Annotated in this window: 53 protein-coding genes (1 of these 53 running past the window's edge); 27 read left to right on the top strand and 26 right to left on the bottom strand. The window is 70.5% G+C overall.

Annotation, left to right across the window (positions count from 1 at the left end; genetic code table 11):
- Positions 1 to 2,879: the 5' portion of a nitrate- and nitrite sensing domain-containing protein gene (locus ACFWM2_RS16935; RefSeq protein ID WP_383279526.1), read on the bottom strand. The gene continues 250 nt to the left of window position 1, outside the view; only the first 2,879 of its 3,129 coding nucleotides appear in the window; it begins with the start codon at positions 2,877 to 2,879; the stop codon falls past the left edge of the window.
- 406 nt (positions 2,880 to 3,285) lie between these two features.
- Between ACFWM2_RS16935 and ACFWM2_RS16930 the strand changes: the two genes are divergently transcribed.
- Positions 3,286 to 4,074 (top strand): protein phosphatase 2C domain-containing protein, encoded by a 789-nt coding sequence (locus tag ACFWM2_RS16930; protein WP_383279523.1) that lies wholly within the window; start codon positions 3,286 to 3,288, stop codon positions 4,072 to 4,074.
- A 100-nt stretch (positions 4,075 to 4,174) separates the two neighbouring features.
- Here the strand turns inward: ACFWM2_RS16930 and ACFWM2_RS16925 are convergent, their stop codons facing one another.
- On the bottom strand, positions 4,175 to 4,669 hold the full coding sequence (locus ACFWM2_RS16925) for a MarR family winged helix-turn-helix transcriptional regulator (protein ID WP_383279520.1): 495 nt from the start codon (positions 4,667 to 4,669) through the stop codon (positions 4,175 to 4,177).
- A 288-nt stretch (positions 4,670 to 4,957) separates the two neighbouring features.
- On the opposite strand from ACFWM2_RS16925, the gene ACFWM2_RS16920 reads away from it, so the two are divergent.
- The gene (locus ACFWM2_RS16920) at positions 4,958 to 5,788 is read left to right on the top strand and encodes a lysozyme (RefSeq protein WP_383279517.1); all 831 of its coding nucleotides are present in this window, start codon (positions 4,958 to 4,960) and stop codon (positions 5,786 to 5,788) included.
- Positions 5,789 to 5,895: 107 nt separating this feature from the next.
- Here ACFWM2_RS16920 and lon read toward each other — a convergent pair whose 3' ends face one another.
- A complete protein-coding gene (gene lon / locus ACFWM2_RS16915; protein WP_383279514.1) occupies positions 5,896 to 8,313 on the bottom strand; it encodes an endopeptidase La in 2,418 nt (805 codons plus the stop codon).
- Positions 8,314 to 8,488: 175 nt separating this feature from the next.
- On the opposite strand from lon, the gene ACFWM2_RS16910 reads away from it, so the two are divergent.
- From ACFWM2_RS16910 to ACFWM2_RS16890, 5 genes are all read left to right on the top strand, one after another.
- Entirely contained in the window at positions 8,489 to 9,166 is a 678-nt protein-coding gene (locus tag ACFWM2_RS16910) for a spermidine synthase (RefSeq protein ID WP_383279799.1), read from the top strand.
- 113 nt (positions 9,167 to 9,279) lie between these two features.
- Complete coding sequence (locus ACFWM2_RS16905; protein WP_266454356.1) at positions 9,280 to 10,017, top strand: response regulator transcription factor; 738 nt, start codon at positions 9,280 to 9,282, stop codon at positions 10,015 to 10,017.
- A 37-nt stretch (positions 10,018 to 10,054) separates the two neighbouring features.
- Positions 10,055 to 11,155, top strand: coding sequence for an ATP-binding protein (locus tag ACFWM2_RS16900; RefSeq protein ID WP_383279510.1), 1,101 nt, complete (start codon positions 10,055 to 10,057; stop codon positions 11,153 to 11,155).
- 280 nt (positions 11,156 to 11,435) lie between these two features.
- Positions 11,436 to 15,305 (top strand): multifunctional oxoglutarate decarboxylase/oxoglutarate dehydrogenase thiamine pyrophosphate-binding subunit/dihydrolipoyllysine-residue succinyltransferase subunit, encoded by a 3,870-nt coding sequence (locus ACFWM2_RS16895; protein ID WP_383279507.1) that lies wholly within the window; start codon positions 11,436 to 11,438, stop codon positions 15,303 to 15,305.
- Between the two features lie 233 nt (positions 15,306 to 15,538).
- The gene (locus ACFWM2_RS16890) at positions 15,539 to 15,724 is read left to right on the top strand and encodes a DUF6104 family protein (RefSeq protein ID WP_351218853.1); all 186 of its coding nucleotides are present in this window, start codon (positions 15,539 to 15,541) and stop codon (positions 15,722 to 15,724) included.
- 93 nt (positions 15,725 to 15,817) lie between these two features.
- Here ACFWM2_RS16890 and ACFWM2_RS16885 read toward each other — a convergent pair whose 3' ends face one another.
- Entirely contained in the window at positions 15,818 to 16,648 is an 831-nt protein-coding gene (locus tag ACFWM2_RS16885; RefSeq protein WP_383279504.1) for a hypothetical protein, read from the bottom strand.
- Positions 16,649 to 16,806: 158 nt separating this feature from the next.
- Between ACFWM2_RS16885 and ACFWM2_RS16880 the strand changes: the two genes are divergently transcribed.
- Positions 16,807 to 17,712, top strand: coding sequence for a DUF4097 domain-containing protein (locus tag ACFWM2_RS16880; RefSeq protein WP_383279501.1), 906 nt, complete (start codon positions 16,807 to 16,809; stop codon positions 17,710 to 17,712).
- 1 nt (position 17,713) lies between these two features.
- Complete coding sequence (locus ACFWM2_RS16875) at positions 17,714 to 18,820, top strand: helix-turn-helix transcriptional regulator (protein ID WP_383279498.1); 1,107 nt, start codon at positions 17,714 to 17,716, stop codon at positions 18,818 to 18,820.
- Positions 18,821 to 19,360: 540 nt separating this feature from the next.
- On the opposite strand, the gene ACFWM2_RS16870 is transcribed toward ACFWM2_RS16875, so the two are convergent.
- The 4 genes from ACFWM2_RS16870 to ACFWM2_RS16855 all read right to left on the bottom strand — a co-directional run bounded on the left by ACFWM2_RS16870 (position 19,361) and on the right by ACFWM2_RS16855 (position 22,868).
- Entirely contained in the window at positions 19,361 to 19,924 is a 564-nt protein-coding gene (locus ACFWM2_RS16870) for a Clp protease N-terminal domain-containing protein (RefSeq protein WP_383279495.1), read from the bottom strand.
- On the bottom strand, positions 19,924 to 20,133 hold the full coding sequence (locus ACFWM2_RS16865) for a helix-turn-helix domain-containing protein (protein ID WP_148010429.1): 210 nt from the start codon (positions 20,131 to 20,133) through the stop codon (positions 19,924 to 19,926). The genes ACFWM2_RS16870 and ACFWM2_RS16865 overlap by 1 nt, the downstream gene beginning before the upstream one ends.
- A 167-nt stretch (positions 20,134 to 20,300) precedes the next feature.
- Positions 20,301 to 21,266 (bottom strand): zinc-binding dehydrogenase, encoded by a 966-nt coding sequence (locus ACFWM2_RS16860; RefSeq protein ID WP_383279492.1) that lies wholly within the window; start codon positions 21,264 to 21,266, stop codon positions 20,301 to 20,303.
- Positions 21,267 to 21,644: 378 nt separating this feature from the next.
- Positions 21,645 to 22,868 carry an NADP-dependent malic enzyme gene (locus ACFWM2_RS16855; RefSeq protein ID WP_383279489.1) on the bottom strand — a complete coding sequence of 408 codons (1,224 nt, stop codon included), beginning with the start codon at positions 22,866 to 22,868 and terminating at the stop codon, positions 21,645 to 21,647.
- Between the two features lie 540 nt (positions 22,869 to 23,408).
- Here ACFWM2_RS16855 and ACFWM2_RS16850 point away from each other — a divergent pair.
- From ACFWM2_RS16850 to ACFWM2_RS16840, 3 genes are read left to right on the top strand one after another with little or no spacing between them, the layout of a single operon-like run.
- The gene (locus ACFWM2_RS16850) at positions 23,409 to 24,362 is read left to right on the top strand and encodes an ABC transporter substrate-binding protein (protein ID WP_383279486.1); all 954 of its coding nucleotides are present in this window, start codon (positions 23,409 to 23,411) and stop codon (positions 24,360 to 24,362) included.
- Between the two features lie 33 nt (positions 24,363 to 24,395).
- The gene (locus tag ACFWM2_RS16845) at positions 24,396 to 25,334 is read left to right on the top strand and encodes an amino acid ABC transporter permease (RefSeq protein WP_383279483.1); all 939 of its coding nucleotides are present in this window, start codon (positions 24,396 to 24,398) and stop codon (positions 25,332 to 25,334) included.
- Complete coding sequence (locus ACFWM2_RS16840; protein WP_383279480.1) at positions 25,331 to 26,122, top strand: amino acid ABC transporter ATP-binding protein; 792 nt, start codon at positions 25,331 to 25,333, stop codon at positions 26,120 to 26,122. Before ACFWM2_RS16845 ends, ACFWM2_RS16840 begins: the two co-directional genes overlap by 4 nt.
- A gap of 145 nt (positions 26,123 to 26,267) precedes the next feature.
- Here the strand turns inward: ACFWM2_RS16840 and ACFWM2_RS16835 are convergent, their stop codons facing one another.
- Positions 26,268 to 27,047: a class I SAM-dependent methyltransferase gene (locus ACFWM2_RS16835; RefSeq protein WP_383279477.1), complete on the bottom strand. Its 780-nt coding sequence runs from the start codon at positions 27,045 to 27,047 to the stop codon at positions 26,268 to 26,270.
- A gap of 100 nt (positions 27,048 to 27,147) precedes the next feature.
- Between ACFWM2_RS16835 and ACFWM2_RS16830 the strand changes: the two genes are divergently transcribed.
- Positions 27,148 to 27,777 (top strand): CGNR zinc finger domain-containing protein, encoded by a 630-nt coding sequence (locus ACFWM2_RS16830; RefSeq protein ID WP_383279474.1) that lies wholly within the window; start codon positions 27,148 to 27,150, stop codon positions 27,775 to 27,777.
- Here the strand turns inward: ACFWM2_RS16830 and sodX are convergent.
- Entirely contained in the window at positions 27,681 to 28,115 is a 435-nt protein-coding gene (sodX, locus tag ACFWM2_RS16825) for a nickel-type superoxide dismutase maturation protease (RefSeq protein ID WP_383279471.1), read from the bottom strand. The genes ACFWM2_RS16830 and sodX overlap by 97 nt on opposite strands.
- Before the next feature lie 145 nt (positions 28,116 to 28,260).
- On the opposite strand from sodX, the gene sodN reads away from it, so the two are divergent.
- The 3 genes from sodN to ACFWM2_RS16810 all read left to right on the top strand — a co-directional run bounded on the left by sodN (position 28,261) and on the right by ACFWM2_RS16810 (position 29,740).
- The gene (sodN, locus tag ACFWM2_RS16820; RefSeq protein ID WP_023546844.1) at positions 28,261 to 28,656 is read left to right on the top strand and encodes a superoxide dismutase, Ni; all 396 of its coding nucleotides are present in this window, start codon (positions 28,261 to 28,263) and stop codon (positions 28,654 to 28,656) included.
- A 196-nt stretch (positions 28,657 to 28,852) separates the two neighbouring features.
- Positions 28,853 to 29,278, top strand: a complete 426-nt coding sequence (locus tag ACFWM2_RS16815) for a helix-turn-helix transcriptional regulator (protein WP_383279468.1) — start codon at positions 28,853 to 28,855, stop codon at positions 29,276 to 29,278.
- A 45-nt stretch (positions 29,279 to 29,323) separates the two neighbouring features.
- Complete coding sequence (locus ACFWM2_RS16810) at positions 29,324 to 29,740, top strand: VOC family protein (RefSeq protein WP_383279465.1); 417 nt, start codon at positions 29,324 to 29,326, stop codon at positions 29,738 to 29,740.
- 53 nt (positions 29,741 to 29,793) lie between these two features.
- Here the strand turns inward: ACFWM2_RS16810 and ACFWM2_RS16805 are convergent, their stop codons facing one another.
- From ACFWM2_RS16805 to ACFWM2_RS16785, 5 genes are all read right to left on the bottom strand, one after another.
- Positions 29,794 to 30,141 carry a DUF952 domain-containing protein gene (locus tag ACFWM2_RS16805; RefSeq protein WP_383279462.1) on the bottom strand — a complete coding sequence of 116 codons (348 nt, stop codon included), beginning with the start codon at positions 30,139 to 30,141 and terminating at the stop codon, positions 29,794 to 29,796.
- Between the two features lie 9 nt (positions 30,142 to 30,150).
- Positions 30,151 to 31,377: an RNA polymerase sigma factor gene (locus tag ACFWM2_RS16800; RefSeq protein ID WP_383279459.1), complete on the bottom strand. Its 1,227-nt coding sequence runs from the start codon at positions 31,375 to 31,377 to the stop codon at positions 30,151 to 30,153.
- A 5-nt stretch (positions 31,378 to 31,382) separates the two neighbouring features.
- Entirely contained in the window at positions 31,383 to 31,796 is a 414-nt protein-coding gene (locus tag ACFWM2_RS16795) for a YciI family protein (protein WP_383279457.1), read from the bottom strand.
- Between the two features lie 104 nt (positions 31,797 to 31,900).
- The gene (locus ACFWM2_RS16790; RefSeq protein ID WP_383279454.1) at positions 31,901 to 32,104 is read right to left on the bottom strand and encodes a hypothetical protein; all 204 of its coding nucleotides are present in this window, start codon (positions 32,102 to 32,104) and stop codon (positions 31,901 to 31,903) included.
- A gap of 26 nt (positions 32,105 to 32,130) precedes the next feature.
- Positions 32,131 to 32,718 carry a dihydrofolate reductase family protein gene (locus ACFWM2_RS16785; protein ID WP_383279451.1) on the bottom strand — a complete coding sequence of 196 codons (588 nt, stop codon included), beginning with the start codon at positions 32,716 to 32,718 and terminating at the stop codon, positions 32,131 to 32,133.
- 108 nt (positions 32,719 to 32,826) lie between these two features.
- Here ACFWM2_RS16785 and ACFWM2_RS16780 point away from each other — a divergent pair, with 108 nt between their 5' ends.
- On the top strand, positions 32,827 to 33,417 hold the full coding sequence (locus tag ACFWM2_RS16780; RefSeq protein ID WP_383279448.1) for a TetR/AcrR family transcriptional regulator: 591 nt from the start codon (positions 32,827 to 32,829) through the stop codon (positions 33,415 to 33,417).
- A 142-nt stretch (positions 33,418 to 33,559) separates the two neighbouring features.
- Here the strand turns inward: ACFWM2_RS16780 and ACFWM2_RS16775 are convergent, their stop codons facing one another.
- The 3 genes from ACFWM2_RS16775 to ACFWM2_RS16765 all read right to left on the bottom strand — a co-directional run bounded on the left by ACFWM2_RS16775 (position 33,560) and on the right by ACFWM2_RS16765 (position 37,124).
- A complete protein-coding gene (locus ACFWM2_RS16775) occupies positions 33,560 to 34,156 on the bottom strand; it encodes a GNAT family N-acetyltransferase (RefSeq protein ID WP_383279445.1) in 597 nt (198 codons plus the stop codon).
- Positions 34,157 to 34,462: 306 nt separating this feature from the next.
- Positions 34,463 to 35,590 carry a family 2 encapsulin nanocompartment cargo protein polyprenyl transferase gene (locus ACFWM2_RS16770; RefSeq protein WP_383279442.1) on the bottom strand — a complete coding sequence of 376 codons (1,128 nt, stop codon included), beginning with the start codon at positions 35,588 to 35,590 and terminating at the stop codon, positions 34,463 to 34,465.
- Positions 35,591 to 35,717: 127 nt separating this feature from the next.
- Complete coding sequence (locus tag ACFWM2_RS16765) at positions 35,718 to 37,124, bottom strand: family 2B encapsulin nanocompartment shell protein (RefSeq protein WP_383279439.1); 1,407 nt, start codon at positions 37,122 to 37,124, stop codon at positions 35,718 to 35,720.
- A 201-nt stretch (positions 37,125 to 37,325) separates the two neighbouring features.
- On the opposite strand from ACFWM2_RS16765, the gene ACFWM2_RS16760 reads away from it, so the two are divergent.
- The 3 genes from ACFWM2_RS16760 to ACFWM2_RS16750 all read left to right on the top strand — a co-directional run bounded on the left by ACFWM2_RS16760 (position 37,326) and on the right by ACFWM2_RS16750 (position 39,405).
- Complete coding sequence (locus tag ACFWM2_RS16760; protein ID WP_383279437.1) at positions 37,326 to 37,559, top strand: hypothetical protein; 234 nt, start codon at positions 37,326 to 37,328, stop codon at positions 37,557 to 37,559.
- 203 nt (positions 37,560 to 37,762) lie between these two features.
- On the top strand, positions 37,763 to 38,353 hold the full coding sequence (locus ACFWM2_RS16755) for an N-acetylmuramoyl-L-alanine amidase (protein ID WP_383279434.1): 591 nt from the start codon (positions 37,763 to 37,765) through the stop codon (positions 38,351 to 38,353).
- 137 nt (positions 38,354 to 38,490) lie between these two features.
- Entirely contained in the window at positions 38,491 to 39,405 is a 915-nt protein-coding gene (locus ACFWM2_RS16750; RefSeq protein ID WP_383279431.1) for a 1-aminocyclopropane-1-carboxylate deaminase/D-cysteine desulfhydrase, read from the top strand.
- A gap of 114 nt (positions 39,406 to 39,519) precedes the next feature.
- Here ACFWM2_RS16750 and ACFWM2_RS16745 read toward each other — a convergent pair whose 3' ends face one another.
- On the bottom strand, positions 39,520 to 41,115 hold the full coding sequence (locus ACFWM2_RS16745) for a Na+/H+ antiporter (RefSeq protein ID WP_383279429.1): 1,596 nt from the start codon (positions 41,113 to 41,115) through the stop codon (positions 39,520 to 39,522).
- A gap of 62 nt (positions 41,116 to 41,177) precedes the next feature.
- On the opposite strand from ACFWM2_RS16745, the gene ACFWM2_RS16740 reads away from it, so the two are divergent.
- The 3 genes from ACFWM2_RS16740 (at position 41,178) to ACFWM2_RS16730 (ending at position 43,202) form a co-directional block, all read left to right on the top strand.
- On the top strand, positions 41,178 to 41,438 hold the full coding sequence (locus tag ACFWM2_RS16740; RefSeq protein ID WP_383279426.1) for a UBP-type zinc finger domain-containing protein: 261 nt from the start codon (positions 41,178 to 41,180) through the stop codon (positions 41,436 to 41,438).
- Positions 41,439 to 41,688: 250 nt separating this feature from the next.
- Entirely contained in the window at positions 41,689 to 42,102 is a 414-nt protein-coding gene (locus ACFWM2_RS16735) for an anti-sigma regulatory factor (protein ID WP_383279423.1), read from the top strand.
- Positions 42,099 to 43,202, top strand: a complete 1,104-nt coding sequence (locus ACFWM2_RS16730; protein ID WP_383279420.1) for an RNA polymerase sigma factor SigF — start codon at positions 42,099 to 42,101, stop codon at positions 43,200 to 43,202. The genes ACFWM2_RS16735 and ACFWM2_RS16730 overlap by 4 nt, the downstream gene beginning before the upstream one ends.
- A gap of 37 nt (positions 43,203 to 43,239) precedes the next feature.
- Here the strand turns inward: ACFWM2_RS16730 and ACFWM2_RS16725 are convergent, their stop codons facing one another.
- Positions 43,240 to 43,689: a hypothetical protein gene (locus ACFWM2_RS16725; RefSeq protein ID WP_383279417.1), complete on the bottom strand. Its 450-nt coding sequence runs from the start codon at positions 43,687 to 43,689 to the stop codon at positions 43,240 to 43,242.
- A 147-nt stretch (positions 43,690 to 43,836) separates the two neighbouring features.
- Between ACFWM2_RS16725 and ACFWM2_RS16720 the strand changes: the two genes are divergently transcribed.
- Positions 43,837 to 44,805, top strand: a complete 969-nt coding sequence (locus ACFWM2_RS16720; RefSeq protein WP_383279415.1) for a diacylglycerol/lipid kinase family protein — start codon at positions 43,837 to 43,839, stop codon at positions 44,803 to 44,805.
- A gap of 319 nt (positions 44,806 to 45,124) precedes the next feature.
- Positions 45,125 to 45,382 (top strand): WhiB family transcriptional regulator, encoded by a 258-nt coding sequence (locus ACFWM2_RS16715; protein WP_016639615.1) that lies wholly within the window; start codon positions 45,125 to 45,127, stop codon positions 45,380 to 45,382.
- Positions 45,383 to 45,710: 328 nt separating this feature from the next.
- On the opposite strand, the gene ACFWM2_RS16710 is transcribed toward ACFWM2_RS16715, so the two are convergent.
- Positions 45,711 to 47,177: a sensor histidine kinase gene (locus tag ACFWM2_RS16710; protein ID WP_383279796.1), complete on the bottom strand. Its 1,467-nt coding sequence runs from the start codon at positions 47,175 to 47,177 to the stop codon at positions 45,711 to 45,713.
- Between the two features lie 432 nt (positions 47,178 to 47,609).
- Complete coding sequence (locus tag ACFWM2_RS16705) at positions 47,610 to 48,275, bottom strand: TetR/AcrR family transcriptional regulator (protein ID WP_383279410.1); 666 nt, start codon at positions 48,273 to 48,275, stop codon at positions 47,610 to 47,612.
- Between the two features lie 112 nt (positions 48,276 to 48,387).
- Between ACFWM2_RS16705 and ACFWM2_RS16700 the strand changes: the two genes are divergently transcribed.
- Both ACFWM2_RS16700 and nagB read left to right on the top strand, forming a co-directional pair.
- Entirely contained in the window at positions 48,388 to 49,140 is a 753-nt protein-coding gene (locus ACFWM2_RS16700) for an SDR family oxidoreductase (protein ID WP_383279407.1), read from the top strand.
- Between the two features lie 189 nt (positions 49,141 to 49,329).
- A complete protein-coding gene (gene nagB / locus ACFWM2_RS16695) occupies positions 49,330 to 50,115 on the top strand; it encodes a glucosamine-6-phosphate deaminase (protein ID WP_383279404.1) in 786 nt (261 codons plus the stop codon).
- Between the two features lie 152 nt (positions 50,116 to 50,267).
- Here the strand turns inward: nagB and ACFWM2_RS16690 are convergent, their stop codons facing one another.
- The 4 genes from ACFWM2_RS16690 to ACFWM2_RS16675 form a co-directional block, all read right to left on the bottom strand.
- Positions 50,268 to 51,956 carry a glycoside hydrolase family 3 protein gene (locus tag ACFWM2_RS16690; protein ID WP_383279401.1) on the bottom strand — a complete coding sequence of 563 codons (1,689 nt, stop codon included), beginning with the start codon at positions 51,954 to 51,956 and terminating at the stop codon, positions 50,268 to 50,270.
- Positions 51,957 to 51,965: 9 nt separating this feature from the next.
- A complete protein-coding gene (locus tag ACFWM2_RS16685) occupies positions 51,966 to 52,859 on the bottom strand; it encodes a carbohydrate ABC transporter permease (RefSeq protein WP_383279398.1) in 894 nt (297 codons plus the stop codon).
- Positions 52,856 to 53,842 carry a carbohydrate ABC transporter permease gene (locus ACFWM2_RS16680; protein WP_383279395.1) on the bottom strand — a complete coding sequence of 329 codons (987 nt, stop codon included), beginning with the start codon at positions 53,840 to 53,842 and terminating at the stop codon, positions 52,856 to 52,858. Before ACFWM2_RS16680 ends, ACFWM2_RS16685 begins: the two co-directional genes overlap by 4 nt.
- A gap of 177 nt (positions 53,843 to 54,019) precedes the next feature.
- Positions 54,020 to 55,306: an extracellular solute-binding protein gene (locus ACFWM2_RS16675; protein WP_383279392.1), complete on the bottom strand. Its 1,287-nt coding sequence runs from the start codon at positions 55,304 to 55,306 to the stop codon at positions 54,020 to 54,022.
- Positions 55,307 to 55,649: the final 343 nt, after the last annotated feature.

Below are 55,649 nucleotides of genomic sequence, written 5' to 3'. Positions count from 1 at the left end.
CCCTTGGCGGTGATCCGCTCCGGCTCGTCCTCGACACGGTCGTGGGTGTCGGGGCCGATGGCGTAGGGATCGGTGGTGGTCTGGGCGGGAAGGCCGACGCCCGTGGGGGGCTCGGGTTCGGCCTGCGGAGCGGGCTCGGCGTCGGGTTCCGCTTCGCCATCGGGAGCCGTCTCGGCGCCGGCGGCGTCGGGGTCGTCCGACGGCGGCTCCGGGGCCAGGAGCTCCATGGTGGTCTCGGAGGGCGTCTCGAACGCGGGGACGGTGCCCTCGCATACGGCCTCTTCGCCCGGGCCCGCGGTTGCGGCGACGGGCTCGTGCGGGTCCGGATCGGCGGCGGGCGCGCGCACGTCGTCCGCGGCGAAGGATGGTTCGCGTACGTCCTCCGCGGGGGTGGCGCGCTCGTCGTCCGCGGGGACGGCGCGCTCGTCATCGGCGGGGACAGCGCGCTCGCGGGCGTCCGGGGCGGCCGGCTCGCGGCGCTCCTGGGCGGTCGGCTCTCGGCCCTCCGGGACGGCGGTCGGCTCGCGCCGCTCCGGGGCGGCGGCCGGCTCGCGTACGGCGTCCTCGTGCGCGCCCCGCTCCCGTACCGCCTGCTCGGCGGCCGCGATCAGCGGGTCCGCGTCGACGGCGCCGTCAGCCGGGGCCGGGGAGTCGCCGGAAGCGGCCGGTTCCGGCGCGGCCACCGTCGAACGGCCGTGCAGGACATTGGAGTTGGCCTCGGCGTCCACTCCCGGCAGGGACAGCGCGGGCGCGCCCCCGACGACGGGCGTGGCCACCGGCCCGGCGACACCGGGCGCGGCGGCGAGCAGTCCCTTGGGCAGTACGACGACCGCGGCGACCCCGCCCTGCTTCTGCTCGCGCAGCCGCACCCGTACGCCGTGCCGGTGGGCGAGGCGGGCCACCACGTACAGGCCGAGCCCGAGCCCGTCGCCGCTCTCCTCGTCGTACGTGTCCTCCGGATCGAAGCCGGCGAGCCGGGTGTTGAGCTGGTCCATCCGCTCGGCGGTCATGCCGATGCCCTCGTCCTGCACGGAGAGCATCACCTCGCCGCTCTCCAGGAGCCACCCGGAGACCTCGACGGTCATGTCGGGCGGCGAGAACGAGGTCGCGTTCTCCAGCAGTTCGGCCACCAGGTGGCTCAGGTCGTCGGCGGCGAACCCGGCGAGGTGCGCGTGCGGCGGCAGCGCGGAGATCCGGACCCGCTCGTACCGCTCGATCTCGCTGACCGCGGCGCGGACGACGTCGACGAGCGGGACCGGGCCCGCGTGCTGCTGGATGTGTTCGGCGCCGGCGAGGACCAGGAGGTTCTCGCTGTGCCGGCGCATCACGGTGGCGAAGTGGTCGAGCTTGAAGAGGGTGGAGAGGCGGTCCGGGTCCTGCTCGCGCTCTTCGAGGTGCTCGATGACGGCCAGTTGCCGCTCGACGAGACCGAGGGTGCGCAGCGCCAGGTTGACGAAGGTGCCGTGGATGCTGTGCCGCACCTGCTCCAGGTGGCCGGCGGCCGCGGCGAGTTCGGCGCGCAGCCGGTCCCGCTCGTCGGCCATCGTCTGCCGTTTGCCTATGAGGTGCTTGCGGTCGGTCTCGAGGGTCGTCAACCGCTCGTGGAGCGCGGCGGCATGCGCGTGCAGGGTGTTGACGGAGCGCACGACCTGGGCGAACTCGTCGTTGCGGCCGGTGAACTTGACCGGCTCCTGCGCGGCCGGGTCGCCGGCGAGCCGGGCCGAGCCGATGCGCAGCACGACCAGCGGGCGGGTCAGGGTGCGGGCCATGGCCGTGGCGACGCCGAGGGCGACGAGCAGCAGCCCGCCGAGGAGGGCGACGCGGAGCTCCAGCGCGGTGACGTCGTCGTCGCGCAGCTGCGCGAGGTCCTTGGTGCGGCGGTCGTTGAGCGAGGCCTCGGCGCCGCGCATCAGCTCGACGCGGGCGGACAGGGCCGCGTCCAGCTTCTTGGTGCTGGTGCCGAGCTCGGCGTCGGAGAGCGTCGGCTGGTCGGTGAGGGTGGCGAGGTACTTGTCCGCGTCGGCGACGTCGGGCCCGTTGACCGTGGAGTCGTACGAGGCGCGGGCGGTCTTCGGTGCGGTCTCGCGGAAGCCGGAGAGGGCGGCGTCGGAACGGAGCCGGGCCTGCTGGGCGGCGGAACTTATTGCGTTGCGCTGCTTGGTGTCGGTGTCCGACGAGCTGCTCGTGGTGGTCGGCAGACCGGTGGCCGGGTCGATGGCGGTCTGGGTGGACCGCGGGACGCTGAGGGCCGCGAGAAGCAGTCCGCGGGTGGCGGCGGCCTGCTGGACGGCGGTGTCGAGCTCGGCCTGGGCGTATGCGCCGGAGCCCGCGCGGGGCGGCAGCCGCTCGGCGAGTTCCTCGGCGAGATTGTGGAGTTCGGTGATGGCGAGGGAGTACGCCTGGTGCGCTTCGAGAGCACTGCTCTTGCCGGTGAGCGCCGCTCTGCGTACGGCGGCGATGGAGTCGAGGTCCTTGCGGAGCGCGGCCGGGGCGTCGGTGTCGGCCCGCAACTCCTCAACCTGGCGGTCCACTCGGGCGCTGCGCTGCTCGGAGGGCGCCTTCGTCCTGGGCCGGCCGGCGGCGATGTACGAGGTGACCTCGTCCCGTTCGTCCGCCAGGGAGTGGGCGAGGGTGAGCGCCTCCTGCGTCTCCCGCGCCAGCGTCACCAGATCCTGGGAGTCACTGAGTTGTCCGGAGGCGGCGAGGACGCTCGGCGCGCCCGCGCCGGCGACGGCGGCCGCCACGACGGCCACGGCGACGATGAGCCGGTTGCGTACGTGGGCGGGGCGACCCCTGCCCGCGGAGCCTGCGGCGTCGCCGGTGGCTCCCCCTGTGGAGGCCGTCTGCTTGCCTGTGCGCCGAGGCCGTATTTTCTGCACCGGTGCTCGCATTCCTGACTCGTGTACCCATGGGCCCGGGTGACGTTCCGTCAACTGAGGCGTCCGGCCTCCCCCAAGCTCCGACTTCGCTCCATCAGGGGGGACCCCCATCGGCTCCCGACCCTCCCAGTGCCGGTGGGCAGTGGTCCCGCATCGTCCGAGCCGCCACCCGAAGGAGTGAACATCGGCAGGGAGTTGGCGGGCAAGTTCCTCCGGCGTGTGCCACCGGCCTGCTCGGCGGGCCGGTTGGACGTCGGCGACGCGCTTTGGCAGTATTCGCCGCCACGCCTCACCGGAGTCGATCATTCCATGCCAAACCCGGCGCCCGGCGTCCCGGTCCGCAACCATCCGGCAACCGATGCCGACCTCTCGTGGATCTTGTGAAGGCCTCGTGCAGACTGGCTGGATGCGTACGGAACTCGTCACCGAGCCCAGCGACCGCAACCGCCCCAATGAGGACTTCACCTCGGTCGCGCTTCCGGCCTCAGGACTGGGCGGTGCACTGGTCGTGCTGGACGGGGTGACTCCCCCGAAGGGCGACGACGGCTGCGTGCACGGGGTGCCCTGGTTCGCGACGCGCCTGGGCGGGACACTGACCGAACTGTCGGTTTCCCTACCGGATGTGACGCTGACCGAGGTGCTCGCGCGGGCCATTCGCCGCACGGCCGACGCCCATGCCGACACCTGTGACCTTTCTCACCCGCGTACACCGCAGGCAACCGTGGTCCTCGTCCGCTGGTCCGCCGACACGGTCGAGTACCTGGTCCTCTCGGACTCCGCACTGCTGCTGCTGTCCCCTCCGGGCGTGGTCACGCCGGTGCTGGACGACCGGCTCTCCCGTGTCCCGCGCACCTCGCTGGCCTCGGACGCGATCGCCGACGCGACGGTCCGCAACAAGGAGGGCGGCTTCTTCACGGCGGCGGCGGACCCCTCGGTCGCGGGGCGTGCGGTGACCGGCACGGCAGCCCGCGCGGAGGTGCGCGCGCTGGCCGCCCTGACGGACGGGGCGACCCGCTGGACGGAGAAGTTCCACGAGGGCGACTGGACCGACCTCTTCACCGTCGTACGCAAGGAGGGCGCCCGCGCCCTCGTCGACCGCGTACGCGAACTGGAGGCGGCGGACGCCCAGGAGCGGACCCACTTGCGCCGCAGCAAGACCCACGACGACGCGACGGTGGCGTACGTGGAGCTCTAGCTCCACGCGCGGTCGGTGGTGGCGCCGGGACCGCGAGCCGTCGTCAGCGGTCTCGCGGGGAGGCTCCGGTTCCAGCCACCCCGCGATCGCCACCGGGGGCCTAGCTGCCCTCTCCCCCGCGGTTCAACTGGTGCAGCAACCGGGCCAGTTCGGCGACCTCGCGCGGGTCCCAGCCCGAGAGCTGGCTGACGTAGCGTGCCCGGCGGGCCTCCCGCACGGCGGTGAAGCGCGCCCGTCCCTCCTCCGTGAGGTGGACCAGCCAGGCGCGGCCGTCGGCCGGGTCGGGTTCGCGGGCGACGAGACCGAGGTCTTCGAGGGCGCGCAACTGACGGGACATGGTGGCCTTGCCGACGCCGATGTAGGCGGCGAGCTCGGTGGCCCGCTGACGCCCGCACTCCTCCAGCCGGTAGAGCAACCCGTAGGCGGAGGACTCCAGGTCGGGGTGGACCTCGCGGGCCATCTCGCCGGAGGAGGCGCGAGCACGCCGCAGGAACACGGTCAACGCGCGTTCCAGCGACAGGAACTCCTGGTTCACACCACTCCCCGCCGCCGTGACTTCGCCACGTCGCCCCTCGCCGTTTGCGCCCTCGTGCACGTCAGCACCCCTGACCCGGTTTCCCGATCCTGAAAGTTTCCGCCACAAGTGGCCATTGCCGCAGCTCCGCCAGTATTTCGCAGGAGTAGACCAACGGCAGCCTCCGGGCCCTCTTCCCACCCGGTCTTCTACGTGCGTAGCTTCTTTACCAAGCAATTACCGGCATCGCCACGCCACCGACGGGTCGACGAGGACCTGTCGCCCGAGCGCGTGCGCCGGCCGTCGGCTTTCTCCGCAGTCCCCCCACCGAGCATCACCGCGCACCACCGAGCCCTTCGGAGGCACGCCATGCCCGTGCACAGATCCGGAACCATCCGCCCCGGGCGCTGCACCAAGCGGCTCCCCACGGTCGGGATCCTGCTCGCCGCGCTCTCCCTTCTGTTCACCCTGCCGGCCCAGGCCGCCGACACCCCCGCCCGCGGCTCCGCCCACATGGGCATGGGCGTCGCGGCCCACGACGGGCAGGGCGGTACGCCGTCCACCGGTGACGCCACGCAGACGGAGGGCGTGGACGTCAGCAGCCACCAGGGCAACGTCGCCTGGTCGACCCTGTGGAGCAGCGGGGTCAAGTGGGCCTACTCGAAGGCGACGGAGGGGACGTACTACACGAACCCCTACTTCGCCCAGCAGTACAACGGCTCGTACGACGTCGGCATGATCCGCGGCGCGTACCACTTCGCGACCCCCGACACCACGACCGGCGCCACCCAGGCCAACTACTTCGTGGACCACGGCGGCGGCTGGTCGAGGGACGGCAGGACGCTGCCGGGTGCGCTCGACATCGAGTGGAACCCGTACGGCGCGGCCTGCTACGGCAAGACGCAGAGCGCGATGGTCACCTGGATCCGTGACTTCCTCAACCAGTACAAGGCGCGCACCGGCCGGGACGCCGTCATCTACACGGCCACCACCTGGTGGACCCAGTGCACCGGCAACTCCAGCGCCTTCGCGGCCACCAACCCGCTGTGGATCGCCCGCTACGCCACCGACCCGGGCACGCTGCCCGCGGGCTGGGGCTTCTACACGATGTGGCAGTACACGTCGTCGGGTCCGACGGTCGGCGACCACAACAAGTTCAACGGTGCCCTCGACCGCGTGGTGGCACTGGCGAACGGCTGACCGGCCGGGCCCCGAGGCGACCACGGCGGACGGGCCCGTCGGCAACGTGACATGGGAAGGCCCGGGTCCCTCATGGGGCCCGGGCCTTCCGCTACCGGCAGCGTCCGTCACGCCGCTACCGGAACCTCCGCACTCGCTCCGTTCGTCGCCGGGACGAGGGCCAGTTCGAGGACCTGGCGAACGTCCGTGACGGCGTGGACGTCGAGCTTCTCCAGGACCTCGGCCGGGACGTCGTCCAGGTCGGGTTCGTTGCGCTTGGGGATGATGACGGTGGTGACGCCGGCCCGGTGCGCGGCGAGCAGCTTCTGCTTCACACCGCCGATGGGCAGGACCCGGCCGGTCAGGGAGACCTCACCGGTCATCGCCACGTCCGTACGGACCAGGCGGCCGCTGAGCAGCGACGCCAGTGCCGTCGTCATCGTGACACCCGCGCTCGGTCCGTCCTTCGGGACCGCGCCCGCCGGGAAGTGGATGTGCACACCCCGGTCCTTGAGGTCACCGACCGGCAGCTCCAGCTCGGCGCCGCGCGAACGCAGGAAGGAGAGCGCGATCTGTGCCGACTCCTTCATCACGTCACCCAGCTGACCGGTCAGGGTCAGACCCGCCGCGCCCGTCTCCGGGTCGGCCAGCGACGCCTCGACGAAGAGGACGTCACCACCCGCGCCGGTGACCGCGAGCCCGGTGGCGACACCGGGCACCGCCGTACGGCGCTCCGCCGGGTCCTGGGCGGACTCGGGCACGTGGTGCGGCCGTCCGACGAGCCCGCGCAGGTCGGCGTCGGTCACCGTGAACGGCAGCTTCCGCTCGCCCAGTTCGTGCTCGGCCGCGACCTTGCGCAGCAGCCGCGCGACGGCCCGCTCCAGGTTCCGTACACCGGCTTCCCGGGTGTACTCGCCCGCGAGCTTGCGCAGCGCGCTCTCGTCCAGCGCGACCTCGTCCTTCTCCAGACCGGCCCGCTCCAGCTGGCGCGGGAGCAGGTGGTCGCGGGCGATGACGACCTTCTCGTCCTCGGTGTAGCCGTCGAGGCGGACCAGCTCCATACGGTCGAGCAGGGCCTCCGGGATGGCTTCCAGGACGTTCGCCGTTGCGAGGAACACGACGTCGGAGAGGTCGAGTTCGACCTCCAGGTAGTGGTCGCGGAAGGTGTGGTTCTGCGCGGGGTCGAGGACTTCGAGCAGCGCCGCGGCCGGGTCGCCCCGGAAGTCGGAGCCGACCTTGTCGATCTCGTCCAGCAGGACCACCGGGTTCATGGACCCGGCCTCCTTGATGGCACGGACGATCCGGCCGGGCAGCGCGCCGACGTACGTACGCCGGTGGCCGCGGATCTCGGCCTCGTCCCGCACGCCGCCGAGGGCGACGCGGACGAACTTGCGGCCCATGGCGTGCGCGACGGACTCACCGAGCGAGGTCTTGCCGACGCCGGGCGGGCCGACGAGCGCGAGCACGGCGCCCCCGCGTCGCCCGCCGACGACACCCAGGCCCCGGTCGGCGCGTCGCTTGCGCACCGCCAGGTATTCGGTGATCCGCTCCTTCACGTCCGCCAGGCCGGAGTGCTCGGCGTCCAGCACCCGCTGGGCGCCCCTGATGTCGTACTCGTCCTCCGTGCGTTCGTTCCACGGGAGTTCGAGCACGGTGTCGAGCCAGGTGCGGATCCAGGAGCCCTCGGGCGACTGGTCGCTCGCGCGCTCCAGCTTCTCGACCTCCTTGAGAGCGGCCTCGCGGACCTTCTCGGGGAGATCGGCGGCCTCGACGCGCGTGCGGTAGTCGTCGGACTCCTCGCCGTCCGCGGAATCGCCGTTCAGCTCGCGCAGTTCCTTGCGGACGGCTTCGAGCTGCCGGCGCAGCAAGAACTCGCGCTGCTGCTTGTCCACGCCTTCCTGTACGTCCTTGGCGATGGACTCGGCGACATCCTGCTCGGCGAGGTGCTCACGGAGCTGTTCGGTGGCGAGCTTCAGCCGGGCGACCGGGTCGGCCGTCTCCAGCAGGGCCACCTTCTGGTCAGTGGTCAGGAACGGTGAGTAACCGGAATTGTCGGCAAGGGCGGAAACATCGTCAATGGCCTGTACGCGGTCCACGACCTGCCAGGCGCCGCGCTTGCGCAGCCAGCTGGTGGCCAGGGCCTTGTACTCCTTGACCAGGTCGGTGACCTGGCCGGGCAGGGGGTCGGGCACGGTCTCCTCGACCCGGGTGCCCTCCACCCACAGTGCGGCACCGGGACCGGTGGTCCCCGCGCCGATCTTCACGCGCCCACGGCCGCGGATCAGCGCGCCCGGGTCGCCGTCGGCCAGCCGGCCGACCTGCTCGACGGTGCCGAGCACACCGGTGCTCGGGTACGCCCCGTCGATGCGTGGCACCAGCAGCACCTTCGGCTTGCCGGGCTCCGAGCGGGCGGCGGCCTGGGCAGCCTCCACCGCGGCGCGGACGTCGGCGTCGTTCAGGTCCAGCGGAACCACCATCCCGGGCAGCACGACCTCGTCGTCGAGCGGCAGCACGGGCAGGGTGAGCGGTGTGGACGTCGAAGCCATGATCTCCCCTTCGGCAGTCAAGTTGAGCTATGTCGACTCAATGCACGTGAGCCCTTGAATGTTCCCGGGGGACTGTTCGCTGTGAGCGATCACCCCTGTCGACGTCCGCGACCGGGGCCGTATCGCCCGGCGGATTCCGCCCGCCCGTCCGCATCGCGGTGCCAGGATGAGCGCCATGACTGCCTCGTACGACATCCCCGTGGTCATCGATCGCCGGGAAGGCCCGTACGGCGAGGTCGTGCTGCGGCGCCACGGCGCACTGCTGCAGATCATCGCCAACGGGTGCTTCCTGATGGACACCTCCGACGGCCGCTCGGAGCGACTGCTGATCGACGCGGCCCGCGACGCCCTGGACGGCCGGGCGCGGCCGAGCGTGCTGATCGGCGGCCTCGGCGTCGGCTTCTCCCTCGCGCACGCCGCCGCCGACGACCGCTGGGGACGCATCACGGTCGTGGAACGGGAGCCGGCGATCATCGACTGGCACCGCGAAGGACCGCTGTCCGCCCTCTCCGCCCCCGCGCTCGCCGACCCCCGGACGGAGATCGTCGAGGCGGATCTGGTCGCCTACGTCAATGAGACTTCCGCCACGTACGACGCGCTCTGCCTGGACATCGACAACGGACCCGGCTGGACGGTCACGGAGGGCAACGGAGGCCTCTATTCACGGGCCGGACTGACCGGCTGCGCAAGGCTGTTGAGGCCCGGCGGAGTGCTCGCGGTGTGGTCTGCGCAGCCCTCTCCGGAATTTGAAGGAACCTTGCGGAATGCCGGTTTCCAACGGGTGCGTACCGAAGAGATCCCGGTTGCCCGGGGCGTTCCGGACGTCGTGCATCTTGCGGTCAGGGCTGGATAGCCGATCAATGGTGCCTGCCCGTACTCTGCTTCCCTGACGCGGATCATTCAAGCGTCAAGCGCAGTCATGGGATCACCCCACGGATTCCGGAAAGCACACCTCAGGGGCGGGCGATGGAGCAGACACACACCTCCCAGAACGGCGCGGCGGCGACTCCCGGCGCTCAGCGACGGGTCCTGGTCGTCGAGGACGACCCGACGATCGTCGACGCCATCGCGGCCCGCCTGCGCGCCGAGGGATTCCTGGTGCAAACAGCGGGCGACGGTCCGGCCGCCGTCGACACCGCCGAGGCCTGGCAGCCCGACCTGCTGATCCTCGACATCATGCTGCCCGGCTTCGACGGTCTGGAGGTCTGCCGCCGCGTGCAGGCCCAGCGCCCGGTGCCGGTGCTGATGCTCACCGCGCGCGACGACGAGACCGACATGCTGGTCGGACTCGGCGTCGGCGCCGACGACTACATGACGAAACCGTTCTCCATGCGGGAGCTGGCCGCCCGCGTGCACGTCCTGCTGCGCCGGGTGGAGCGTGCCGTGGTGGCCGCCTCGACGCCGCGCAGCGGCATCCTGCGGCTCGGCGAGCTGGAGATCGACCACGCGCAGCGCCGGGTGCGGGTCCGCTCCGAGGACGTGCACCTGACACCCACCGAGTTCGACCTCCTGGTCTGCCTGGCGAACACCCCGCGTGCGGTGCTCTCGCGCGAGCAGTTGCTGGCCGAGGTCTGGGACTGGGCGGACGCGTCCGGCACCCGGACCGTGGACAGTCACATCAAGGCGCTGCGCCGGAAGATCGGCGCCGAGCGGATCCGTACGGTCCACGGCGTGGGCTACGCGCTGGAGACCCCGACTCCCTGAGCCGGGGCTGTGGGGACCTCTTGAGGGGGCTGCTGTGATGAGCGGGTTCGGGGAGCGCAAGAACGCGGGTCCCTGGGGCGGCCTGCGCCCCTTCTCGATCAAGACGAAGCTCGGCACGCTGGTCGTCGTCGCGGTCTTCATCACCACGGGTCTGCTGATGATCGCGGTGCGCACCGAGACCGAGGTGCGCTTCATCACCGTCTTCTCGATGATCGCCACACTGCTGATAACGCAGTTCGTGGCGCATTCGCTCACCGCGCCCCTGGACGAGATGAACACCGTCGCCCGGTCCATCTCCCACGGCGACTACACGCGCCGCGTCAGCGAGGGCCGCCGGGACGAACTCGGCGACCTGGCCCAGACGATCAACCTGATGGCGGACGAGCTGGAGGCCCAGGACCGCCAGCGCAAGGAGCTCGTGGCGAACGTCTCGCACGAGCTGCGCACCCCCATCGCCGGCCTCCGCGCGGTCCTGGAGAACGTCGTGGACGGCGTGTCCGCGGCCGACCCCGAGACGATGCGTACGGCCCTGAAGCAGACGGAGCGCCTGGGCCGGCTCGTCGAGACGCTCCTGGACCTGTCCCGGCTCGACAACGGCGTCGTGCCGCTGAAGCGGCGCCGCTTCGAGGTCTGGCCCTATCTGTCCGGCGTCCTGAAGGAGGCCAACATGGTCTCCTCCGCACGCGCGGGCATCGCCTCGGGCTCCGGGAGCCACACGCGTACGGACGTCCATCTGCACCTCGACGTGTCCCCGCCCGAGCTGACCGCGCACGCGGACCCGGAGCGGATCCACCAGGTCGTCGCCAACCTCATCGACAACGCGGTCAAGCACAGCCCGCCGCACGGCCGCGTGACGGTGCGGGCGCGCCGGGGTCCGTCCCCGGAGTCGCTGGACCTGGAAGTGCTGGACGAGGGTCCGGGCATTCCGAAGTCGGAGTGGCACCGGGTCTTCGAGCGGTTCAACCGCGGCGGCGTCCCCGCGCCGCACGGACCGGGCAGCGACGGCGGTACGGGCCTGGGGCTCGCCATCGCCCGCTGGGCGGTCGATCTGCACGGCGGCCGGATCGGAGTGGCCGAATCCCAGCGGGGCTGCCGGATCCAGGTCACTCTTCCAGGCCTGCCTTCACTGCCGAGTTGACGTAGGGTTCGAAGTGGAGCCACAAGATCCATGAACGTCCGCACTGACGGACACGTGTGATCAGGGAGAGGCCCGCGCCTGCTGGGCCGTGGGGTCAGGTCGACGCACCCGTTCCGCATCGGAACCTCGCTTGTTTCCCGCCATTTCAGCCCCCGAAACACGCTTTCCGATGTGACTTACGCGACGATGACCGGCCCGGTCATACCTTCACGGTCTGGGAGGCGTAGCCTTTATTCCCGCTGTCCATCACCTTGTGAAGCGGAAGAGGGCGGTTGCCGCCGTGTCGCCACAGTCCCCCAGTAACTCGAGCTCCCCCAGCCTTCGGCCGGGAGGTGCCCCCACGACCGATGACCAAGCCGGGAAGAACCCCGCTGCTGCGTTCGGTCCCAATGAGTGGCTCGTCGACGAGATCTATCAGCAGTACCTCCAGGACCCGAATTCGGTAGACCGAGCCTGGTGGGACTTCTTCGCCGACTACAAGCCGGGCGGCGCGGCCGCCCCGGCTCCGTCGGGTACTGCGGCCGCGGGGGCCGCAGGTACCGCCACAGCGGCTCCTGCCACGCCCGCAGCACCGGCCCAGGCCGCACCGGCGGCGCCTGCCGCACCGGCCCAGGCCGCTCCGGTCCAGCCCGCTCCGGTCCAGGCCGCACCCGCCGCACCCGCGGCGCCGAAGCCCGCGGCTGCCGCACCGGCTCCGGCCAAGGCCGCCGCCCCGGCTCCCGCGAAGGCCGCTCCGGCCGCCGCGAAGCCGAAGGCCGCCGCGCCCGCCGCCGAGGCCCCCGAAGGCCCCGAGTACGTGACGCTGCGCGGTCCGGCCGGTGCCGTCGCGAAGAACATGAACGCCTCGCTGGAACTGCCCACGGCCACGTCCGTGCGCGCCGTCCCGGTGAAGCTGCTCTTCGACAACCGCATCGTCATCAACAACCACCTGAAGCGCGCCCGGGGCGGGAAGATCTCCTTCACCCACCTCATCGGCTACGCGATGGTGCAGGCCATCAAGGCCATGCCGTCGATGAACTACTCCTTCGCGGAGAAGGACGGCAAGCCGACGCTGGTCAAGCCGGCGCACGTCAACTTCGGCCTCGCCATCGACCTGGTGAAGCCGAACGGAGACCGCCAGCTGGTCGTCGCCGGCATCAAGAAGGCCGAGACGCTGAACTTCTTCGAGTTCTGGCAGGCCTACGAAGACATCGTCCGCCGGGCCCGTGACGGCAAGCTGACGATGGACGACTTCACCGGTGTGACGGTCTCGCTGACCAACCCCGGCGGCCTCGGCACCGTCCACTCGGTCCCGCGTCTGATGCCCGGCCAGTCGGTCATCATGGGCGTCGGCTCGATGGACTACCCGGCGGAGTTCCAGGGCACCTCCCAGGACACCCTGAACAAGCTCGGCATCTCGAAGGTCATGACGCTCACGTCGACCTACGACCACCGGGTCATCCAGGGCGCCGCGTCCGGCGAGTTCCTGCGGATCGTCGCGAACCTGCTGCTCGGCGAGAACGGCTTCTTCGACGAGATCTTCGAGGCGCTGCGCATCCCCTACGAGCCGGTCCGCTGGCTCAAGGACATCGACGCCTCGCACGACGACGACGTCACGAAGGCCGCCCGCGTCTTCGAGCTGATCCACTCCTACCGGGTCCGCGGCCACGTCATGGCCGACACCGACCCGCTGGAGTACCGCCAGCGCAAGCACCCCGACCTGGACATCACCGAGCACGGTCTGACGCTCTGGGACCTGGAGCGCGAGTTCGCCGTCGGCGGCTTCGCGGGCAAGTCCCTGATGAAGCTGCGCGACATCCTCGGTGTGCTGCGCGACTCGTACTGCCGCACCACCGGCGTCGAGTTCATGCACATCCAGGACCCGAAGCAGCGCAAGTGGATCCAGGACCGCATCGAGCGCTCGCACACCAAGCCGGAGCGCGAGGAGCAGCTGCGCATCCTGCGCCGGCTGAACGCGGCGGAGGCCTTCGAGACCTTCCTGCAGACGAAGTACGTGGGCCAGAAGCGCTTCTCGCTGGAGGGCGGCGAGTCCGTCATCCCGCTGCTGGACGCGGTGCTCGACTCTGCGGCGGAGTCCCGCCTGGACGAGGTCGTCATCGGCATGGCCCACCGCGGCCGGCTGAACGTCCTCGCCAACATCGTCGGCAAGTCGTACGCGCAGATCTTCCGCGAGTTCGAGGGCAACCTCGACCCGAAGTCGATGCACGGCTCCGGTGACGTCAAGTACCACCTGGGCGCCGAGGGCACCTTCACCGGTCTCGACGGCGAGCAGATCAAGGTCTCGCTGGCCGCCAACCCCTCGCACCTGGAGGCGGTCGACCCGATCCTCGAGGGCATCGCCCGCGCCAAGCAGGACATCATCAACAAGGGCGGCACGGACTTCACGGTCCTGCCGGTCGCCCTGCACGGTGACGCGGCCTTCGCCGGCCAGGGCGTCGTGGCCGAGACGCTCAACATGTCGCAGCTGCGCGGCTACCGCACCGGCGGCACGGTCCACGTCGTCATCAACAACCAGGTCGGCTTCACCGCCGCCCCGGAGTCCTCGCGCTCCTCGATGTACGCCACCGACGTGGCCCGCATGATCGAGGCGCCGATCTTCCACGTGAACGGCGACGACCCCGAGGCCGTCGTCCGCGTCGCTCGGCTGGCCTTCGAGTTCCGCCAGGCGTTCAACAAGGACGTCGTCATCGACCTCATCTGCTACCGCCGCCGCGGTCACAACGAGTCGGACAACCCGGCGTTCACGCAGCCGCTGATGTACGACCTGATCGACAAGAAGCGCTCGGTGCGCAAGCTCTACACCGAGTCCCTCATCGGTCGCGGCGACATCACGCTGGAAGAGGCCGAGCAGGCGCTGCAGGACTACCAGGGCCAGCTGGAGAAGGTCTTCACGGAGGTCCGTGAGGCGACGTCGCAGCCGGGCGAGGCGCCCGTCTCCGACCCGCAGGCCCAGTTCCCGGTCGCCGTGAACACCGCGGTCTCCGCGGAGGTCGTCAAGCGCATCGCCGAGTCCCAGGTCAACATCCCCGACCGGGTCACCGTCCACCCGCGTCTGCTGCCCCAGCTGCAGCGCCGCGCGGCGATGGTCGAGGACGGCACGATCGACTGGGGCATGGGCGAGACGCTCGCGATCGGCTCCCTGCTCCTGGAGGGCACCCCGGTGCGCCTCTCGGGCCAGGACTCCCGCCGCGGCACGTTCGGCCAGCGTCACGCGGTCCTCATCGACCGTGAGACGGGCGAGGACTTCACGCCGCTGCTGTACCTCTCCGAGGACCAGGCGCGCTACAACTGCTACGACTCGCTGCTCTCCGAGTACGCCGCGATGGGCTTCGAGTACGGCTACTCGCTGGCCCGTCCCGAGTCGCTGGTCATGTGGGAGGCGCAGTTCGGCGACTTCGTCAACGGCGCCCAGACGGTCGTCGACGAGTTCATCTCCTCGGCCGAGCAGAAGTGGGGCCAGACGTCCGGCGTCACCCTGCTGCTCCCGCACGGCTACGAGGGCCAGGGCCCCGACCACTCGTCGGCCCGCCCGGAGCGCTTCCTCCAGCTGTGCGCGCAGAACAACATGACGGTCGCCATGCCGACCCTGCCGTCGAACTACTTCCACCTCCTGCGGTGGCAGGTGCACAACCCGCACCACAAGCCGCTGGTGGTCTTCACGCCGAAGTCGATGCTGCGCCTCAAGGCGGCGGCCTCGAAGGCGGAGGAGTTCACGACGGGTCAGTTCCGTCCGGTCATCGGCGACGCGTCCGCCGACCCGGCCGCGGTCCGCAAGGTCGTCTTCTGCGCCGGCAAGGTCTACTACGACCTGGAGGCCGAGCGCACCAAGCGCGGCGTCACGGACACGGCCATCATCCGCATCGAGCGCCTGTACCCCCTCCCGGGTGCGGAGCTCCAGGCGGAGATCGCCAAGTACCCGAACGCCGAGAAGTACCTGTGGGCCCAGGAGGAGCCGGCGAACCAGGGCGCGTGGCCCTTCATCGCCCTCAACCTGATCGACCACCTGGACCTGGCGGTCGGCGCGGACGTCCCGCACGGCGAGCGCCTGCGCCGCATCTCCCGCCCGCACGGGTCCTCCCCGGCGGTCGGCTCGGCAAAGCGCCACCAGGCCGAGCAGGAGCAGCTGGTACGGGAGGTGTTCGAGGCGTGAGCCTCTGAGCACCGCTGAGAGGCTCACGCCTCTCGGCCCAGCCCGATGGATCAAGGGGCCGGCCCCATCGCCTTGTCGAGGCGGTGGGGCCGGTTCCGTTGTCCGGTACGGGATCCCGGCCGGTACGGGGTGGTCCGGTACGGGTTCCGGGCGGGTGCACCGCCGGGCACCGGGCCGCATAACCTGGAGGGGTACGACCCGTGGCCGGCAGGCCCAGCCCCAGGAGAGCATCCGTGTACTTCACCGACCGTGGCATCGAGGAACTGGCGAAGCGGCGCGGCGAGGAAGAGGTCACTTTCGAGTGGCTTGCCGAGCAGCTGCGTACGTTCGTCGATCTCAATCCGGACTTCGAGGTGCCCGTCGAGCGGCTCGCGACCTGGCTGGCGCGGCTGGACGACGACGAGGACGAGGACGAGTAGGGCGACGAGCAGGGCTTCGCCTCCGGTGCGAGCAGGGCTTCGCCTCCGGGTGAGCGGCCGCGCGCGCGAGGCGGCCCCTGCGGTCGGCGGGTCTCAGTCGAAGGCGCGTACCCGGTCGTACGCGAATCCCAGGGCTCCGTGGGTCATGAGCAGCGCGCCCGCCGCGATCCAGCCCATGTTGCGGCGGCGTACTCCGTAGAGCGTGACGGGCAGGCCCGTGGCCAGCTGGGCCGTGGCCAGGGCGCGGGCCTTCGGACCGCGGATCCAGGGGCCGGGACCGCCGCCCTCGACGACGCCGAGCTGTGTGCGGACGGCCTCGCGGCGACCGGACCAGGAGACCGGGCGGGCGTCGGGCAGCTCCCGGACGGCGTCCAGGAGTTGGTCGGCGGGGACACCCGGGGCCAGGACTGCCGGGAGGGCCATCCCCGCGCGCGTGAGGACGGCGAGCAGTCCGCGCAGCCGGGCCCGGGCGTCGGCCGCGGAGTCGGGTTTCGTCAGCTGCTCCAGGTCCTGCATGTCCAGCACGGGATCGAGGCCGAGGCGCGCGGCGAAGGTGCGCATCGCCTCGTCCTCGCCGACCGGTGTGCCGTTCGCGAGCCATTCGTAGCCGACGGTGCGGCGGAATCCGGAGGCGAGGGTGCAACCGCTGCGGTCGGCGTCCCACCACAGGGCCAGTACGGGCCAGGGGGCGCCGACGGCGAGGGCGGCGGCCCAGCCGGTCAGGACGCGATCGACCGGTTCGTCGCCGTGCAGCCATGGCCTGCCCTCGGGGACGAGCACGCTCCAGTCGTCGCCCGCGCCGGTGAGCACCATCCCTTCGCGCAGCAGCTGAGCTGCGGAGCCGACGGCTTCGGGATGCGCCCGGCACAGGAGCAGTGCGCCGGCGGCGGCCGAGTCGGGGGGTTCGTCGCGGAGGGTCGGCATGGTCATACGTTAGGGCGACTTCGTCGCCACCTGCCCCTTTTGTCAGCACGCGTATCACCGGATCGAGTGTCTTGACTTTCCGTATCCGCGATATATCGTGTTCATTGGAAGACGCGATATGGCGCGTCGTGTCCCGTCCGGCCGAGGAGGTCTGCCCCATGCCCGAGTGGTCCGTCGCAGAAGCGAGGAAGCTGACCTTCGACACCCCCGTGACGGCACTCCACGTGCGCATCGTCAACGGAACGGTGAACGTCGTGGGCACCGACGAGAGTTCCGCCCGCCTGGAAGTCTCCGAACTCGAAGGGCCACCCCTGGTGGTGACCCAGAAGAACGGCACGCTGACCGTCGCGTACGAGGACCTGCCCTGGAAGGGCTTCCTCAAGTGGCTCGACCGCAAGGGCTGGCGCCGCAGCGCGGTCGTCTCGCTGGCCGTCCCGGCGAGCACCCGGATCGAGGTGGGCGTGGTCGGCGCGGCGGCCGTGGTCTCCGGGACGGACGAGCGGGTCGAGGTGAAGGGGGTCACCGGCGACACGACGCTCGTCCGCGTCTCGGGGCCCGTCCGCGTGGACACGGTGTCCGGGAATCTGGAGGCCCAGGCCGTCACCGGCGACCTCCGCTTCCACTCCGTCTCCGGCGATCTGACCGTCGTCGAGGGCTCGGGCTCCTCCGTGCGGGCCGAGTCGGTGAGCGGCTCGATGATCGTGGACCTCGACGCCACGGGCGCCCCCACCGACGTCCAGTTGTCGAACGTCTCGGGTGAGATCGCCATCCGCCTGCCCCACCCGGCGGACGCGGAGGTGGAGGCGAACACCGCGTCCGGCACGGTCTCCAGCGCTTTCGAGGATCTCCGGGTCGGCGGCCAGTGGGGCGCGAAGAAGATCACCGGCCGGCTCGGCGCGGGCAACGGCAAGCTGAAGGCCATGACCGTATCCGGCTCCATCGCCCTGTTGCGGCGGCCTCCGGCGGAGGAGGAAGCGCCGTCCGACGGCCCGGTCGGGTCCTCGGCGCGCGGACCGGCCGACGGCCCGACCGGTGCCGCCCCGACCGACAAGAAGGTGCTCTGAGATGCCCCCCGTCTTCGCCCATGGCCGCCTGCGGCTCTATCTGCTGAAGCTGCTCGACGAGGCGCCGCGCCACGGGTACGAGGTGATCCGGCTCCTGGAGGAGCGCTTCCAGGGGCTGTACGCGCCCTCGGCCGGCACCGTCTACCCGCGGCTGGCCAAGCTGGAGACCGAGGGACTGGTCACGCACACCACCGAGGGCGGCCGCAAGGTGTACGCGATCACCGACGCGGGCCGTGCCGAACTGGCCGACCGCAGCGGTGAGCTGGCCGACCTGGAGCTGGAGATCCGCGAGTCGGTCGCCGAGCTCGCCGCCGAGATCCGCGCCGATGTACGGGGCGCGGCGGGCGACTTGCGGCGCGAGATGCGGGCGGCCGCCGTGGAGGCCCAGCGGGGTTCCACGGGCGGCACCGGATCCGCGGCGCACGACGGCCCGGCGGACGGTGCCGGCAGCTTCGGCGAGAAGGAGTCCTGGCGGATCGCCAAGGAGGAGATGCGGCGCGCCAAGCAGGAGTGGAAGGAGCAGGCCCGGCGCGCGAAGGACGAGAGCCGGCGGGCCCGCGACGAGGCCCAGCGGGCCCGGCGCCAGGCCAAGGAGGCGCAGGAGAGGGCGCGCGCCCAGGCCCAGGAAGAGATGCAGCGCATGGCCAAGCGGGTCCAGGAGCAGGTCCAGGACCACTTCGCGCGCGGCGACTGGCCGACGGGTGTGCGGGAGGGGCTGAGCGAACTCGCCAAGGAATTCGGCGAGTTCGGGAAGGACTTCGGTAAGGACTTCAGCAAGGGACTCGGCAAGGACTTCGGCTTCGGTCGTACGGGGGCGACCACGGAGCCGGCGGCGGAGCACGAGTACGGGGCCGGGGCCGGGGCGGAGCCCGAGTACACGGTCACTCGTGAGGACTTCCCCGCGGCGTACGAACCGTCCTGGGCCCACGAGGACTCGACCGGCGACCCCAGCCGCGATCTCGACCGCCTCCTGGACCGCTTCCGCGACGACATCCGCGACACGGCCCGCGACCACGGGGTGACCGAGGAGCAGCTCCGCGAGACCCGCCGCCACTTGTCGACTGCCGCGGCGCACATCGGGGCGGCCCTGCGCACCCCGAAGCCCTGACGGCCACTTGACGGGTCCGGCGCCTCCCGGGGGGAGCGCCGTTGCTCTTCACCGGGCGGGGTCGCGCTTCCCGGGCACGGTTGGCCTTGGCGGGTGCGGTTGCCCTTCCCGGGCACGGTTGGTCTTCCCAGGCGCCGTTGGCCAACTCCCGCACGGTTGGCCTTCCCAGGCACGGTTTCCCTTGCCAGGCGCGGTTGGCTCCCGGGGCGCCGTTGCCCTTCCCGGGCATGGTTGGCCTTGCCAGGCGCGGTTGGCCTCCCGGGGCGCCGTTGCCCTTCCCCAGCACGGTTGGCCAACCCAGGCGCCCTCGCCCTTCGAGGCGCCTTCGCCCCTCGAGGCGCCGTTGGCCTTCCAGACGCCGCTGGCCGCCCTGCCTGTGGCCGAGGACGGACGAACCCTTCGGGTGACAGGGCCTCAGGGCCCCGTCGGCCGCGGGTCGATACCCTCTCCGCCCCGCCCCTGCCCCGAATTCACCCCGCCTTCGGCGCGCCCCCGCCCCGCCCCGGATTCACCCCGCCTTCGCCGCGCCCCCGCCCGCATTCACCCCGCCTTCGCCGCGCCCCCGCCCCACAGCACCCGCCGCACGCCGTCGTACGTCACCCCGTGATCGGCGAGCACCTCGGCGGGGACGCCGGGGCGGGCCGTGAGGGCGAGCAGAAGGTGCTCGTCGCCGATGTGGCGGTCGTGGTGGGCGACGGCGATCCGGAGGGACTCGGTGAGGAGATCCTTGGCTCCCCGGGAGAAGGGGCGGCGCCCGGACCACCGGCCGACGTCCTTCCGCCCGCCCGCCAACGCCCCGGCGCCATGGGCCTCTTCGACCCGGGAGACGATCTCGGTGAGGTCGATGCCGAGCCCGGAGAGGGCGTCCGCGTCGGCCCGGGAGAGTCCTCCCCGGCGACGTGCCTCGGCCAGCGCCCCGGCGACGGAGTCGCGACGGTCGGCCGGCCCGAGCGAGGCCAGCGCGAAGGAACCACGGCTCCCCTCCCGGTCGAGAAGGGCGAGCAGCATGTGCGCCTCCTCGACCCGGTCCTCCCCCGACCGCTCGCGGTGCTCGACCGCGCCCATGACCACGGCGCGGGCATCCTTGGTGAAGCGCTCGAACATCACTGCCTCCCGTACTTCTTGTGCACGGCTTGTCTGCTGACACCGAGTTCCGCGGCGATCTCCTGCCACGACCACCCCTGGTGGCGCGCACTGCGCACCTGCACGGCTTCCAGCTGCTCCAGCAGCCTCCGCAGCGCGGAGACCGCCCGCAGCCCGATCCGCGGATCGCGGTCACCCGCCCGCTCGGCGAGATCCGTAGCTTCGGTCATGACGTCAACGTACGTTGACATCGACTCCACGTCAACCCTGGTTGACACATCAGGGTGCGGACGCGCGAACGGCGGGCCCGGTGAACCGAGCCCGCCGCACACGAAGAAGCAGACCGCCGAGGAAGCGGACAGCCGGAGAAGCGGACAGCCGGAGATCCAGGCAGCCGTCAGCCCGTCGTCAGCACGATCTTTCCGAACTGGTCACCCGACTCGATCCGTTCGAAGCCCTCCCGGGCGCGGTCGAGGGGCAGCACCTCGTCGATGACAGGTCGTACACCGGTCGCGGCGCAGAAGGACAGCAGGTCCTCCAGCTCGTCCTTGGTGCCCATCGTGGAGCCGACGATCTTGAGCTCGAGGAAGAAGATCCGGGTCAGTTCGGCGTGCGAGGGGCGGTCGCCGCTGGTGGCGCCGGAGATGACCAGAGTGCCGCCGGGCCGCAGGGACTTGACCGAGTGCGACCAGGTGGCCGCGCCCACCGTCTCGATGACGGCATCCACACGCTGCGGCAGCCGCGCGCCGGGCTCCAGGGCTTCCACGGCGCCGAGTTCGACGGCCCGCTTGCGCTTGGCCTCGTCACGGCTGGTGGCGAAGACCCGCAGACCGGCGGCCTTGCCCAGCACGATCGCGGCGGTCGCGACACCGCCACCGGCGCCCTGCACGAGGACGGAGTCGCCGGGTCGTACACCCGCGTTGGTGAAGAGCATGCGGTACGCCGTGAGCCAGGCCGTCGGCAGGCACGCGGCCTCTTCGAAGGAGAGCTCCCTCGGCTTGGGCAGGACGTTCCACGTCGGTACGGAGACCTGCTCGGCGAAGGTGCCCTGGTAGCGCTCGGTGAGGATGGAGCGGGGTTCGTCCGGGCCGACGCCGTGGCCGGTCTGGCCGATGACGGAGTGCAGGACGACTTCGTTGCCCGCCTCGTCGACGCCCGCGGCGTCGCAGCCGAGGATCATCGGGAGCTTCTCCTCGGCGAGTCCGACTCCGCGCAGGGACCACAGGTCGTGGTGGTTGAGGGAGGCGGCCCGGACGTTCACGGTCGTCCAGCCCGGCCTCCCCTCGGGGGCCGGGCGCTCCCCCAACTCCAGACCGTTGAGCGGCTGGTCACGGTCGATTCGGGCGGCGTAGGCAGCGAACATGACCTTGACGATAGGCTCCGCCCTTCCCCGACGGAACCACGTCCCCGTGTGACACGCGTCCCGTACCTGGGGGCTCCGTCCCCAGACCCCCGCATCGCGCTGACGCGCGCTCGTGCCCAAACCCCGGACGGGCTGAAAGCTCCCCCGCCCGGGACGAAAAGAGCTCACCGCCCGCAGGCAAAGAGTCGCGGGGGCACGATCCAGCCCCTCCGGCGTTTGAGGAGCGGGGTCCGGGGTGGAGCCCCAGGTACGGGACGGGTAGGGGCGGCCGGGGCGAAAACACTCACTCGGACGACCCCCCGGGTAAAAACTCGGCGGACCCCCGGAGCAAAAAATGGCCCCGCCGGAGAATCCCGGCGGGGCCACGGAGCCAAGGGCTCAGCGACGAGCCACACCCTCCGCCCGAGCGGCCGCGGCCACCGCCGCGGTCACCGCGGGAGCGACCCGCTCATCGAACGGCGAGGGGATCACGTAATCCGCGGCAAGGTCGTCCCCGACCACCGCGGCCAGCGCCTCGGCCGCCGCGATCTTCATCGTCTCCGTGATCCGGGAGGCCCGGACCTGGAGCGCACCGGCGAAGATGCCGGGGAAGGCCAGCACGTTGTTGATCTGGTTAGGGAAGTCGGAGCGCCCGGTCGCGACCACGGCCGCGTACTTGTGGGCGATCTCCGGGTGCACCTCGGGGTCCGGGTTGGCCATGGCGAACACGAATGCGCCCTCGGCCATGGAAGCCACCGCGGGCTCCGGCACCGTACCGCCGGAGACGCCGATGAAGACGTCCGCGCCGGCCAGCGCCGATTCCAGCGAACCCGAGATGCCCGCCTTGTTGGTGATCTCGGCGAGCTCCCGCTTGACCGGCGTCAGGTCGTCCCGGTCCCGGGACACGACGCCCTTGCGGTCCGCGACGGCGACATCGCCGAGGCCCGCCTCCAGCAGGAACTTGGCGATGGCGACTCCGGCCGCACCCGCGCCCGAGATCACCGCGCGCAGCTCGCCCAGCGACCGTCCGGTCAGCCGCGCGGCGTTGCGCAGGGCCGCCAGCGTGACGACGGCGGTCCCGTGCTGGTCGTCGTGGAACACCGGGATGTCGAGGCGCTCCTGGAGCTGCCGCTCGATCTCGAAGCACCGCGGTGCCGAGATGTCCTCGAGGTTCACCCCGCCGAACGACGGCGCCAGCCGGACCACGGTCTCGACGATCTCGTCGACGTCCGTGCAGGCGAGCGCGATCGGCACCGCGTCGACCCCGCCGAACTGCTTGAACAGGATCGCCTTGCCCTCCATCACGGGGAGCGAGGCCTCCGGGCCGATGTCACCGAGTCCGAGCACGGCCGTACCGTCGGTGACGACGGCGACGACGGACGACTTCCACGTGTAGTCGTGCACCAGTTCCGGCTGCTCGGCGATGGCGCTGCACACCTTCGCGACGCCGGGCGTGTACGCCAGGGACAGGTCGTCCTTGTCACGGACGGGCACGGTGGCCTGCACGGCCATCTTGCCGCCACGATGCAGCGCGAATGCCGGGTCGAAGGAATCGAGGGGCTCCGCCCCGCCGTCCTGATCCGTACTGCTGTCGCTGCGAGGATTGACGATCTCCGCTGCCACTTTGTTTTACCCCTTAAGTCTTCAAGGTTTGAGGGTGACCACTCCTGGTTGAGGGGTGGGCGGGCACCGCGCAGGCCCTGCCGCCGTGGTTGCGTACGGGCGACTACGCGACGGGCGCGCCGCACACGCGCCCTGAGCCCCGGATGAGGGGTGTAAGGATCCTTCTTACCGGACGGACCGTGCCGGGGACGAGTCCATAACGCGAAGGTCACATACCGGAGCCCTGACTCATCACCGGATCTGCAGACACGTCCCCGAATGATCCACAAGCGCCGCAACTGCGCAGAAGCGGCCGCTCGCATGGCGAGATACACCGAAGATCTTGCGGCCGGAACGAGGGATTCCCGCACAAGGTCCGGCCTTGATGTACCGGCATGGTGCGGTTCGGGGGTCACCCGTTATCCGATTTTGACATAGCTGGTCACCTGAATGGCTAAGTCCGAATGGCAAGATGCCGTCATCACGCGAGGTCGCGACACCCGAAGGTGTGTGTTCTCGTCGACCCATCGGCAACTCCCTCATCCGCCGGAGGAACCCACCATGACCGCAAGCACCACCCGTCGTACCCCCGCCGCTCAGTCCCGGATAGCAGCGGTCGGTGCGATCGCGGTCGCCGGCGCCCTGCTGCTCACCGGCTGCGGTGACCAGACCAAGGACTCGGGCTCGGACAACACGAAGACGAGCTCCGCCCCGCTGGCGGACAAGCTCCCCCAGGCCATCCGGGACAAGGGCGTCATCAAGGTCGGCTCGGACATCGCGTACGCGCCGGTCGAGTTCAAGGACAGCTCCGGCAAGACCGTGGGCATCGACCCCGACCTCGCGGACGCCCTGGGCAAGCAGCTCGGCGTGAAGTTCCAGTTCGAGAACGGCACGTTCGACACCCTGCTGACCGGTCTGCGCTCGAAGCGCTACGACATGGCGATGTCGGCCATGACGGACACCAAGGACCGTCAGGAGGGCATCGACTCCGACACCGGAAAGAAGGTCGGCGAGGGCGTCGACTTCGTCGACTACTTCACCGCGGGCGTCTCGATCTACACGCTCAAGGGCAAGACCGAGGGCATCAAGAACTGGTCCGACCTGTGCGGCAAGAAGATCGTGCTGCAGCGTGGCACGGTCTCCGAGGACCTTGCCAAGGCCGAGTCCAAGAAGTGCACCGGTGGCAAGAAGATCGCCATCGAGGCCTACGACAACGACCAGCAGGCCCAGACCCGGCTGCGGGCCGGTGGCGCCGACGCCGGTTCCTCCGACTTCCCGGTGGCCGCGTACGCGGTGAAGACCTCGGGCGGCGGCAAGGACTTCGAGATCGTCGGCGACCAGGTCGAGGCCGCGCCGTACGGCATCGCCGTCGCCAAGTCCAACACCCAGCTGCGGGACGCCCTGCAGGCCGCGCTGGAGGCCATCATCAAGGACGGCTCGTACGACAAGGTCATCTCCAAGTGGGGTGTCGAGGCAGGCGCGGTCAAGACGGCCAAGATCAACGGCGGCAAGTGACCGCGACCACAGCGGCGCTGAAAGGCAACATCCGTGACTGCTGACATCGACAAGACGACGGAACCCGCGGACACCCCCCCGTCCGGACCGGAAGCCATCAAGGCCATCCCGGTCCGGCACTACGGGCGCTATGTCTCCGCCGTCATCGCGATCGCGATCCTGGTCTCGATCATCTACGCGTTCGGCCAGGGCAAGATCAACTGGCATGCCGTACCGGACTACTTCTTCGATCACCGCATCCTCACGGGCGTCGGCAAGACGCTCCTGCTGACGGTGCTGTCGATGCTGATCGGCATCGTCGGCGGCATCATGCTGGCCGTGATGCGGCTGTCGAAGAACCCGGTGACGTCGTCCATCGCCTGGTTCTACATCTGGTTCTTCCGCGGCACCCCGGTCCTGGTCCAGCTCATCCTCTGGTTCAACCTGGGCCTGGTCTTCGAGTACATCAACCTCGGTCCGATCTACAAGGACTACTGGTCGAGCTTCATGACGCCGCTGCTGACGGCGCTCCTGGGCCTTGGCCTGAACGAGGCCGCGTACATGGCGGAGATCTGCCGCGCCGGTCTGCTCTCGGTCGACGAGGGCCAGACCGAGGCCTCACACGCCCTGGGCATGAGCCACAGCAAGACCCTGCGCCGGATCGTGATCCCACAGGCGATGCGCGTGATCGTGCCGCCCACGGGCAACGAGGTCATCAACATGCTGAAGACCACCTCGCTGGTGTCGGTGGTCCAGTATCCGGAACTCCTGCGCTACGCCCAGGACATCGGGCAGACCTCCGGTGCACCGGTGGAGATGCTCTTCCTGGCCGCCGCCTGGTACCTGATCATGACCTCGGTCCTCAGCATCGGGCAGTACTACGTCGAGCGGTACTACGCCCGCGGCTCCAGCCGTAGTCTGCCGAACACACCGTTCCAGAAGATCAAGGCCAACATGCTGTCGCTGGGCCGTCCGAGGGGAGGCACGGCATGACCGCCAACGTGACCAAGGCGGACGCCACCACGCCGATGGTGAAGTCCGAGGGCGTCCACAAGTCCTTCGGCGCCGTGGAAGTCCTCAAGGGCATCGACCTGGAGGTGAAGTCCGGCGAGGTCTTCTGCCTCATCGGCCCCTCCGGCTCCGGCAAGTCGACCTTCCTGCGGTGCATCAACCACCTGGAGAAGGTCAACGCCGGGCGCCTGTACGTCGACGGGGAGCTGGTCGGCTATCGCCAGAAGGGCGACAAGCTGTACGAGCTCAAGGACAGCGAAGTCGCCCTGAAGCGCCGGGACATCGGCATGGTCTTCCAGCGCTTCAACCTGTTCCCGCACATGACCGCCCTGGAGAACGTGATCGAGGCGCCGGTCCAGGTCAAGGGCGTCAGCCGGGCCCAGGCGCGGGAACGCGCGGGTCAGCTGCTGGAGCGCGTGGGCCTCGCCGACAAGGCGAAGAGCTACCCCTCGCAGCTCTCCGGCGGCCAGCAGCAGCGGGTCGCGATCGCCCGTGCACTGGCGATGGACCCGAAGCTGATGCTCTTCGACGAGCCGACCTCGGCGCTCGACCCGGAGCTGGTCGGTGACGTCCTCGACGTCATGCGCGACCTCGCCGAGTCCGGCATGACCATGATCGTCGTCACGCACGAGATGGGCTTCGCGCGCGAGGTGGGCGACTCACTGGTGTTCATGGACGGCGGCGTGGTGGTCGAGGCCGGCAACCCCCGCGACGTACTGACCAATCCGCAGCACGAGCGGACGCAGTCGTTCCTGTCCAAGGTGCTCTGACCTGTCCAGGGTGCACTGACGGTTCTCCGCGAAAGGGCGGTACGGGATCCCCGTACCGCCCTTTCGCGTCTGCCGATGACTGGGGGCCGCGAAGGCGGGGGCGGTACGGAATTCCGTACCGCCCCGAAGTCGCTCGCCGCTGCGGCTACTTGACCGCGAGGACCAGCGCGTCCGAGGGCGAGCGCCACACCGTGCGGGCCTCGCCGAAGCCCTTCTCCCGCAGGGTCCGCGCATGCCACTCGGCGGACGGGGTGTCGCCGTCGGCGTGCTCTCCGTAGATCTCGAAGCGCCGGGCGGTGGGGGCGGCGAGGACCGGGTCCTTGCCGGCCAGCTCCCACCATTCGGCCCAGTCGAGGGCGCCGTTCTTCTTGGCCTGATCCATGCGCACGTGCCGCTGCGCGCGCTCCGCCTCGTTGATCCGGGGCGTGCTCTCGTCGATCATGTGGTCGGCGTTCATGAAGACACCGCCGTCGCGGACGACTCCCGCGATCCGGCCGTAGAGGACCGCGAGGGGTTCGCTGTGCAGCCAGTGCAGGGCGGTGGCGGTCAGGACGGCGTCGTACGTGTCGTACGGCAGCCGCGACGTCCACTCCGGATCCTTCAGGTCGGCCGTGACGAAGGAGACCCGGTCGTCACCCTCGAAGGTGCCGCGGGCGATGGCGAGCAGCGCCGGGTCGAGGTCGACACCGGTGCTGGTGGCGGCCGGGAAGCGGTCGAGCAGCCGGGCCGTGATGGTGCCCGTGCCGCAGGCGAGGTCGAGGACCCGGGGTGCGGTGCCGACCAGCGCCTCGACCATGTCCAGCATCACCCGGAAGCGCTCCTCGCGGTCCGGCATGTACCACTCCTGCTGCCGGTCCCAGCTCTCCTGCCATGCCGGCCAGTCGGTTTTGGCCGTCGTGGTGTCCGTTCCGGTCGTGCTCGTCATGGCAGCCCCTTCTCCACTCCACCGCGTAATACCCTGTAAGCACAGTCATCTGTTACTCGACCGCAGGCACGACGATAGAGCGCCCCAGTAAGGACTACAAGTGGAACTGGCCTATTACTCGGATTACGCCGTACGTCTCGTCAACAGCGAGGAGCCGGCCCGGGGCAAGGACGCGCTCACCTCGGTCGAGGCCATCCGTGACCTCTTCGTGGGGAACACGGTGGCCGCCCGGCGGGCCTCGGACGCGGACGTCACCCGCTTCCGTTCCGTACGGGCCCGGCTCCGCGCGGTCTTCGAGGCGGCCGACTCGGGCGACGAGACCCTCGCCGTGGACCTGCTGAACTCCCTGCTCCTGGAGTTCCCGGTGAGCCCGCAGATCTCCGGCCACGACTACCGGGACGACAACGGGCGCCCGCTGTGGCACATGCACCTGGCGGACCATCCGTCGAACGTGACGGCGGGCTACGCGGCGATCGCCGCGATGGGCCTCGCGTTCCACCTCACCGAGTACGGCGTCGACCGGCTCGGCCTGTGCGAGGCCGCACCCTGCCGCAACGCCTTCCTCGACACCTCGACGAACCGCTCCCGGCGCTACTGCTCGGACCGCTGCGCCACCCGCGCCAACGTGGCGGCCTACCGCGCCCGCAAGCGCCTGGAGGCGGACCGGTCCGAGAGCACGGGCCTGGCCGCGGACCAGGCCCAGCGGGCGAGCGCGACCGGCGAACGCTGACCGCGCTCGACCGGGCGGTAGCGAAAACGCACCTTCGCGAGCACCAGATCCTCGGGCACCGTGCCGTAGTCGGTGCTGTCCCCGCCCGCGTACGCGTTGTCGCCGAGGACCCACCAGCCGCCCTCGCGCCGCTCCGCCACCCGTTTGACCACGAGCAGGTCCTGTTGGAACGGATGGCGCAGAACCACCACGTCACCGGGCCGGACACGTGCCCCGTACTGCACAACCAGCCGGTCCCCGTGATGGAGCGTGGGCACCATCGACGGGCCGGTCACCTCGGCCGTCCCAAACGGCAGGACGGCCCTCCCGCCCTCGGTCTCCTGCGACAGCTCCGGCATCGCCGGCACCTCCCCGGTCCTATCCTCCACCAGTCCCAGTCTCACCCTGGACTTTTGTCCTAAGCCCCTGGGGGCACTCGCGAAATCCCTTCTCCTACGGAGTAATGTCCCACCTGAGAAGACGATCACGAGGAAGGACAGCTCAATGCTTTCCCGCCTGTTTGCCCCCAAGGTCAAGGTCAGCGCGCACTGCGACCTGCCCTGTGGTGTGTACGACCCCGCCCAGGCCCGCATCGAGGCCGAGTCGGTGAAGGCCGTCCAGGAAAAGATGGCCGGCAACGACGACCCGCACTTCCAGGCCCGCGCCACCGTCATCAAGGAGCAGCGCGCGGAGCTCGCCAAGCACCACGTCTCGGTGCTCTGGAGCGACTACTTCAAGCCCCCGCACTTCGAGAAGTACCCGGAGCTGCACCAGCTGGTCAACGACGCCCTCAAGGCCCTCTCGGCCGCGAAGGCGTCCACCGACCCGGCCACGGGCCAGAAGGCGCTGGACTACATCGCCCAGATCGACAAGATCTTCTGGGAGACCAAGAAGGCCTGATCTTTTGATCACCCCACCCGGCCTGCGGCTTCTTCCGCCGCCCGGTCTTCCGGTCCGCACCCGGTCCGCATGCCGCCGCTTCCGGCGACCATGACGGACCGGGTGCGGTCTCCCGTTTCCGGCCCGTGCGCCGGCCGGGCCCCCGACTTCCCCGGTCCGCCCCGGAGACCGACCGGCCCCGTGGCATCCTGAGGACGTGACGCTGGAGGACCTGGCCCGGCTGCGGCGGGCGCGTGACCGGATGGACCGCGAGTACGCGGAGCCGCTGGACGTGCCCGAGATCGCGCGCACCGCGCTGATGTCGCCCGGCCACTTCCAGCGCAGCTTCCGGGCGGCGTTCGGCGAGACGCCGTACAGCTATCTCATGACCCGCCGCGTCGAGCGGGCCAAAGCACTGTTGCGGCGGGGCGAGATGACGGTCACCGAGGTCTGCTTGGCCGTGGGGTGTACGTCGCTCGGGTCGTTCAGCTCCCGTTTCACAGAACTGGTGGGCGAGACCCCCAGCGCGTACCGGGCCCGTCCGCACGACCACGGGGCGCCGATCCCGTCCTGCATCGCCCAGCGGCTCACCCGCCCGTCCCGGCACCGCCGCCACGAAGGCGAACCGGGCTCCCGGCTCTGAGGCCCGTCCACTGCCCTGATCCCCGGCAGGCTCTAGCGTGAGCGCATGGATCTGAAACTGTCTCAGTGCTTCATCGCCGTGGACGACCATGACAAGGCGCTCGCGTTCTACCGTGACGTGCTGGGTCTCGAAGTCCGCAACGACGTCGGCTTCGAGGGGATGCGCTGGGTGACCGTCGGCTCGCCGCTCCAGCCGGACGTGGAGATCGTCCTGGAGCCGCCGGCGGCGGACCCGGACACGTCACCGGCCGACAAGCAGGCGATGGCCGAGCTGCTCGCCAAGGGCGTCCTGCGGGGCGTGATCTTCTCGACCACCGACTGCGACGCCCTCTTCGAGCGGGTCCGGAGCTCCGGCGCCGAGGTCCTCCAGGAGCCGGTCGATCAGCCCTACGGCGTGCGCGACTGCGCCTTCCGCGACCCGGCGGGCAACCTGCTGCGGTTCAACGAACGCCGTTCCGGCTGAACCGCACCCCGAGACCGCGGCCCCGTCTCCAGCCCCGTACCCGCTCGACGACTTCAGCCCGTACGGGGCTGTCCGGGGCCCCACGCCTCCACGTCCACCACGGCTGTCACCGGGATCGGGCCGTAGATGTGCGGGAACTCCTCGGCGCCGGGCTCCGGGGCCTCGTAGCGGATCGGGGACGCGAGCCGGTCGGGGTCGATGACCAGCACCACCAGCTCGTCGGGCCCGGTGTAGGAGCCGTACAGGAATGCGGCCACGCCGGGGAGTTGGTGGCGCAGCGAGCAGTGGATGAAGCCCTCCTCCTGGAGGGTGCGGCCGCGGGTGGACATCTCGTACGTGCCCCAGGCGGTGGCCGTCTCCCACAGGGAGCGCTCGGTGAGGTGCAGCAGAGGTTCGGACATGCCGACACGCTACGGCTTCAGGCGCGCCGCCCGCGCCAGCAAATAGCGCTGTTCCGGGAGGCTGAGGGTCTTGCCGGCCGCCGATTCGTAGGCGGCCCGGGCCGCCGTCGTCTCGCCCAGACGCTCCAGCAGATGTCCCCGGACCGCGTCGAGGCGATGGCTGCCCGCCAACTCGTCCTCCAGAAGGTCCAGTTCGGCGAGTCCGGCCCGCGGGCCGTGCACCATGGCGACGGCCACCGTGCGGTTGAGGCGTTCGACCGGCCCGGGGACCTGGCGGACCAGGATGTCGTAGAGGCCGAGGATCTCGCGCCAGTCCGTCGCCTCCGGGGAGGACGCCTCGTCGTGGACGGCGGCGATCGCGGCGCGCAGCTGATACGGCCCGGCTCTCCCCCGCGCCAGCGCCTCCGTGACCAGCGCGACCCCTTCCTGGACCGCCGCCCTGTCCCACCGGCCCCGGTCCTGCTCGTCCAGCGGGATCAGTTCTCCGTGCGGTCCGGTGCGCGCGGCGCGGCGGGCGTCCGTGAGCAGCATCAGCGCCAGCAGGCCCGTCACTTCGCGGTCCTCGGGGAGCAGCCGGTGGACGGTGCGGGTCAACCGGATGGCCTCACCGGCGAGTTCGGACCGCTGCAGGGCCGCTCCCGAGGTCGCCGTATAGCCCTCGTTGAAGATCAGGTAGAGGGTCCCCAGGACGGCGGGCAGCCGGTCCTCCCAGTGGTCGGGGCGGCCGAACCGGACCCCTCTCACCCGCTGCTTGGCCCGGCTGATCCGCTGCGCCATCGTCGCCTCCGGCACCAGATGGGCCCGCGCGATCTCCGCCGTGGTCAGACCGCCGACGGCGCGCAGGGTGAGCGCGATCTGGGCGGGCGGGGTGAGATCCGGGTGGCAGCAGAGAAAGAGGAGGCTGAGTGTGTCGTCGTCCTGCGGGGCCCGGGCCAGCCCCGGCTCGGGCGCCGTGAACGCGTCCCGCGGGGTGAGCGCCGCCGCCTTCTCCTCGCGCAGCCGTCGCGCCTCCTCGCTGCGCAGCGCGTCGGTCAGGCGTCGCGAGGCGACCTTGATCAGCCAGCCGCGCGGGTTGTCGGGCACCCCGGCCGCCGGCCACTGCCCGGCCGCGGCGAGCAGCGCCTCCTGTACGGCGTCCTCGGCCGCGTCGAAGTGCCCGTAGCGCCGGACGAGCGCGCCGAGGACCTGCGGGGCGTGCCGGCGCAGCAGGTCCTCGGTCCCGGTGGTGCGATGCACGGGGCTCAGATGTCCCCGGCGCCGTCGAGGATGGGCCGGATCACCACCGGGTAGTTGGTGACCCCCTCGGGGCCGGGACACCCGGTGACGCGCGCGGCGATCTCGGTGACCCGCTCCAGGCTCTCGCACTCCAGGACCCAGTAGCCGGCCATCAGCTCCTTGGTCTCGCCGTACGGTCCGTCGGTGATCACGGCCCTGCCGTCCTCGCCGGCCGTGACCAGCCGGGTGAGCCCGGGCTCGGCCAGCCCCTGCGCGTCGACCAGCTCACCGGTCTCGGAGAGGTCGTTGTTGATCGCGCCCATGAAGGCGTACATGGCCGCCAGTTCCGCTTCGCTCCAGGCCGGGGAGCCCGCGGAGGGCTTGCCCCGCATGCCCTCGTAGTCCGCCTGCGTCCCCTGAACCATCACCAGGTACTTCATGAGTCGGCTCCTTCGGCTGCCTCGTCCGGGCCGCCCGTTCGGGCGGCTCTCACAGGGGACGTCGGAGCCGGACCGCGTTTCTCGACACGGTCGCGGGAACTCCGTCAGGATTTCTTCGTGGCCGGTGCCCCGGCTGTCTTCCGGGGCTCCTCGGCGGACTCGGCTTCATCGGCGTACGCCGCGCACTCGCGGTTCCCGCAGGGTCCGGGCCCCCATACGGGAACCCAGGCGCCCAGGGTCTTGTGGCGCCGCACGACCGTGGCGACCGGCTGCCCGCACGCGGGACAGACATGCTCATCGGTGCCCATGTCTCCAGGGTAGGACGAGAGGCGGTTCAGCGCTTCCTGCCGTACGTCGTCACGAGCACCCCGTTCTTGAAGGCGCGCACCCCGTCCAGGGTGAACTCGGTGAGGGCGAACCCGGAGCCGAACATCGGCAGGCCCGAACCGAGCACGAGCGGGTACGTCTTGATGACGAGCTCGTCCACCTCGTCGAGCAGCTGACCCGCGAGCTGCGAGCCGCCGCAGAGGTAGATGCCCATCTCGCCGTCCTCGGCCTTGAGTTCGCGGACCTTGCCGAGGACGTCGTCCGCGACGATCTCCACGTGCGGGTCGGGCGACTCCTTGAGGCTGCGTGAGGCGACGTACTCCCGCAGATGGGCGTACGGGCTGGTGACGCCGAGCTCCAGGGCCAGGTCGTAACTGGCGCGGCCCTGGATGACCGTGTCGAACCTCCGGTTCTCCAGGTCGTCGATGCCGAGCGGCCGACGGCCGTGGGTGGGCAGTGTCTCCGGATACTCGGCCTTGAGGAAGTCCTCGAAGAACTCCTCGTCCACGAAGGGGACGAAGAACTGGGCATCGCCGTCGGGGCCCCCGATGAAGCCGTCGATCGAGCAGGCGATGAAGTACGTGAGCTTGCGCAAGCCGGTCTCTTTCCGTAGGGCAGCAGAACCACTTCAGTTATAGTACTTTGCCTGTAGTGGTTGCAAGGGAATTCCGGCGACCGAAGCAAGTGGCAGAGGGGACTCCGCATGGCGCGCAATCCGGAGCGCAGGGCCGCACTCGTCGACGCCGCGGTCGAGGTGCTGGCACAAGAGGGCGCGCGCGGGCTGACGTTCCGCGCGGTGGACGGCGAGGCCGGGGTGCCGGTGGGCACCGCCTCGAACTACTTCACCGGACGCGACGACCTGCTGCGCCAGATCGACGAACGACTGCACGTGCGGCTCGCACCGGACCCCGGCGTTCTCGCCGAACTGATGGCGGCGCCGAAGGACCGCGCACTGGTCACGGCCTTCATGCATGACCTGCTGAGCCGCGCCGACCGTGACCGCACGGGCTATCTCGCGCTCTTCGAGATGCGCCTGGAGGCCACCCGCCGACCGGCCCTGCGCGACTCGTTCACCGCGTCGGTACGGGGCGATCTCACGTACGGCATGGAGTTCCACCGCGATGCCGGGCTGCCCGGCGGCGACGAGACCGTGACGGTGCTCTACCTCGCCATGCTCGGGCTGCTCCTGGAACACCTGACCCTGCCGGGGGTGCTGGACGGCGTCCTGCCCGGCATCTCGGTCCCGGACGCGCTGGTGGAACGGATCGTGGCGACGATCGTGCCGGCGGAGTGACGGGGCGCGCGCCCGGGGCCGGTGAAGTGGCGGGTCGGGCCTGGGACCGCGAAGGGGCGGGTCGGGCCTGGGACCGCGAAGGGGCGGGTCGGGCCTGGGACCGTGAAGGGGCGGGTCGGGCCTGGGCTCGGGAAGAGGCGGGTCAGGTCCGGGGCTCGCGCCACATGGGCCACATCGGCGGTCCGCCGGGCAGGTCGACCGCAGGGCTCCTGAAGACGAAGCCGAGCCGCTCGTACAGCCGGCGGCTGCGGGTGCTGCTCGCCTCCAGATAGGCGGGCAGGCCCTCGCGGTCGCAGCGGTCGAGGACGGGCCGCATGAGCGCGCTGCCGAGCCCCTCGCCCTGATGGCCGGGGGCCACGGCGATCATCCACAGGTACTCGTGGGCGCGGCCGGCCGGGTGGATCTCGTTCGTCAACCGGCCCACCAGCTCGACGCGTTCATTGTCCGGGTCGACCGCCTTGCGCAGCTGCACCGGCCCCTCGTCGTCGTCCGCGTGACCGGCGTCCGCGGGCACCGACAGCCACATCGCGCACGCCGTGCCGTCCTCGGTCACGTCGACGCGCCCCTCGGCGAGCACGATGTCGAGGAAGACCGCCATCAGCTTCGGGTGCGTGGCGCGGCGGTACGCCTCGTCGGGGAAGATCCAGCTGCTCACCGGGTCGTTCTGGAACGCCTGGTCGAGCAGGCGGGTCACCAGCTCCCGGTCTCCCTCGCCCGCCCTCCGGATACCCACACCCATGTCCCGCCCCTTCGCATCAGCTGTCTCAACCGCCGCTGATCGTACGGCGGTTCGACTCGGGGTCAGGCGCGGGGCGGGCCCGTGCACCGAACGAAGGAGCGGGCCCCGCACACCGTGGGGATGTGCGGGGCCCGCCCGGCCGGGATCCCGGTGCCGTACGGAGGTCAGGTGCCGTACGGACCCGGGGCCCCGGGGTCTGCGATCTCCGGAACGCTGCCCGTGTGAGGTGGGTCGCGAAACCACCGGCCCTTCGTCTTCGGCCGGTGGGCCGCTTCCACCCCTGCCGGACAGCGACTCCGGCGGCGCTCAGTTGGTGCGTCTGGTCACGAACTCGGCCAGCGCGAGAAGGCCGCCCGCCGCTTCCGGTTCCGGCACCGCCCGGGACAGCTCGTGCATCGCCCGGGACATCCGGTCGGCCGCCTGGACCTGCGCCCAGTCGCGACCGCCCGCCCGCTCGACGGCCAGGACCGTGCGCTCCAACTCCCCTTCCTCGTACGGAACTCCGTACAGCTCGGCCAGTTCGGCGGCGGCCGGAGTGCCGGAGGCCAGCGCGGCGACCACGGGCAGCGACTTCTTGCGGGCGATGAGGTCCGCCCCGGCCGGCTTGCCGGTACGGCTCGGGTCCCCCCAGATCCCGATCACGTCGTCGATCAGCTGGAAGGCGAGCCCGGCCTCCCGGCCGAACGCGTCCAGCGCCTCGACGTCCTCCTCGTCCGCTCCCGCGTACAGCCCGCCGAGTGCACAGGCGCAGCCGAGCAGTGCGCCCGTCTTGGCCTCGGCCATTTCGAGGCACTCGTCGAGAGTGACCTCACGGGGGCCGCGCTTCTCCATGGCCGTGTCCGTGTGCTGGCCCGCGCACAGCTCGACGACGCAGTCCGCGAGCCGGACGGCGGCCGCCGAGGACGCCGGGTGCGGATCCTCGGCGAGCAGCCGCTGGGCGAGTGCCTGCAGGGCGTCCCCGGCGAGGATCGCGTCGGCGTCGCCGAACACGGTCCAGGCGGTGGGGCGGTGCCTGCGGGTGGTGTCGCGGTCCATGACGTCGTCGTGCAGCAGCGTGAAGTTGTGGATCAACTCCACCGCGGCTGCCGCCCGTACGGCCGACGCCTGTTGGCCGCCCAGCGCCCGGGTGGCGGACAGGACGAGGGCGGGCCGGATCGCCTTGCCCGCGTTGCCCGCTGCCGGGGTGCCGTCCGCGTGCTCCCAGCCGAAGTGGTAGAGCGCGATCCGGCGCATGGATCCGGGCAACGACTCGATGGCCCTGCGCAGTTCGGGGTCGACGGACGCCCGCGCACGCTCCAGGATGGCGGCCGCCTCCTGCCCGTCGGGCGGACTCGGCGGGCTGTGCGTTCCAACGGGCGGAACGCGGGGCGGCCCTTTCCTTTCGATGGTGCGCCTTTCGCGTGTCTCGGTCGGACCCTGCTTCGTCTCCGTCATGAACTCACCCACTGGGATCGCCTCGGAGAGCTCCCGGACGGCGGCGCCTGCGCGCCGTCACCGGACGCATACCCCCTGGGTGTACCCGCCCCGGAGGGCGGGAACACGGCGTCCGGTGCGCGGAGGGTCACCGCCAGCGGCCGATCTCGACGTTCTCCAGGATGCCGAGGGCGTCCGGCACGAGCACCGCAGCCGAGTAGTAGGCGGTCACCAGGTAGGAGATGATCGCCTGCTCGTTGATGCCCATGAAGCGCACCGACAGGCTCGGCTCGATCTCGTCCGGGATGCCGGCCTGCTGGAGGCCGATCACACCCTGCTCGGCCTCGCCGGTACGCATGGCGATGATCGAGGTCGTACGGGCGTCGGTGACCGGGATCTTGTTGCACGGGTAGATCGGGACTCCGCGCCAGGTCGGGATGCGGTTGCCGGCGATCTCGACGCTCTCGGGGACGAGCCCTCGCTTGTTGCACTCGCGGCCGAACGCGGAGATCGCGCGCGGGTGGGCGAGGAGCAGCTTGGTGCCACGCCTGCGGCTGAGCAGTTCGTCCAGGTCGTCCGGGCTGGGCACGCCGTCGTGCGGCTGGAGCCGCTGGTCGTACTCGCAGTTGTTGAGCAGTCCGAACTCCCGGTTGTTGATGAGCTCGTGCTCCTGGCGCTCCTTGAGCGCCTCCACGGTCAGCCGGAGCTGTTGCTCGGTCTGGTTCATCGGCTGGTTGTAGAGGTCGGCCACGCGCGTGTGCAGGCGCAGCACGGTCTGGGCGATGCTCAGTTCGTACTCGCGGGGCGCGGACTCGTAGTCGACGAAGGTGCCGGGGATGTCCGGCTCACCGGAGTGGCCTGCCGCGAGGTCGATCTCCTTCTCGCCGTACTTGTTGGTGCGCTGCGACGGGATGGAGCACATCTCCGCGAGGTGGGTGCGCAGCGACTCGGAGCGCTCCGCGACCTGTTCGAGGTCCTGGCGGGGCAGCACGAGCACGGTGCACGCGGTGACCGCGCGGGCGGTGTACTCCCAGATGGCCTCCGGGTCGATCAGCGCCTGCTCGCCGAAGTACGCGCCGTCGGCGAGGACGCCGAGCACCGCGTCGTCCCCGTACGGGCCGGTGCCGGTCTTCTCCACCTTGCCGTGCGCGAGCAGGAACACCCCGTCGGCGGGGCTGCCGAACTCGGTGAGCACCGATCCCGGCGCGAACTCCCGCTGCTGGCAGCGCTGGGCGAGCTCGCCGAGCACCTCCTGGTCCTCGAACGTCCGCAGGATCGGCAGCTCGCCGAGCTCCGCGGGGATGACCCGCACCTGGTCGCCGGTCTTCACGAACGTGACCCGGCCGTCCCCCACGGAGTAGCTCAGCCGCCGGTTCACCCGGTACGTACCACCCTGCACGTTCACCCACGGCAGCGTGCGCAGCAGCCACCTCGAGCTGATCTCCTGCATCTGCGGTGCGGACTTGGTCGTGGTGGCCAGGTTCCGCGCGGCCGATGTGCCGAGACTCTGCTGCGGCCTGTCCTGACCTGCGCGGACCTCTTCGCCTACCGACATGAAAATTGCCCTCCCGGTCGTGCACTGATCTGCGAGGGCAACCCTTTCATCACGGAGCGTGTCGGTGCTATTACACGAATGAGCGGGAATGGATCACCGGAGAACTGGGCATGCGGCCGGGCGGAGGCGCGGGAACTCCAAGATCCGGCCATCCGTTGGATGCACGACCGGACCCTCGACGGACTAGGACGGGAGAGGGCAATGGCAGGATTTCTGGATCGCGCCAAGGAGCAGGCCCAGCGGGGCCTGACACAGGGCAAGCAGAAGATCGACGACGTACAGGCGCAGCGCACCGGCGGCGATCTGCTGAAGAAGCTCGGCGCCGCGTACTACGCCGAGCGCCGGGGCAGCGGCTCCCCCCAGGCGACGCAACAGGCCCTTCAGGCCCTGGAGAGCCACATCGCGGCGAACGGAGACGCGTTCCTGCGCGCCTGAGCGGTGCGGCCCGGCGCTCTCACGCAGTGCCCTCACAACAGTCGCCGGCCTTCGCCGTGCCCAGCTGAGCGTCACAGTGCCCGCTGACCGGATCGGCTCGCACGCTGTACGAGCGGCTGGCCCAGGTCGCCGAGTTACGGGTACAAGCAGCGTTATGAGGCGGCCGCGACCCGTGGCCGTCGCGCAGCGCGAAGGAGACGGCCATGGCCCCACCCATGTCCGCGGGCAGCTTCCTCGACCGGCTCAGGGCCGAAGGCGTCACCGTCGTCGAGGTCGGCGACTGGGAGCACCACAACCGCAACGCGAAGGGCCCCTGGGGGCCGGTGCACGGCGTGATGATCCACCACACCGTGACTTCGGGCAGCGAGGCCACGGTCGAGCTCTGCCGCGACGGTTACCCCGCGCTGCCCGGCCCGCTCTGCCACGGCGTCATCACCAAGGACGGCGTCGTCCATCTCGTCGGCTACGGCCGCGCCAACCACGCGGGCCTCGGCGACGACGACGTCCTGCGCGCCGTGATCGCCGAGAAGGCCCTCCCGCCGGACAACGAGGCGAACACCGACGGCAACCGCCACTTCTACGGCTTCGAGTGCGAGAACCTCGGCGACGGCGAGGATCCCTGGCCCGAGGCCCAGCTCGACGCCATCGAGCGGGTCGCGGCCGCCATCTGCCGCCACCACGGCTGGACGGAGCGCTCGGTCATCGGCCACCTGGAATGGCAGCCGGGAAAGGTCGACCCCCGCGGCTTCACGATGGCCTCCCTACGGGAACGCGTCCGCGACCGCTTGAAGTGAGGCGGCGGCCGGCGACCCCGGGCCGACCCGGCGCGCGGTGACGCGCGGCGCCGGGGCGGCCCGCGCCGCCACCCCGGCCCGCTCGGACGGCCCGCCCTCGGACGGCCCGTCCCGGGCACGTGGACGACAATGGTCGGGTGGCCGGTACCGACACCTCTGATGCGCTCGACCTGGACGATCTGCGTCCGCGGTTGCCGTCGCCGGTGGTCGAGGTCGCGGACGAGCGCTTCGGGCGGCACGGGGTGCGGCTGCTGCTCAAGCGGGACGATCTGATCCACCCGGAGCTGATCGGCAACAAGTGGCGCAAGCTGGCCCCGAACCTGACGGCAGCGGCGGGCCGCACAGTACTGACCTTCGGCGGGGCGTACTCGAACCACCTGCGCGCGACGGCCGCCGCCGGCCGTCTGCTGGGCCGGCCCACCGTCGGTGTGGTCCGCGGCCAGGAGCTGGCCGACCGCCCGCTCAACCCGTCTCTCGCCCGGTGCGCGGCCGACGGCATGCGGCTCCACTTCGTCGACAGATCGACGTACCGCCGCAAGACCGAACCGGAGACGCTGGCCGGCATTCTGCGCGCGCTGGCCGCCGAGGACGCGTATGTCGTACCCGAGGGCGGCAGCAACTCCCGTGCCGTACGCGGCTGCCGGGCGCTCGGCGAGGAGCTCGGCGGCCACGCCGACGTCGTCGCCCTCGCCTGCGGCACCGGCGGCACCCTCGCCGGCCTGGCCGCCGGCCTGGCTCCGGGCCGCCGCGCCCTGGGCATACCGGTCCTGAAGGGCGGCTTCCTGCCGGCCGGCATAAGCGCACTCCAGCACCACGCCTTCGGCGGCCCCCGCGGCGACTGGTCCCTCGACGACCGCTTCCACTTCGGCGGCTACGCCCGTACCACCCCCGAACTCCACGCCTTCGCCGAGGACTTCGAGCAGCGTCACGGCCTGCCCGTGGAACGTCTCTATGTCGCCAAGATGCTGTACGGACTTGTCGCCCTGGCGGACGAGGCCGCCTTCCCCCGCGGGACGACGGTGGCAGCCGTGATCACGGGGGCCCCGCTGTAGGGCCTGTCCGGTGGATCTTGCGGTTCCGTCCCCACGGCGCCCGGAAACGGGGCGCGACCCATCGCACGATCCGCCGGACAGGCTCTGAGGGCCGGCGACCCCGCACCGTCCGCGTCACTCCGTCTCACGGAACGCCGCCGCCTCCTCCAGGTCCAGCCGTCGCAGCAGCGTGCGCAGCATCTCGTCGTCGATGTAGCGCAGGTCCCGCAGCTTCACGAAGACCTCGCGTTCGGCGCCGATCATCTCCCGCGAGAGGCGGCGGTAGGTGTCGTCGTGGGTCTCCCCGGTGACCGGATTGACCGCGCCGAGCCGCTCCCAGACGGAGTTGCGGCGCCGCTCCAGGACGGAGCGCAGCCGGTCGGCGAGCGGCTCCGGCAAGGTGTTGCGCTCGTCGGTGAGGAGCCCGTCGAGGCGCTGCTCGGCGGACCGGGACGCCTGTGCCTGCGCATTGGCCTCCGCGAGCGTCTCCGCCTGCGAGTCCCGTCCCGGCAGCTTCAGCAGCCGGATCAACGGGGGCAGGGTGAGCCCCTGTACGACGAGCGTCCCGATGACGGTCGTGAAGGTCAGGAAGAGGATGAGGTTGCGCTCGGGGAAGCGCTCGCCGCCGTGCACGGTCAGCGGGATCGAGAAGGCGATGGCGAGCGAGACGACGCCCCGCATGCCGGCCCAGGCGATGACGAACGGCCCCTTCCAGCCGGGGTTCTCCTCCCTCCCCCGGATCCGTGCCGACAGCAGCCGCGGCACGAAGGTCGCCGGATACACCCAGATGAACCGGGTCGCCACGACCACGAGGAAGAGGAGCACGCCGTACCAGGCGGCCCGTCCGCCCTCGTACGCCCCGAGGCCCTTCAGCACCAGCTGCAGCTGCAGACCGATGAGCGCGAAGACCGCCGACTCCAGCACGAAGGCGACCATCTTCCAGACGGCCTCCTCCTGGAGCCGGGTCGCGAAGTCGACCTCCCAGGAGCGGTGTCCGAGGTAGAGCGCGACGACGACCACGGCGAGCACCCCGGAGGCGTGCACCTGCTCGGCGACCCCGTACGCGACGAAGGGGATCAGCAGGGAGAGGGTGTTCTGCAGGAGCGCCTCCCCCAGGTGCATGCGCAGCCAGTGCAGCGGCACCATCAGGACCAGCCCGACCACGACGCCGCCGACCGCGGCCAGCAGGAACTCCTTGAGTCCGCCCGCCCAGGTCGCCCCTTCGCCGATCGCGGCCGCGAGGGCCACCTTGTAGGCGGTGATCGCGGTGGCGTCGTTCACCAGGGACTCGCCCTGCAGGATGGTGGTGATCCGCGAGGGCAGCCCCACCCGCCGCGCCACCGCCGTGGCGGCGACCGCGTCCGGCGGCGCCACCACCGCGCCGAGCACCAGCGCCGCGGTCAGCGGCAGCCCCGGCACGATCAGATACGCGGCCCAGCCGACGACGACGGTCGCGAAGAGGACGTAGCCGACCGAGAGCAGCGCCACGGGCCGCATCTGGGCCCGCAGGTCCAGGTACGAGCTGTCCGCGGCCGCCGTGTACAGCAGCGGGGGCAGCACCAGCGGCAGCACCACGTCGGGGTCGAGCGTGTACTCGGGCACCCCGGGGACGTACGAGATCACCAGGCCCACCGTGACGAGCAGCAGCGGTGCGGGTACGGGCGTGCGGCGGGCCGCCCCGGCCACCATGGCGCTGCCGGCGACCAGCAACAGCAGTGGCAAAACGTCCATGGTCTTCCGCCCGCCCTCTGTTTTCGCGCGGCTTCCCGCACACCCGTCGTAACCTGGCAATCATGAAACAGTGCACGCACGTCGACGCGCTGCCGCACCCCGAGCCCACGCCCTTGAGCGAAACGTGTCTCGAGTGCCAGGCCGCAGGCACGAATCCGGTCCAGCTGCGGCTGTGCGAGGTGTGCGGGCACGTGGGCTGCTGCGACTCCTCACCCCTGCGTCACGCCACGGAGCATTTCAAGGAAACCGGCCACCCGGTGATGCGTACGCTCGAAACCGGCGAGAGCTGGCGTTGGTGCTTCGTCGACCACGTACTCGTGTGACCCTGGATCCGAACGGTTCGACGGTCTGACGCCTGGGTACGTCAACCCGGCGCACGCTCTTCCTATTTGGGCCCGCAGACCCCTAGCCACTGTCCGTACTCATAGGCTTACTATGAGTGACAGCACGGGGGCGGGGTCCCCGGGACAGGGAACCTGGGAGCGCGATAGCGTCACCGCTGAACCACATAGCGCGTTACCCGGGGGGCGACCCTCGGCCCCCGAAAGAGCTTGTACCACCTTGGAGGTGAGGGTGTCCCAGATCGCAGGCGAGCCCGCGACCCAGGACTTCGTGGAAGTCCGGCTGCCGGCTGCGGGTGCCTACCTGTCGGTGCTGCGGACGGCCACGGCCGGCCTCGCGGCGCGTTTGGACTTCACCCTCGACGAGATCGAGGATCTGCGCATCGCGGTGGACGAGGCCTGCGCGATCCTGTTGCAACAGGCCGTCCCCGGCTCGGTCCTGAGTTGCGTCTTCCGGCTGATCGACGACTCACTGGAGGTCACCGTCTCGGCGCCGACCACGGACGGTCACGCCCCCGCGCGCGACACCTTCGCCTGGACCGTCCTGTCGGCTCTCGCCGGCCAGGTCGACTCCACCGTCGCCGAAGACAAGACCGTGACGATCAGTCTCTACAAGAAGCGCGGCGCGGGACCCGGGCCGGCGTGAGGAACGGGGACGGGCCGGTGCGGGACGAAGAGCGCGGCACACGGGAACTTCCCGCCGAGGGCGCCCGTGGCCCGGGCGGGCCGCGGCCCCTGGCGGACAGCGTCGACGGCATCCCCGAGCAGGCCCGGCCGCATCCGGAGGACGACGCTTCCCCGGCGGCGGCCGACACGTCTCAGCAGGGGGATCTCCCCGGCTCCGCGGCCGAGACCTCGGCCGCGGAGCCGAGGGCTCGGGGAATGGTGACGGGCGGGACTATGAGCGAGCACGAGCGGCACGACAAGCCGGAGGCGCAGAGCGTGCAGGGCGCGCAGCACGGGCCGCGTGCCCAGTACATCCGGCACGACCCCCAGGACCGCAGCGGGGCACGGACGATGTTCATCGAGCTGCGCAAGCTGAAGGACGGCAGCGCCGAGTACGCGGAACTGCGCAACCAGCTGGTCCGCATGCACCTGCCGCTCGTCGAGCACCTCGCGCGCCGCTTCCGCAATCGCGGCGAGCCGCTGGACGACCTCACCCAGGTCGCCACCATCGGTCTGATCAAGTCGGTCGACCGCTTCGACCCGGAGCGCGGCGTCGAGTTCTCGACGTACGCGACCCCGACCGTCGTCGGCGAGATCAAGCGGCACTTCCGCGACAAGGGCTGGGCGGTGCGGGTGCCGCGGCGCCTGCAGGAGTTGCGTCTCGCGCTCACCACGGCGACCGCGGAGCTCTCGCAGCAGCACGGCCGCTCCCCCACGGTCCATGAGCTCGCCGAGAAGCTGGGCATCTCGGAGGAGGAGGTCCTGGAGGGCCTGGAGTCCGCCAACGCGTACTCCACGCTGTCCCTGGACGTCCCGGACACCGACGACGAGTCGCCGGCCGTCGCGGACACGCTGGGCGCCGAGGACGAGGCGCTGGAGGGGGTCGAGTACCGCGAGTCCCTCAAGCCGCTCCTCGAGGACCTTCCGCCCCGAGAGAAGCGGATCCTGCTCCTGCGCTTCTTCGGCAACATGACGCAGTCGCAGATCGCCCAGGAGGTCGGCATCTCCCAGATGCACGTCTCGCGTCTGCTGGCCCGCACACTGGCCCAGCTCCGGGAAAAACTCCTCGTCGAGGAGTAGGCCGCACCCCTCGTCGAGGAGTGGGCCGCTCCGGCCGCTAGTTCTCGTCCTGTACGCGGCCCGGTCCCCGGATCCCGAGCGCGCGGGTCGTCGCGGAGTTCACGAGCAGCACCAGCGCCGCGATCGCGACGGCCGCAAGGGCGATCCCGGCCGGGATGGCGATGCTGTCGGCCTGCAGCAGGCTGTAGGCGACGGGCAGCGCCATGATCTGCGTGATCACCGCCGGCCCCCGGCTCCAGCTGCGGCGCAGCAGCAGACCGCGCGCCGCAAGCAGGGGCAGCAGCGCCAGCACGATCAGGGTGATGCCTCCGGTGACCGACTGCTGCCGGTCGCCCCCGTCACCGGTGCCGCCGCGAACGAGCATGTAGACACCGCCCGCGACCAGGGCCAGCCCCTCCAGCGCGGCAAGCGCGGCCGCGGCGGTCAGCCGCCCGGGGCGGGGTTCGGCGGTGGGGGTGTCGGTGCTGGGGTTCTGCTCAGGACTCACCCCTGAAGAGTAGCCCGCGGCCACCTCCTGCCGACCGGCCCCCGGCCCGCCCCCGCCTTCACTCCGACCGGGCCGGCACCCCCCTGCTCTTACCTGATCCCTACCTCGGTCTGGGCCGAGTACCACCCGGTAGGTACCCTGCCTGTCATGCGTGCACTTCTCGTGGTCAATCCGGCGGCAACCACCACAAGTGCGCGTACGCGTGACGTATTGATCCACGCATTGGCCAGCGAGATGAAGCTGGAGGCGGTCACCACCGAGTACCGCGGACATGCGCGGGACCTCGGCCGGCAGGCCGCGGAGAGCAAGGACATCGAGCTGGTCGTGGCCCTCGGCGGCGACGGCACGGTGAACGAGGTCGTGAACGGCCTGCTGCATCACGGCCCCGACCCGCAGCGCCTCCCCCGCCTCGCGGTGGTCCCCGGCGGCTCGACCAACGTCTTCGCACGCGCCCTCGGTCTCCCCAATGACGCGGTGGAGGCCACCGGCGCCCTCCTGGACGCGCTGCGCGAGAACCGGGAGCGCACCGTCGGCCTCGGCCTCGCCGCCGGCACCCCGGGCACCGAGGACGAGGCGGTGCCGTCCCGCTGGTTCACGTTCTGCGCGGGGCTCGGCTTCGACGCGGGCGTGATCGGCCGGGTCGAGCAGCAGCGCGAGCGCGGCAAGCGCTCCACCCACGCGCTGTATTTGCGCCAAGTGGTACGCCAGTTTTTGGACGAACCTCACCGCAGGCACGGCACGATCACGCTGGAGCGCCCCGGCCAGGACCCGGTCCAGGATCTGGTCCTGTCCATAATCTGCAACACCTCGCCATGGACGTTTCTCGGCAATCGTCCGGTGTACGCGTCACCTAAGGCCTCGTTCGATACCGGGCTCGACGTACTCGGCCTCAGCCGCATGTCGACGGCCTCGGTTGCCCGGTATGCCACCCAGTTGCTCACTTCGTCCCCCGAACGCGGACCCCAGGGCAAACACGCGGTGTCGCTGCATGACTTGACAGACTTCACCTTGCATTCGAAGGTCCCACTCCCCCTTCAGATGGACGGCGACCACCTGGGGCTGCGGACTAGCGTGACGTTCACAGGCGTACGCCGTGCACTGCGTGTGATTGTGTGAGCGGAAGGGCCCAAAGTCCTTTCACTCGAACGTTTAGGCCAGGATCCACCCCATGGAAGTACGGCTGTGACCTAGTCGACACCGAGGAATCAAAAAAAACTTTCCTGAAGGGGTTGTATCCGCCGCTGAGGTTTGCGAGTCTCTACGTGGCGCTCGGGGCGGCCCGCACAATCGGCCCCCATGGAGAGCCCGAACCCCTCCTCAATCCACAGGACCACGTCAGTCCGTCTGACGCTCGGCCCTTCACTTGTTGAGGGATTCGTGAAAGCGTTCACATTCACAAGCAATCTGCACGTAATACCAAGGAGAGGTAGCAGCCATGGACTGGCGTCACAACGCCGTTTGCCGCGAGGAAGACCCCGAGCTCTTCTTCCCCATCGGCAACACCGGTCCTGCGCTGCTGCAGATCGAGGAAGCCAAGGCCGTCTGCCGTCGCTGCCCCGTCATGGAGCAGTGCCTGCAGTGGGCGCTTGAGTCCGGCCAGGACTCCGGCGTCTGGGGTGGCCTCAGCGAGGACGAGCGCCGTGCGATGAAGCGCCGCGCCGCCCGCAACCGGGCCCGTCAGGCTTCCGCCTGACACCCCACCCCACGACGAGCCTGAGCTTGGCGGCGCGTGTGCCTTACGGCATTACTTCGTAGACAGCGAGTACGCAACTCCCGCCCCCGAGCCGCAGCGCGCAGTACCCCCGATGCGCATAGCACGAGCTTTCAGCCCCGGACCACGTTATGGTTCGGGGCTCATCGCTGTCCTCGGCCCGTTCTCGAACCGAGGACGGGCGCCCTGGCACGGGGCTCACCGGCCCGCCGGTGCGAGGCTCACGGGCCGCTCGCGCCCGGGGCCGTCCGCCTTTCGTCACTCAGCGTGTGTGCTTCGCGTAAGCGAAAGGTGTGGACCGTGTGCCAGGTTACTTGGGCATCCGCACCGGGATGTCCAGGATCACCTGCGTGCCGCGCTCCGGGGCGGGGACCATGTCGAACGTTCCGCCCAACTCGCCTTCCACCAGGGTCCGTACGATCTGCAGGCCGAGGTTGCCCGAGCGCTGCGGATCGAAGCCCTCGGGCAGGCCGACGCCGTCGTCCTGGACGGTGACCAGAAGGCGGGACTCCTTGCTGGTGCCGCCGCGGACGGCCGAGACCTCGACCGTGCCCCGGTCGCCCTCACGGAAGCCGTGCTCCAGTGCGTTCTGCAGGATTTCGGTGAGGACCATGGAGAGCGGGGTGGCGACCTCGGCGTCCAGGATCCCGAAGCGGCCGGTGCGCCGGCCGGTGACCTTGCCGGGCGAGATCTCCGCGACCATGGCGAGCACCCGGTCGGCGATCTCGTCGAACTCCACGCGCTCGTCCAGGTTCTGGGAGAGCGTCTCGTGCACGATCGCGATCGAACCGACCCGGCGTACGGCTTCTTCCAGGGCTTCGCGGCCCTTGTCCGAGTCGATGCGACGGGCCTGGAGGCGGAGCAGTGCCGCCACCGTCTGCAGGTTGTTCTTCACCCGGTGGTGGATCTCCCGGATGGTCGCGTCCTTGGTGATCAACTCGCGCTCGCGGCGGCGCAGTTCCGTCACGTCACGCAGCAGGACGAGTGAACCGACCCGCGTCCCCTTGGGCTTGAGGGGGATCGCGCGCAGCTGGATCACCCCGTCGACGCTCTCGATCTCGAACTCGCGGGGCGCCCAGCCGCTCGCGACCTTGGCCAGCGCCTCGTCCACCGGGCCGCGGGACGGGGCGAGTTCGGCGCTGGTCACGCCGAGGTGGTGACCCACCAGGTCGGCGGCCAGGCCCAGCCGGTGGTACGCGGAGAGAGCGTTCGGAGACGCGTACTGGACGATGCCGTCCGCGTCCAGCCGGATCAGGCCGTCGCCCACGCGGGGCGAGGCGTCCATGTCGACCTGCTGGTTCGGGAACGGGAAGGAGCCCGCGGCGATCATCTGGGCGAGGTCCGAGGCGCTTTGGAGGTACGTCAGCTCCAGGCGGCTCGGGGTCCGCACGGTGAGGAGGTTGGTGTTGCGCGCGATGACACCGAGGACGCGCCCCTCCCGCCGTACCGGAATGGACTCGACCCGGACCGGGACCTCCTCGCGCCACTCGGGGTCACCCTCGCGGACGATCCGGCCCTCGTCGAGGGCGGCGTCCAGCATGGGACGGCGGCCGCGCGGGACGAGGTGGCCGACCATGTCGTCCTGATACGACGTCGGGCCGGTGTTGGGCCGCATCTGGGCGACGGACACGTACCGGGTGCCATCGCGCGTGGGGACCCACAGGACGAGGTCGGCGAAGGAGAGGTCGGAGAGCAGCTGCCACTCCGAGACCAGCAGATGCAACCACTCGAGGTCGGAGTCACCGAGGGCTGTGTGCTGGCGTACGAGGTCGTTCATGGAGGGCACGTGTGCGAGCGTACCCGGCGGCTGTGACAGGCCTCGAAAACGGCCTGCGCACGGGCCCGGAAACACCCGCGGGCCGCGGCGCCTGGGAGGGACCCTCAACCCTCCCGGCACCGCAGCCCGGAGCAACAACGGCCACGGGGTGTGCGGTCCCGATCGGCCGAAGGAGAGGAGCCGGAGCAGTCAGGGCAGAGAGCGCCGGTTCCTCGGTCCGTCCTCCTGTGCGGGGAAGACGGAGGCTTCTCGTACACATGCCGCGATTCAGGCCGGCACGCTTTACCTAAGCATTGTGGACTAGACCATGCTCCTGCGTCCATGAGCCGCTGTCCATGCGTTGGCGGATGTTTGTTGTTGTCTCTTTATGCAACATCCGCCGTCGCCCATACGCAGAGTAGCCCGCTTCGGCTCGCGCGTGGGGCCGGATTCTCAGGAGCGCGGCCAGATTGCCGTGGCCAGTTCCGCGAGCGCCTCCAGCTCCGCCTTGGTCGCGCCGTCGCGCGCCTGTTGGGACATGCCCTGGATCATCGCTCCGGTGTGCCGGGCGAGGGCGGCCGCGTCGGTGTCCGGGGGGAGCTCGCCGGCCGCGATCCCGGCCTTGATACGTCTCTCCAGGGCCGCGATGTTGGCATTGCGCTGCTCGCGCAGCGACCGCTCCACCTCGGGCGACGTGCAGTTGGTGGCCGCGTGGACGACCAGACAGCCGTGCGGGTGGGCCGGATCGGTGTACTCCGCCGCGGCCTCGCGGAGCAGCCGCTCGACCGCGCCGCGGGCGGTGGGCTCCTCGGCGAGGGCACGGTCGCCGAACGCCCCGTACGTCGTGCCGTAGGCGCGCACGACCTCCTCGAAGAGCGACTGCTTGTCGCCGAACGCCGCATACAGGCTCGGCGCGCCGATCCCCATGACGCGGGTGAGGTCGGAGACGGAGGTCGCCTCGTAGCCGTGCTCCCAGAACGCGAGGATCGCCTTCTCCAGGGCGGTCTCGCGGTCGAAGGAGCGTGGGCGGCCCCGCTGCTTGGCCGGGGCCTTCGCCGCCGCCTCCGCCGGCCGGGTCCGCGTGCCGGTCAGCTCTCCGGCCCCCTGCTGCCTGCTCATCGCCTGCTCACCATGGGATGGATTTTATAGCGGGTACTAGAGAAATGACGGTGGGCTGCTGTACGGTTTTTTTCTGTAGCGACCACTAGACAAATGTGAAGGGGGCGCCGACATGGGCGTGCTCACCGGCAGGACAGCACTCGTCACGGGCGGCGGCAGGGGCATCGGGCGGGGCATCGCCGAGCGGCTCGGACGGGACGGCGCGCGAGTGGCCGTGCACTACGGGAGCAATGCGGTGGCGGCGAAGGAGACGGTCACCGCGATCGAGGCGGCGGGCGGATCGGCGTTCGCCCTGGGGGTGGAGTTGGGCGTGCCGGGAGACGCGCAGGCTCTCTGGGAGGCCTTCGACCGGGAGGCGGAGGGGCTGGACATCCTGGTGAACAACGCCGGGATCGGCGCGTCGAAGCCGTTCGCCGAGATCGACGAGGCGGAGTACGACAGGCTCTTCGCGGTCAACGTGAAGGCGCCGCACTTCATCGTCAGGCACGCCGGCGACCGCCTGCGGGACGGCGGACGGGTGATCAACATATCCTCGGGCCTCGCCCGCAACGCGGCGATGCCGGAGATCATGGCGTACGCGATGACCAAGGGAGCCCTCGACGTCTTCACCCGGGACCTGTCCAAGGTGCTCGGCTCCCGCGGCATCACGGTGAACTCGGTGGCGCCCGGCATCATCGACACCGACGTCAACGCCTCCTGGTTGCGCACCAGCGACGAGGCGTGGGCGGCCGCCGCGGCACGGTCCACCCTGGGCCGGGTCGGGACCCCGGCGGATGTCGCGGACGTGGTGAGCTTCCTCGCCTCGGACGCGGGGCGCTGGGTCACCGGGGCCTGGCTGGACACGACGGGGGGCTCCCTGGTGTAGGCCCGGCGACCACCGTGATGACCGGCGGGGCGTTGTCGAGGGGCGGTGCGGGGGCAGGGGGAGCGCGCTGGGTGAATAGTGCGGCGTTGGGCGCGACCGAGAGGCGGGGGCTCTGCTAGATTGGTCTATACCACATGTGTCCCCCTTCGGGTTCCAGTTGAGTCCCCTCTCCAGATCGGCAGGCCCAGCGTGGAAGTTGTCATCGTCCCGGACGCCAAGGCGGGCGGCGAGCTCATCGCCGATGCCATGGCGGAGCTGCTCAGGCGCAGGCCCGACGCGCTGCTCGGCGTGGCCACGGGCTCGACCCCGCTGCCCATCTACCAGGCGCTGGCGGCCAAGGTGAGCGCCGGTGCCGTGGACGTCTCGCGCGCGCGGATCGCCCAGCTCGACGAGTACGTGGGGCTGCCGGCCGAGCACCCGGAGTCGTACCGGTCGGTGCTGCGGCGGGAGGTGCTCGAGCCGCTGGGGCTGGGCATGGACGCGTTCACGGGGCCGGACGGCACCGCAGAGGACGTACAGGCCGCCTGCGAGGCGTACGACAAGGCGCTGGCCGCGGCCGGTGGGGTCGACCTCCAGCTGCTCGGCATCGGGACGGACGGGCACATCGGCTTCAACGAGCCGTGCTCCTCGCTCGCCTCGCGCACCCGGATCAAGACGCTGACGGAGCAGACCCGGGTCGACAACGCGCGGTTCTTCGACGGTGACATCGAGCAGGTCCCGCACCACGTCATCACGCAGGGCATCGGCACGATCCTGGAGGCGCGGCACCTCGTGCTGCTCGCGACAGGTGAGGGCAAGGCGGACGCCGTCGCGGCGACCGTGGAAGGGCCGATCGCCGCGGTGTGCCCCGCCTCGGCGCTCCAGCTCCACCCGCACGCCACCGTCGTCGTGGACGACGCGGCGGCCTCCAAGCTGAAGCTGGCGGACTACTTCCGGCACACGTTCGCCAACAAGCCGGACTGGCAGGGGATTTAAGCGCCCCTCGGGCCACCCTGTACGAAGACGAAGACGAAGACGCCGGGGCCCCTTGCTGGGGGCTCCGGCGCCTTCGTATGTCCGAGGCTCGGATGCCGGCGCGGATGCGGATGCGGGCGCGGCGGACGGTGCGCGCACCCCCCGCCGGCTCGTCAGCTGCCCGCGATGACCTCCGCCGCCGCGCGACCGCATACGCGGGCCGCGCCGTGGGTCGCGATGTGGAGGGCTCCCCGCGGTGGTGCCTGGGGCACGCCCATTTCGACGACGATCGTGTCGGGGCGGGCGGCGAGGAGGGCGTCGAGGGCCGCGGCCATCCACGGGTGGCGGTGTTCGTCGCGGACGACGGCGACCACGCGGCGGCGGCCCGCGGAGGCGAGGGCCGCGGCGGCCGCGTTCTCGCCGGTGAAGCTGCCGGTCTCCGTGCCGGGCAGCAGCTGTGACAGTTCGGCCGCGACACCCCAGGGAGTCTCGTCCCCGACGGCGATGTTCGCGACCGGGGTGAGCGCGGCGACGTAGGGCGCGTCGATGAGCGGGGCGTACGTGTCGGAGTGCGTCACGGTGAGCGCGCGCCGGGCGGCGACGAGCCCCACCTCGACAGCGCCGTCCGGGCCACCGCCGGTACCGGCGCCGGGCGCGCCCCCCGGGCGCCCGGTGCCGTTACCGGCGGCCGTCGCGGACCCCACGGAACCCGCAGGCCCCACGGAACTTGATGACCCCACGGACCCCGTGGACGCCGCAGAACTTGCTGGTCCCACGGAACCCGCAGGCCCCACGGACCCCGCGGGCCCACCGTCGACCGAGGACCCCACACCCCCCGCAGCCGCAGGCCCGGAGGCCGTCCACTGCGCCAGTGCCCGTACCCGGGCCGCCGCGTCCGCGAGGCGCTCCTCGGGGAGTTCGCCGGCGCGGACGGCCGCCACGAGGGCGTCGCGCAGTCGCCGTACCGTGTCGTCGTCCGCCAGTCCCCCGCCGACGCAGATCGCGTCGGCGCCGGCTGCGATGGCGAGGACGCTGCCGCGTTCGATGCCGTACGTCGCGGCGATGGCCTGCATCTCCATGCCGTCGGTGACGATGAGTCCGTCGTAGCCCAGCTCCTCGCGGAGGAGGCCCGTCAGGATGCGGCGGGAGAGCGTGGCCGGGCGGTCGGGATCCAGCGCCGGGACCAGGATGTGCGCGCTCATCACGGCCCGGGTGCCCGCGGCGATCGCGGCCCGGAACGGGACGAGTTCACGGGCCGCCAGCACCGACAGGTCGGCGTCGATGCGCGGCAGCGCGTGGTGCGAGTCGACGGAGGTGTCGCCGTGCCCCGGGAAGTGCTTGGTGCAGGCCGCGACGCCCGCGGACTGCAGGCCGGTGACGTAGGCGGCGGTGTGCCGGGCCACCAGGTCGGTCTCGGCGCCGAAGGAGCGTACGCCGATGACCGGGTTGGAGGCGTTGGAGTTGACGTCGGCGGACGGCGCCCAGTTGAGGTTGACGCCGCAGGCGGCGAGGCGGCGGCCGAGCGAGGCGGCCACCTCCGTCGTCAGCGCCACGTCGTCCACCGCGCCGAGCGCGTGGTTGCCGGGGTAGGAGGACCCCGTGCGCACCTCGAGCCGGGTGACGTCGCCACCCTCCTCGTCGATCGCGACGAGCACGTCGTCACGTTCGGTGCGCAACTGGGCGGTCAGGGCGGCGAGTTGCTCGGGCGAGGCGATGTTCCGGCCGAAGAGGCCGACCGAGGCCAGTCCCTCGCCGAGCCGGCGCAGCAGCCAGTCGGGCGCACTGGTGCCGGTGAAGCCGGGCTGGAGGACGGCTAGCGCGTCCCGCGTGAGCGTGTCGGTACCACTGGCGAGTGTCGTCATCGGGTGGCGTTATCCCTTCACGGCGCCCGCGGTCAGGCCCGCGGCCATCTTGCGCTGGACGAGGAGGAAGAGGACGACGACCGGAACGGCCATCATTGTGGAACCGGCCATCATCGGGGCGTACTCGGTGCCGTGCTTGGTGGTGAAGTTGCCGAGCCAGACGGTGGCGGTCTGGTTCTTCTGGCTCAGAAGCATCAGGGCGTAGAGGTATTCGTTCCAGGCCTGGATGAAGGCGTAGACCGACGTCGCGACCATGCCGGGAGCGAGCAGCGGGAAGACCACTCGGATGAAGGCGCTGGTGCGGGAGCAGCCGTCGACCATCGCCGCTTCTTCCAGTTCCTTCGGGATGTTGACGATGAAGCCGCGCAGCGTCCACACCGTGAAGGGGAGGATGAAGGTGAGGTAGGTGATGATCAGGCCGGTGAGCCTGTCGTACTGACCGAGGTCGTTCAGCAGCAGGAAGACCGGGATGATCATGGCGACGAGCGGGACCATCTGGACGGCGAGGATGCCGACGATGACGATCTTCCGCCCGCGGAAGGCGAAGCGGGAGATGGCGAGCGCGGCGAGCATGCCGACCACGATGCCGATCAGGACCACCGAGAGCGAGACGATCAGGCTGCGGCCGACGGGGCCCCAGAAGTCGGCGATGTCCAGCGCCCGGCTGAAGTTGTCGAGGGTGAGCGCCGTGGGCAGCAGGCTCGGGTCGGAGTCGATGGCGTCCTTGGCGGGCTTGAACGCCGTGTTGAGCATCCAGTAGACCGGGAAGCCGGCGGTGACGAAGACCAGCAGCCCGAGCACGTTCCAGCCGAACCTGGACTTCCGGGGCCGGGAGACGGCGGGAGTCCTGCGGGACGCGGCGGGACCCTTGCGGGAGGTGGCCGGAGCCGTAGTCGTGGTCACTCGACCTCTCCGATCTTGAGCATCTGGCGCATGTACACGGCGACCACACCCATCAGCAGGAGCACGGTGAGCAGGGCGATCGCCGACCCCTGCGAGTAGTCGTTGACCACGAACGCACGGTCGTACGAGTACGTGGTGAGCAGCTGGAACTCGGCCTCGGGGTGGCCACCGCGCATCACGAAGACCTGCGGGAAGACACCCATGTCCCAGATGACGGAGAGCGTCGTGAGCATCACGATGATCGGCTTCAGGATCGGCAGCGTGACGTAGCGGAACACGCCCCAGGCGCCGGCGCCGTCGAGGCGCGCCGCCTCCTCCAGTTCCTTGGGCACCTGCGTCAGTCCCGCGCTGAGCGTGATGACGACGAACGGCACCGCGCCCCAGACCACGAGCAGCATGATGACGCTCAGGCCCTGGGCGCCGCTGGCGAACCAGTTGTGACCGACCATGTCGACGCCGGGCAGCTTGCTGAGCAGCGCGTTGAAGACGCCGTAGTCCGAGTCGAAGAGCCACTTGAAGACCGTGGTGGCGACGATGATCGGCATGCCCCAGCTGGCCACCAGGGCGATGTTGATGAGCATCTTCACCCAGCCGGAGACCCGCTGGAGGAGCAGCGCGATCATCATGCCGCTGACCATCGTGAAGATGACGGCAGCACCGGCGAAGACGACGGTGCGAAAGACGACGGCCCAGAACTCGCTGTCCCCGAGGATGTTGGTGAAGTTGTCGAAGCCGACCGACTCGGCCGGCTGGAAGCCCCAGAGCTGGGACTGCCCGAACTTCTGGAAGGAAAGGGTGACGAGCCGGACCAGCGGATAGCCGAGGACCAGCGCGAGGATCAGCAGACAGGGGGCGAGCAGCGCCCAGGGGACGGCTGCCCCGCTGGAGGTCCGCTTTCTGCGTGGCCGTTCGGGGGCGGCGGACGGTGGTGGTGACTGCCGCGTCGGCGGCACTTTGGCAGTGGTCGTATCAGCGGCACTCATCCGCGCGCTCCTCAGCGGTCCCTCAGGTCGTACGGGAAGCGGGTCGCCCGTCCCCGACCAGGTCGTACGGGAGGCAGGCCCCCGTCGCCGACCAGGTCGCAGGGGAAGCGAGCCGCCCGCTCCCGGCCAGGTCGTACGGAAAGCAGGGCCCCGCCGACAACGGGGCCCTGCCTCAGGTCACTTGGTGTTGATGACCTTGTCGATCGCGGCGTCCGCGTCCTTGGCGGCTGCCTCGACCGACTTCTTGCCGGTGCCGATGCTCTGCAGCATGGTCTGCAGGATCTGGGCCTTCTCGACCTGACCCCAGCCCGGCGCCATCGGGACGAACCAGTTGCTCTCGGCCGCGGTGGCGGGGACCTCGGTCTTCGGGTCGCTCTTCAGCGTCGCGAGGTCGGTCTTGTTGTTGGGCAGGTTGCCCTTGGCGATCAGGGTCTTCTGGCCCTTGGCGCCGGTGAGGGCGTTGATCCACTCACTGGCGACGCCCTGCGCCTTGGACTTCACCGGGACGGCCAGGTCGGAACCGCCGAGGAAGACGGGGAGGTTCTTGCCGGAGGGGCCGGGGACCACGAAGCTCTCGAGGTTGCCCTTGAGCTTGCCGGTCTTGTCGTTCTTCGGGTCCTCGGAGGTCGCGCCCTCCCAGGCCGAACCGAAGATCATGCCGGACTTGCCCTGGCCGTAGACGATGTAACGGTCGGACTCGTCCTTGGTCTTGTCACCGTGCATGTACTTGTCGATGACGTTCTTGAACTCCTTGAGTCCCTTGATGGACTCGGGGGAGGACAGGTTGGCCTTCCACGTGCCGCCGTCCTGCTTGGCGATGGAGCCGCCGGCGTCGTAGACGAAGGACATCGCGGCGTACCAGTCACGCGTCGGCTGGTACCAGGCGCTGAACTTGCTGCCCTCCTTCTTCTGGATCTTGTCCAGATCGGAGGTGAGCTCCTTGTACGTCTTCGGCGTGGACTTGACGCCGGCCGAAGCGGCCACGTCCTTGCGCCAGTTGCCGACGCGGCCACCGGCGTAGTACGGCACGCCGTAGGTCTTGTCCTCGTAGGTGACCGAGGCCTTGAGACCGTCCAGCCACTGGTCCGAGTTGTCGAACTTCGACGTCTCGAGGGGCGCGAAGGCGCCCTTCACCATGTAGCCGAGCATCTCGGTGTTGCCCATCTCGACCACGTCCGGCGCCTTGTCGGTGGCGAGGACGGCGTCGAGCTTGGCGTTCTTGTCCGGCCAGCCGTAGTACTCGTGGTTGATCTTGATGCCGGGGTGCGCCTTCTTCACCGTGGCGTCGGCGGCCTTGACCAGCTCGGGCCAGTTGTTCTGCGCGTCCACCGTCAGCCAGACCGTGAGCTCCTTGGCGTCCGCCCCCGCGCCGCCGCTCCCGGACTTGTCGTCACTGTCCCCGCACGCCGCGATGGAAACCATCATGCCCGCGATACCGATCGCGGCTATCAGCTTGCGCTTCACGCCACCCTCCTCAGGGATGCCATAAACCCCCCTGCCCACCGCGGTGACCTATGACGAGTACTGCCCGTGGGGCTGGGACCTGGACCAATGGTGTAGACCAGTAGGGGGGAGCTTGGCCTAGACCTAGGGGGGTGTCAAGGCTGAATAAGTCGCTTCCGTCGTCCGTTACGGGACCGACATATGCAGGGACCTTTCATTGCGCAAGCGGCAGAACGGACAGGGCTGTTCCGGAGGAACCGACAGATCCGTTCGGCCCACCCGATGGCCGCCGCTCGGGGCGATGGACTAGACCAACAGGAACCCCAACGGTATATAGAGGGGATCACGGAGCGTGCGGGAGGAC

Source organism: Streptomyces sp. NPDC058371 (assembly GCF_042723265.1).
Lineage (GTDB): Bacteria > Actinomycetota > Actinomycetes > Streptomycetales > Streptomycetaceae > Streptomyces.
This window is presented reverse-complemented; position numbering and strand designations above follow the sequence as displayed.

Coding starts and splice junctions, on each gene's coding strand:
- ACFWM2_RS16870 (WP_383279495.1), bottom strand. CDS start 19,924: ATGTTCGAGCGCTTCACCAAGGATGCCCGCGCCGTGGTCATGGGCGCG.
- ACFWM2_RS16765 (WP_383279439.1), bottom strand. CDS start 37,124: ATGTCGGTAGGCGAAGAGGTCCGCGCAGGTCAGGACAGGCCGCAGCAG.
- ACFWM2_RS16755 (WP_383279434.1), top strand. CDS start 37,763: ATGGCCCCACCCATGTCCGCGGGCAGCTTCCTCGACCGGCTCAGGGCC.
- ACFWM2_RS16865 (WP_148010429.1), bottom strand. CDS start 20,133: ATGACCGAAGCTACGGATCTCGCCGAGCGGGCGGGTGACCGCGATCCG.
- ACFWM2_RS16775 (WP_383279445.1), bottom strand. CDS start 34,156: ATGGGTGTGGGTATCCGGAGGGCGGGCGAGGGAGACCGGGAGCTGGTG.
- sodN (WP_023546844.1), top strand. CDS start 28,261: ATGCTTTCCCGCCTGTTTGCCCCCAAGGTCAAGGTCAGCGCGCACTGC.
- sodX (WP_383279471.1), bottom strand. CDS start 28,115: ATGCCGGAGCTGTCGCAGGAGACCGAGGGCGGGAGGGCCGTCCTGCCG.
- ACFWM2_RS16840 (WP_383279480.1), top strand. CDS start 25,331: ATGACCGCCAACGTGACCAAGGCGGACGCCACCACGCCGATGGTGAAG.
- ACFWM2_RS16880 (WP_383279501.1), top strand. CDS start 16,807: ATGCCCGAGTGGTCCGTCGCAGAAGCGAGGAAGCTGACCTTCGACACC.
- ACFWM2_RS16810 (WP_383279465.1), top strand. CDS start 29,324: ATGGATCTGAAACTGTCTCAGTGCTTCATCGCCGTGGACGACCATGAC.
- ACFWM2_RS16885 (WP_383279504.1), bottom strand. CDS start 16,648: ATGCCGACCCTCCGCGACGAACCCCCCGACTCGGCCGCCGCCGGCGCA.
- ACFWM2_RS16835 (WP_383279477.1), bottom strand. CDS start 27,047: ATGACGAGCACGACCGGAACGGACACCACGACGGCCAAAACCGACTGG.
- ACFWM2_RS16905 (WP_266454356.1), top strand. CDS start 9,280: ATGGAGCAGACACACACCTCCCAGAACGGCGCGGCGGCGACTCCCGGC.
- ACFWM2_RS16720 (WP_383279415.1), top strand. CDS start 43,837: ATGCGTGCACTTCTCGTGGTCAATCCGGCGGCAACCACCACAAGTGCG.
- ACFWM2_RS16745 (WP_383279429.1), bottom strand. CDS start 41,115: ATGGACGTTTTGCCACTGCTGTTGCTGGTCGCCGGCAGCGCCATGGTG.
- ACFWM2_RS16790 (WP_383279454.1), bottom strand. CDS start 32,104: ATGGGCACCGATGAGCATGTCTGTCCCGCGTGCGGGCAGCCGGTCGCC.
- ACFWM2_RS16705 (WP_383279410.1), bottom strand. CDS start 48,275: ATGAGCAGGCAGCAGGGGGCCGGAGAGCTGACCGGCACGCGGACCCGG.
- ACFWM2_RS16860 (WP_383279492.1), bottom strand. CDS start 21,266: ATGTTCGCTGCCTACGCCGCCCGAATCGACCGTGACCAGCCGCTCAAC.
- ACFWM2_RS16690 (WP_383279401.1), bottom strand. CDS start 51,956: ATGACGACACTCGCCAGTGGTACCGACACGCTCACGCGGGACGCGCTA.
- ACFWM2_RS16900 (WP_383279510.1), top strand. CDS start 10,055: ATGAGCGGGTTCGGGGAGCGCAAGAACGCGGGTCCCTGGGGCGGCCTG.
- ACFWM2_RS16700 (WP_383279407.1), top strand. CDS start 48,388: ATGGGCGTGCTCACCGGCAGGACAGCACTCGTCACGGGCGGCGGCAGG.
- ACFWM2_RS16850 (WP_383279486.1), top strand. CDS start 23,409: ATGACCGCAAGCACCACCCGTCGTACCCCCGCCGCTCAGTCCCGGATA.
- ACFWM2_RS16740 (WP_383279426.1), top strand. CDS start 41,178: ATGAAACAGTGCACGCACGTCGACGCGCTGCCGCACCCCGAGCCCACG.
- ACFWM2_RS16910 (WP_383279799.1), top strand. CDS start 8,489: ATGACTGCCTCGTACGACATCCCCGTGGTCATCGATCGCCGGGAAGGC.
- ACFWM2_RS16795 (WP_383279457.1), bottom strand. CDS start 31,796: ATGAAGTACCTGGTGATGGTTCAGGGGACGCAGGCGGACTACGAGGGC.
- ACFWM2_RS16930 (WP_383279523.1), top strand. CDS start 3,286: ATGCGTACGGAACTCGTCACCGAGCCCAGCGACCGCAACCGCCCCAAT.
- ACFWM2_RS16875 (WP_383279498.1), top strand. CDS start 17,714: ATGCCCCCCGTCTTCGCCCATGGCCGCCTGCGGCTCTATCTGCTGAAG.
- ACFWM2_RS16770 (WP_383279442.1), bottom strand. CDS start 35,590: ATGACGGAGACGAAGCAGGGTCCGACCGAGACACGCGAAAGGCGCACC.
- lon (WP_383279514.1), bottom strand. CDS start 8,313: ATGGCTTCGACGTCCACACCGCTCACCCTGCCCGTGCTGCCGCTCGAC.
- ACFWM2_RS16780 (WP_383279448.1), top strand. CDS start 32,827: ATGGCGCGCAATCCGGAGCGCAGGGCCGCACTCGTCGACGCCGCGGTC.
- ACFWM2_RS16710 (WP_383279796.1), bottom strand. CDS start 47,177: ATGAACGACCTCGTACGCCAGCACACAGCCCTCGGTGACTCCGACCTC.
- ACFWM2_RS16920 (WP_383279517.1), top strand. CDS start 4,958: ATGCCCGTGCACAGATCCGGAACCATCCGCCCCGGGCGCTGCACCAAG.
- ACFWM2_RS16805 (WP_383279462.1), bottom strand. CDS start 30,141: ATGTCCGAACCTCTGCTGCACCTCACCGAGCGCTCCCTGTGGGAGACG.
- ACFWM2_RS16760 (WP_383279437.1), top strand. CDS start 37,326: ATGGCAGGATTTCTGGATCGCGCCAAGGAGCAGGCCCAGCGGGGCCTG.
- ACFWM2_RS16715 (WP_016639615.1), top strand. CDS start 45,125: ATGGACTGGCGTCACAACGCCGTTTGCCGCGAGGAAGACCCCGAGCTC.
- ACFWM2_RS16680 (WP_383279395.1), bottom strand. CDS start 53,842: ATGAGTGCCGCTGATACGACCACTGCCAAAGTGCCGCCGACGCGGCAG.